This window comes from Candidatus Sulfurimonas baltica (assembly GCF_015265455.1).
Classification (GTDB): Bacteria; Campylobacterota; Campylobacteria; order Campylobacterales; family Sulfurimonadaceae; genus Sulfurimonas; species Sulfurimonas baltica.
The window spans coordinates 403,700-461,370 of the sequence record NZ_CP054492.1 but is presented as its reverse complement, the minus strand read 5'-3'; the positions used below and the strand labels follow the sequence as shown (position 1 = coordinate 461,370).

The window sequence follows — 57,671 nt, the reverse complement described above, 5'->3', positions numbered from 1 at the left end:
TTGCCCTCACCTTGGAAGCTAGACATAAGTACATTGTTCTGATCATCATTTACACCAACAGTTGCTATTGATGGTGTTGGAAAAACTGAAACACCATTTGTCTCGTTATAAAGAGAGACATTTCCACCAATAACAGGGGTAGTTAGCTCAGCACATGCCTCTTTTATACCAAGACAACCCTCTCCAAATTGCCACATAACTTCCGGATTCTCAGGGTTTCCGTAGTTAAGACAATCTGTAATAGCAAGTGGTCTAGCACCACTCATAGCTACATTTCTACCACTCTCAATAACTGCAGCAGCAGCTCCACCTTTAGGGTCAATGTAGCAATAACGCACATTACAGTCAGCAGACATAGCAAGAGCTTTTCCATTCTCTTTTATACGAATAACAGAGGCATCAAGCATCCCGCCATTTTTAACTGTGTTGGTTTGTACCATTGAGTCGTACTGAGTGTATATCCATGCTTTATCAACCACTTCCATACTTTTTGTCAGTGTTTCAAACGCCGTCTGATTTGACACTTTGTCAAAATCATTAATAGTTACATTGGCAATCGTATCTAAGTATTTTGGTCTTTTCATTGGACGGTTTAACTCTGGTGCTTCTTCACTTACCGGGTCTACTGGAACTTCCGCACACTTCTCTCCATGCCAGAACAATTCCATGTTACCGGTTGCAGTTACTTCACCAATAACAGCAGCGTCTAAATCCCACTTTTCAAAGATATCAATAATTGCCTGTTCTGAACCTTTCTTAGCACATAAAAGCATACGCTCTTGGCTCTCTGAAAGCATAAAATCGTAAGGAGTCATATTTTCTTCACGAGCAGGAACTTTATCAAGATGCATTATCATCCCTGAACCAGAACGTCCAGCCATTTCAAAAGAAGAAGATGTAAGTCCGGCTGCCCCCATGTCTTGAATACCAACAACATAGTCAGTTTTAAACAACTCTAAACACGCCTCAAGAAGAAGTTTTTCAGTAAACGGGTCACCAACTTGAACAGTAGGACGAAGAGATTTTGACTCCTCCGTAAAACTATCAGAAGACATAACCGCACCACCTAGACCGTCACGACCAGTTTTTGCACCAACGTACATTACCGGATTGCCTATACCCTCAGCTTTGCCGTAAAAAATCTCATCTGTTTTTGCAAGACCTAAAGTAAATGCATTTACTAAAATATTTCCGTTATAACACTCATCAAAACTTGTTTCACCACCAATAGTTGGCACACCCATGCAGTTTCCATAACCGCCGATTCCAGCAACAACACCTCTAACAAGGTAACGTTGATGAGCAGATATTTTGTCATCATTTAAAACATTACCAAATCTAAGAGCATTTAAGTTAGCGATAGGACGGGCACCCATTGTAAATACATCGCGCATAATCCCACCAACACCAGTTGCCGCACCTTGATAAGGCTCTATAAAACTTGGATGATTATGTGATTCCATCTTAAAAACAGCAGCATAGCCACCACCAATATCAATAACACCTGCATTTTCACCTGGACCTTGAATAACCCATGGCGCTTTAGTTGGAAACCCTTTTAAGTGTACTTTTGAAGATTTATAAGAGCAGTGTTCACTCCACATAGCCGAAAAAATACCTAGTTCTACTAAGTTTGGCTCACGATTTAAAATCTGTTTTATATGTGTGTAATCTTCTTGGGAAAGCTTATGGTTTGATAACTGTTCTTCGATGTTTTCTAGTTGTTGGCTCACTGGTGAATCCTAAAAATTTAGTTTTTAAAAATGGATTATATCTAATATGAGGTAAAAAGAATTTTAATGAAAGGAAAAGTCTGCTTTTGTTCTGATATTTTTCTTTAACGAGAAGATATTTTCATACTTTATTTCTAAAATTTCGTACTCTTTTTTACCGTTAGGAAGTCTTAAAACAAATTCATCACCTACGCTCTTGCCAAGTAAAGCTTTGGCGATTGGGGAGTGAATAGAGATTAATCCGTTTTCCGGTTCAGTTTCCAAAACTCCACAAAGTGTGTAACTCTCCTCTTCATCACTTTCAATATTCAAAAGCTTAACACTGCTTCCAAAGCAAACTTTTACATGTGAATAGATGGATGGATCTACTATCTGTGATTTTGCAATCATTGAGTTTAGATAAAAAAGCCTTTTATCAATAAAACGCAGTTTCTCTTTTGCAGCATGATAATCGGCATTTTCACTTCTATCACCTTGAGCGGCTGCAACTAATTTTTCTGATGCAACCTTTGGTTTTTCGACTTCAAGTAAGTACTTAAACTCTTGGGTTAAAAGATCATAACCCTCTATGCTCATGGGCTCTTTCAAAAAAATCTCACTAATGGTTAAACCCAACTATATAATAGGTCTCTTTGTTGTCCAATTTATTAACCGTAATTTTAAATTTTTCACTAAAGTGCCTTATCTTTTCGTGTGCTTCTTGTGCTATTTCTAAGCTTGGAGACTCTATTTTAATCTTAAAGCAGTCATTGGTATTTGACATTGCCACATAAGACTCATCTACTTTAAGGTGGTCATGTAAATCCATAATATGTTTTTGTATTTTTTCATACCCTGCAGTGTTCTCTTCAATTCTCTGTAATTGCTTAACTAAAGCATCATTTGGTGCATAACCTAGTTGTATCAGCATTGCCTCTCTTTGCATTCCATTCCTTTTTTTACTTTTAAGATAAAAATAATAACAGCAATTTGTAAATATTCAGTATGTTTTTATCTACATGTACTATAATTATGTAATTAACTCATAACTATACAAATTAACGAGGGCTTTATGACTGAAGACATACTAAAAAAGATCAAACAACTACCGCCACTTCCAGAATCTGCAATGCAGATAGAAGCTGTTTATCAAAACCCTGATAGTAGCTTTAACGATATGGTAAAAATTCTTGAAAAAGATCCTCTTCTAACTGCCGATATTCTAAAGGCTGCCAACTCCCCTCTTTATGGATTTTCTCGTGAAATAAATGCTATAAGTCAGGCGGTAGGGCTCTTTGGAATGGGGACGGTAAGAGGCTTCGCACTTGCAAGTATTGTTAAAAAAAGCTTTTCTCTTGATTTATCACCTTACGGCATAGATAGTGACATGTTTTCCGTCCTCTCCAAAAAGCAACATGGACTCACTACTGCATGGTGTCTAAAAACAGAAGGTAAACTGCTTGGTGTTTTATCCCCAGCTGCATTTCTTGTTGAGATTGGTAAAGTATTAATAGCTCAGCATATAAAGGCTGAGAAAAAAGAAGTTGAGTTTAGAGATGCTTTGAAAGAGCTTCAGGATGTGGAAGAAGCTGAGAGGAAAATTGCCGGTGTTGACACTCCTGAAGTAAGTGCCACTATATTTGAGCATTGGAGATTTGAATCAGGCCTAGTTAACACAATAGCTAACTGTCAAAACCCGGACAAAGCAGATGAAGCAGATAAAAAAGCTGCTCAAATCTTGCAGGTCGTCCGCACAGCTGTTCCAATAAATGGCGTTCTCACTGAAGAGAGTATTGATAAAGCAAAAGAACTAATTGCCAAATATGGCCTACATTTAGAAAGCTTTGAAAAAGCACTCGAAAACTTATAGAATTATAAATGAAATCACTTCTTATAAGACTCACTCATGGTTTGAGTGAGCAGGACATCTCTAAAGATGAACTTTCATATGTGAACGATTTTTTGGATAAACAATATATTACCGAAAAAGAGGGTGTATACAAATTTAATTCCAAGTACCGTGCAGGTACTTTAGGGCTAGTTCAAAGTTCAACCGCCTACCTAAATGTTATCGGTGAAAATGTTAAAGATCTTTTTATTGAAGATGGCGACTTTGCTAAAGCAAAAGAGGGTGACCTTGTTATAGCACAAAGATTGCTTGGTAAAAGAGGTGCTCCAAGTGCCAAAATAGTCGAAATAGTAGGTCGTGCACAAACTTACAGCGTTGCTTATATCACCTCCAAGGATGGTGCGAAATCTTTAGCAGACCTCAAGACAGGTTTTCCGACTGGTGTAGAGATGACTCCAAAAGAGCTAAACTCATACAGCGACGGTGATGTATTTAAAGTGAACAACCAAGACTACACAATAATGGAAAAACTTGGAAACATGAAAGACCCTCTTGTTGATGAAAAAATAGTTCTTGCACAATTTAATAAACATGATGAATTTGAGCCTGAAGTTTTAGAGGTTGCCACATCTTTTAAAGAGGTAGATGCTTCAAAATATCCAAAAAGAGTTGATTTAAGAAAGCTCCCTTTTTGCACAATAGATCCTGTTACAGCAAAAGATTTTGATGATGCAATATACTGGGATGATAACAACACAACTTTGTATGTTGCCATTGCCGATGTTAGTGAATATGTAACGCCATTTGGTCCGATAGACAATGAAGCAATTTACAGAAGTTTCTCCATCTATCTTCCTCACCGCTCGATACCAATGCTTCCCCGCCAACTTAGTGAAACTCTATGTTCTCTGCAGGCACATGTAGACAGACTGGCTTATGTTTTTGAGATGAAGCTAGATCTTAATAGTCTAGAAGTAGTGAAATCAAAGGTTTATGAGGCAATAATACACTCAGACAGAAGATTTAACTATGAAGAGATTGATGCATATTTTAATAATGAATTAAAAGCTAAAAATTCTGATGAAGTGAAAATTTTTGATTATATTACTAAACTTAGAGTTGTTACAGACAAGCTTAAAGAAAAAAGACTGAAAATCGGCTATGACTTCCGCTCAATGGAGTTGGAGATGCAAATTGATGAAAATTCAAATTTAATCTCAACTACTTATGCCGAGGAGACACCTTCTCATGCACTTATAGAAGATTGTATGCTTTTAGCAAACAAAGCAGCTGCTTCACAGTTTGCAAGAGGGATTTTTAGAATACATGAGCCTCCAAATCAGGTAAAGATTCAAAAACTATACCAAGAGTTAGCCGGAATAGGAATGTTTATAGATATAAAAGAGACTATAAAAGAGACAATTACAGATATTCAAAAGCAAGCCAGAGAGATGGATTTAGAGAGCGAGGTAGACACTCTTATTATCCGTTCTCAAATGCAAGCTAGATATGCTCCGATGAACTCTGGGCACTTTGGTCTAGGCTTTGAGGCATACACGCACTTTACTTCGCCAATTCGCAGATATAGCGACCTTATAGTTCACAGGCTTTTAAAGGCAATTAACAATAACGATACTGCCGAAGGGTCATATGTTCTTAGAAATATAGAGTCTCTAAGCATGACAATAAGTGAAAAAGAGAGAGAAGCAAGTACTATAGAAGTTGAATTTATGGCACGAAAGTTTGCAAGATGGGCTGAGCAAAATATAAATAAAGAGTTTAAAGCACGAATAAGTTCAACTGACCCTGAGGTAAAAGCTGAACTACATGATGAGATTAAAGGTGCAAAACTAAATATAACCTCTAGTGAAAATGCAACTCTCTTTGAAGATGTGACAGTCTGTATTGACAAGGTAGATATCGCCAAAGCTAAAATATTTGCAAGAGTTGTACAAAAAGATATTGACTAGTGTACAAGAGTGAATTAGATAAACATATTCAAAACAACTCTCTTTCGAATAGTTTTGTGCTATTTGGTGAGAGCAGTTTTCTTATTGACATATACACTAAAAAACTCACTGATATTCAAGATGCTTCAACTTTGTCTTACTACCATGATGAATATAATTTCAACTCTGCTAAAGCCCATCTTTCTCAAGCCTCTCTTTTTGGTGGTCAAAATATTTTAATCATTAAAAGTGAAAAAAAAGTCCCTAAAAAAGATTTGGATATTTTAATAGATTACTGTGAAAAAAATAGAGACAACATCTTTGTGTATGCTTATTATGGTAGTGATCATAAAACTTATAATAGCAAGAGTGCTTTTGGTAAAACAACTGCCATGTCTGTTAGATTTTTCAATCCGAGCCAAAGTGAAGCTATTTTTGCACTATCTCAAATAGCACGTGACAAAAAGGTAAATATAGACAACTACACCATAACACACCTTCTAAACATACATCATTGTGATATTGCCCTAGCTTCTAACGAGATTGATAAATTCAGAGTCTACGATAGAACAATAACGACAAAAGATGTAGATAACTTAGTATTTGGACTTGCGCTTGTAAATATAGATGAGTTAATAAAAAAGATTTTAAATAAAAAAGATTTTAGAAGTGAGCTGGAGAATATTCTTGAGCATGGTGAAGACGAGATAAGAATTGTGACCGCTATAACAAGCTACCTTACACAACTCTACATGTTTAACATATACATAAGAGTCAATGGAGCTCCAAACGCCTTGGAAATACTAGGCTACCCTGCTCCAAAATTTGTAGTTGATGAAAAAGCTGCTCTTTCAATAAAGTTTAAACCGAGCACCTACTATAAACTGCATGAACTTTTGTTAGAGAGTGAACTTAAAATGAAAAGTTCGCATGTAGATAAAAGTGCGATATTGCTATCTACACTTATTCGGGTTCAGCAACTTTTATAAATTAAATTATTTTGAAGTCTTAAAACCATTTAATTTATTTTGTAAACTCTCAGTAAGTCTGTGTAAATGTTCAGAAGCTTTATGAATTTCAGTAACACTAAGCCCATTTTCTTTTGAAATATTATTTATTGTTCCTATCTGAGACATTATCGTTTCAGAATCTTGGCCTATTTTTATTGTTGTCTGTAAAGCTGAATTTACTTCCAATGAAGAGTTCTCCATAACTTGTGCTGCAGCTATTATTTGCTCTTCCACGCTAGAAGCGATTAGTGCCATTGCATGATACTCTTCTACGTTTTGATTCATACCTTGACTACTATCATTGACAGATTGCACTACAACGCCGATTGTTGTACTTATCTCTGATAATGTTTTTTGCGTACGCTCTGCTAGCTTCCTAACTTCATCGGCGACAACAGCAAAGCCTCTTCCATGTTCTCCTGCTCGTGCAGCTTCTATAGCAGCATTTAGTGCCAATAGATTTGTCTGGTCTGCTATATCACTAATAATATTTAAAACTTCTTTTACTTGGTCTATATCCTGACTAAGTTGGTTTAACTGAGTTGCTAATCCTGCTTCAGATTCAGCATTTTTATTAATAATTTGCGTCAAGTTTAAAACTTTATATTTTGTTTCTTCAAGTGCAGTATTGGCATTTCTCATCTCATCACGCATATGCTCAGATGTCTCAACTGAAGCAGCAGTTATGTTTTTTATATCTTGAGAAGTTTTTACAGCAGTACCAACTACCTTTTCTTGCTCAATTGCACGCTTTTGAATAACTCTTACTGTGGCACTCAGCTCTTCAGAAATAGCAGCATTTTCACTACTTAACTCTTTGGTCTCTCTAATACTTATTTGTACTTTTTTTATAAAACCGTTAATATTTTGGGCAACCAATCTTATCTCGTCTTTAGATTCTACATAAACTCTTTGGGTCAAGTCCCCTTCTCCCTCTGCTAAATCCTTAGTAACACTAAGCATTTTGTTTAGCGAATTCATAATATCGCCGGAAATCAATACCCCTAATGTGATTACCATTGCAAATAATGCAATTACAGAATATAATGAGCTCATACTTAGTGCTTCTTGCTTAAGAACTGCATTTTTAGCTGCTTCTTGAAGCTCTTCATTTATTGACAATATAACGGTATTTATATTTTCACCTATCCCGCCAGATATAGAATCAATCTCATTATCAAGTGCATTCCATGCTTCTTCTGTGACATTTGATTCAACCATCTTTTTTAGTTTAACCTTAACAACTGGTTCTAGGGCCTCTAATGCTCTAACAATTTCATTTGCACTTCTTTTTTCTACTTCAGTGTCTGCAGATTTTATAAAGCTTGCCTTATAGCTATTAAATTTTAAAAATAGGTCATTTATCTCTTGAACTCTTTCATAAGAGACAGAACCGTCAGCCCTGTCAATAATAATATCCATTGCTGTGAGTGTTATAGATGTATTAATAAAATTAATATCCTTTGCTATCAATATCTGCTTGTAACGTAACGACTGCTCATCACTTGTCTTAATTAGACTGCCTACTTGAATATTACTATATACTACATATATTAAAAACATAATACTTGGTACGAGAACAAGCAAAAAAACTTTTGCTTTAATTGACATATTTTTCAATGCAGACATTGAGAAATCCTTGTTTCACTTAAATTTCAGGAATTGTAACTAAAGGAGACTTAAGCTTAATTATTTTTATACAAAATAACTAAGCTAACAATATAATTATATTTAATTGAAGAATTTGCACCCTCTCTAGGGATGGGTGCATAAGAATAAAATGATGTTTTACATCACTCCAGATTCGAATTGTTCACGCATTCTTTGTTTTTCGGCTTCTCTTTTTGCTTTATGTGCAAGCTTGATATGGTATTTTTTCACATCAAAACCAAATGCAAGCAAAATCGGTGAAGCAACAAAGATTGATGAGTATGTTCCAACTACAACACCAACTAATAGAGTAAATGCAAAAGCATGAATAATCTCACCGCCAAACATAAACAATGTAAATACAACGAAGAAGGTTGTAAGAGAGGTTAGAGTTGTTCTAGCCAATGTTCTCGTAACTGACTCGTCAATAATCCCTGAGAGGTCGCTATTTCTACCATTGGTTACACCCTCGCGGATACGGTCAAATACAATGATAGTATCGTTTAGTGAGTAACCAAGTATTGTTAAAAGTGCCGCTAAAACATCAAGGTTAACATCTAAACCAACAAGCGTAATAGCACCAAGAGCAATAGAGACATCATGCACAAGTGCAACTATTGAAGCAACGGCAAATCTCCACTCAAATCTAAATGCAACATAGACCAAAATACCAAAAACAGCTAAGACTAGGGACATTATTCCCTTCTCTTTTAGCTCACTGCCTACTTTTGGACCTACTATATCAACACGTCGAACTTCGAACTCTCCTGTGCCAGACAAAGCGGCTCTTGTTTCATCACCGATATCAACAGTAACACTTCCTGTTGTTGTTTTCATACGGATTACAACTTCCTCAGCAGACCCAAACTCTGTGATACTAGCACTGTTAAACAGCTTGTTGCTCTTTAATTTTTCTCTCATTTCATCAATTGGAGCTACTGAAGTGTATTTAACTTGAACTATTGTTCCGCCGGCAAAATCAACACCGTAGTTTAGTCCTTTAACTGCCAACAGAGCCAATGAACTCAACACAACTGCAATAGATATAATCATTGCAAGTTTTGACTTCCCCATAAAGTTAAAGGTTTTTGTATATCTGAAAAACTCCATAATTAGCCCTTTATCCCGAACCATAAACGGTTATTTTTACTTTTTTGTATTTTCTTCTCTAGCATCTCATAAATACCATGAGTACCAAGAATTGCCGTAAGCATAGAAGCTAAAATACCGATGCTAATAGTAATAGCGAAACCTTTGATTGCGCCTGTTCCATAAGCGTAAAGAACAATAGCAGCAATAAGTGTTGTTATATTTGCATCTAAAATTGCTCGCATTGCATTTGCATAGCCATCTTCTATCGCTTTATGGATAGAGACACCCTGATAAATAAGCTCACGGATACGCTCAGAGATTATAACATTGGCATCAACGGCCATACCTACAGTAAGAACAATACCTGCCATACCAGGAAGAGTAAGCGTCGCTCCGAAGAGACTCATAACAGCTAATATGATAAACAAGTTTGCTACAAGAGCAATATTTGCTATAAGTCCGGCTAAACGATAATAAACAACCATAAAAATAATTACTAAAACAAAACCGCCAATTAAAGCAACCATGCTAGCTTTAATGCTATCAGCACCCAAGCTTGGTCCAACCGAACGTTTTTCCATCAAATAAATTGGAGCTAAAAGTGAGCCTGAACGAAGAGCAATAGATAAATCTTTTGCTTCCATAACAGTATAATTTCCAGAAATCTGACCACTTCCCCCGCCAATACGCTCATTTATATTTGGCGCAGAGTAAACTTTTCCATCAAGAACTACTGCCAATCTTTTCCCAACACTTTTACCTGTGAAGTCTCCAAAAATCTCAGCACCCTCTGCATTAAGGGTGAAGTTAATAAGTGGTCGATTATTTTGATCAAATCCTACATGTGCATCTGTTAGCATTGTTCCGTCTAAGATTGGAATCTCACGAACAAGATATTTTAGATTAGAATTTTTTACATCTTCTAAAATAATATCACCATATTCTGCCGCATCTGCTACACTCATATTGTCTACTCTAGCCGATCTGTCTTCATCAACAGCCATAAGCTCAAGCTTTGCAGCGCGAGAGATAAGTTCACGCGCACGTTGTTCTTCCTCTTGAGTCTTAATACCGGCCAACTCTACAAGTATCTTCTCTTCACCTTGTCTTGCAACGATAGGTTCAGCCAAACCAAACTGGTCAAGTCTGTTTCTTATAGTCTCTATTGCTTGACTTATTGCTTGTTTTTCTGTTCTAATAACCTCTTCGGGAGTTAGACTCAAAGAGATGTTTTCGCCTTCAAATGCTACTACTGCACCTTCAATTTCTGATAAGTGCTTTTGAACAGCTTTTGTATCATCTGCATCTAGGACAGTAAATGAAATTGAGCTCTCATCAAATTTAAGTGAATCAATCAAGATATCATTGCGTTCACTAAAATGTTTAATACTTGCAGCGATTGATTTGATACGAGATTTTACAGCCTCATCAGTTTTGACACCAAGAAGCATATGTAAACCGCCTTGAAGATCAAGACCTAAATTGACTTTTTTTCCATCTTGCGTTTGCAAAAGCGAGGGAATAGAGAAAAATATTCCAAATATTATCGCAAGTGCAAAAACAACTATGCGATAATTAAGCTTCATCCTCGAACTTTCTAGAAACAGCGTCTTTTGTAATCTTCACTATTGTATCATCGTTGAATTTAACGCTTAAAAATTGTTCCTCTACCTTGTGTACTACAACAATAACGCCGCCGGCAGTAACAATTTTGTCACCTTTTTTAAGAGCCTCTATCATCTCTTTTCTGCTTTTTGCCTCTTTTTGTTGCGGACGAATAATTACGAAGTACATAATTGCGATTAAAAATACGAACGGTAATAGTTGACTTAATATTTCCATGGTTATGGGTTTCCTTTGAATAAATTGTGGCGATTATACAAAACATATCTTAATAAATGACTGAATACTGCTATAATTTTGTTCTAATTACGAGGTATCAGCTTGATTAATAAATTTAAAAATATAAAAAAATCTTTAAACCCTTTGCTATTTGACCTAATATTTGGAGTTCTAGCAGCTCTATTTTTCAGTGCTTTTATCTATTTTGAACATATAGGCATTACTTTAAAACTACTAAACACTCTTTTTGCAATTTTATCTTTAGCATTTTTTTTATATATGCCAAAAAGAGCCATATTGATTGCTGGATTATTTATTGGAATTTTGTGGTTTTACTGGATTGGATACAGTTTTGAATATAACGGAGTTGGATACCTCACCCCTTTTATAGCTATTATTTTTGCACTTATCTACATGTTGTTTTTCGGTGTTTTGGCACTTACTGACAAAGTCTACATAAGGGCTATTTTGATTTTTGCACTCAGTTTTTTTGAGCCTATGGATTGGAACTGGCTTCAAATCGAGCTTATATTTGTAGATAGCTATATAGGCGTTTTAAAATATCAACTTGCAGTCGTTTTATTAGCCTTATCACTTCCAAAATACCTGAGAGGAGCATACAAATACGCACCACTTTTTCTAATTATTTTAGCTTTTAACTTTGCCCCGCAAACGCAAAAGGATGCTCCGCTAAAAATAAAACTTGTTTCAACTGATATAACCCAAGATATTAAATGGAAAGAAGAGACTCTTACTCCAACTCTAAATATGGCGTTTAAAGAGATACAAAGTGCTCTTGAAAGTAACTATGATTTGATTGTATTTCCCGAATCTGTTTTTCCTCTTTACATGAATAAAGCGCCATCTCTTTTGGAAAAGCTATCAGAGCTATCAAAAGATATAACAATAGTTGCCGGCTCACTTATGATTGAAAACAATACAAATTATAATGTTACTTACATGTTTGAAAACGGCAATTATCAAGTTGCTAAGAAGTTGGTTCTTGTTCCATTTGGAGAGTATATTCCTCTTCCTAAGTTCGCTCAAAAAATCATTAATGATACTTTTTTTGCAGGAGCTTCTGACTTTAAAACAGCAACAAAACCAACAGACTTCATAATTAAGGGTGTTAAATTTAGAAATGCAATCTGTTACGAGGCTACATGTAAAGAGTTGTATGAGGGAGATGTTGATTTTCTTATTGCTACTAGCAATAATGCTTGGTTTGCTCCATCAATAGAGCCGACTCTTCAAAAACTTCTTATGAGATACTATGCTCGAAAAAATGGTGTAACTATTTACCACTCAGCTAACTACCTAGGTACAGGTATTATCAAGTAACTATATTCTAACAAGCTTTTGGATATAATCACCAAAATATATAACTACATAGGGTGAATAATGTTAAATCTAAAAAATCCATTTTTATATAACAATCGTGAAATTTCTTGGCTACAGTTTAATACTAGAGTTTTAAAGCAAGCCCAAGATGAATCGCTTCCACTTCTAGAGCGTCTTAAATTTTTAGCTATTTATGGGACAAATTTAGATGAATTCTACATGATTAGAATTGCGGGATTGAAAAAACTTTTTGCTGCTGGTATTATTGTCTCAAGCGCCGACAGACTAACTCCCCTTCAGCAACTTCGCGAAATAAGACAATATCTTCATCAAGAACAACAGGTAGTTGAGCACTGTTTAAATGAAATTTTAAAGAAGCTAGAGCCTGAGGGAATTAGAGTAAAATCATTCAAAGAACTTAATCAACAAGAAAAAAACTACCTCAAAAGATATTTCAAAGAAAATATATATCCAGTAATTATTCCCATTGCTGTTGATTCAACACACCCTTTTCCGCACCTTAACAACTTAAGTTTTGGCCTTATTGTTAAACTCAAAGATGACGACAACGAAGCAATTGAGAGATTTGGTATTATTCGTGTTCCTAGGGTTTTGACAAGGTTTTTAGAACTTGACAATGGCACATATGTTCCAATCGGTTCCCTTATAGCTCAACATGTAGAAGAACTTTTTCCTGGCTACACTCTTTTGAAGTATGTATCTTTTAGAGTGACTAGAAATGCCGATATTGAGATAGAAGAGGAAGAGGCTGATGACTTTATGGAGATTCTTGAAGAGGGGCTAAAGCTTCGCAGAAAAGGTGCTATGGTTAGACTTGAAGTTGGTTCAGATGCAGATGAAGAGATTATTAACTTTTTCAATCGTCATACAAATGTTTACAAAGATGATATTTATAAATTCCATACTTTTATAAATCTTTCAAGCCTATGGCAAATTGTTTCAAATAAAAATTTTGCTCACCTGCTAGCAGCACCGTTTAAGCCAATATCTCTGCCTCCTTTAGATAATGCTGAAAATATTTTTACCACCTTGGAAAAGCAAGATATTTTGCTCTATCACCCATATGAAAGTTTTGATCCGATTGTAAAATTTATTCAAAGTGCTGCTAAAGATACTGATGTTGTCTCTATAAAAATGACACTTTACCGATCAGGAACAAATTCTCCTATTGTTCAGGCACTTATGGCTGCTAGTGAGTCTGGAAAACAGGTAACGGTAATGGTTGAGTTAAAAGCAAGGTTTGATGAAGAGAATAACCTTATTTGGGCTAGAGCACTAGAGCAAGCTGGAGCACATGTTATTTATGGTATCCGTGGATTTAAAGTCCATGCCAAAGCAACCTTGGTGACTAGAAGAAAAAATGGCAAGCTAAAACAGTACGCTCATTTAGGAACAGGAAATTATAACCCTGCTACATCAAAAATATATACCGATATGAGCTATATGACATCTAAAGATGAAATCACAAATGATCTTACTAGATTTTTTCACTTCCTAACTGGATTTAGTAAAAAAGGCAAGCTCGATGAACTCTACATGTCACCATCTCAGATTAAACCAAAGTTGCTCTCACTTATTCAAAATGAGGCAAGAAAAGGTCCAAATGGAGAGATAATTGCAAAATTAAACTCACTAGTAGATGAAGATGTAATAAGAGCACTCTACAAAGCAAGTCAAGCTGGTGTTAAAATAAATCTTATAGTTCGTGGTATCTGCTGTTTAAAAGTAGGAATAGAGGGTGTTAGTGAGAATATTAGAGTTATCTCAATTTTAGGTAAATATCTTGAGCATACAAGAACTTTCTATTTTAAAAATGATGATTCTCAGGTTTATATTTCTTCTGCTGATTGGATGCCAAGAAATCTAGTAAGAAGAATAGAGCTGTTAACCGCTATAAAAGATGAAAAATCTAAAAATAAAATTTTGCAGATACTAAAGCTTCAGTGTTCAGACAATGCTTTAGCTTATGAACTTCAAAGTGACGGCTCTTATATAAAGATAAAAAATGATGGCATTAAAACAATAAACAATCATAAACTTTTAGAAGATTATGTAAACAGAGTTTCAAGAGCAACAAAAAAAGAGACAGCCAGCTTTATTGAGGAGCTGGCTTCGAATATTTTCATGGAGAATTAATATGTTACATAGCTTTAAAGGAATCAATCCTAAAATCGGAGAAGGAACTTGGATTGCCCCATCTGCTGATGTAATTGGAGAGGTAACATGTGGAACTGATTGCTCTATATGGTTTGGAACTGTAGTAAGGGGTGATGTTCACTTTATTACAATTGGTGACAGAGTGAGTGTTCAAGACCTTAGCATGATACATGTAACTCACTATAAAAAAGATGACAAAAGTGATGGACACCCTACGATAATAGGGGATGATGTAACAATAGGTCATCGCGTTATGCTTCATGGATGCACAATTGAAGATGCTTGTCTTATAGGGATGAGTGCCACAATACTTGATGGTGCTGTTATTGGTAAAGAATCTATTGTTGGAGCAGGAGCACTTGTTACTAAAAACAAGATCTTCCCTCCACGATCTCTGATTATGGGAAGCCCTGCTAAAGTTGTCAGGGAGTTAAATGATTCAGAAGTTAAAGAGCTATATGCTTCTGCATCAAGATATGTAGAGTTTAAATCTCACTACCAATAAACTAAGTGCGATAATCCGCATTTATTTTAACATACTCATGACCCAAATCACAGCCGTAAGCCTTGAAGCTTCCTTCGCCAATACCTAAGTCACAAGAGATGGTAAACTTACTTTGCTGCATAACTGCTGCACATTGTTTCTCCATCTCTTCGTTAAAATAGAGCTCTCCCTTATCGTAAACACATAAGTTGTCAAATGAAATTTTCAAACTCTCCTCATTAGCTTCAACACCACTAGCACCGACCGTTGAAGCAATTCGTCCCCAATTTGGATCTTCACCAAAAAGAGCAGTTTTAACTAAAAGTGAATCTGATAATGCTTTTGCTGCTATTTCAGCTTCTCTGTCATCTTTTGCACCTGTTACATTGTATGTAACAAGCTTTGTAGCACCTTCTCCATCTCTAACCATCTCTAGTGCTAAAAAGTGCATAACATTAAAAAGTGCCTCTTTAAAAGCCTCTTTCTCATAAGCTCCACTTTTTCCATTTGCTAATAGTAAAACTGTATCGTTTGTTGATGTATCCCCATCAACACTAATGGCATTAAATGTATTTTTAACGCTAGCATCTAAAGCCTCTTGCATTTGACTTTTACTCACAAGTGCATCGGTCGTTATAAAGCATAACATTGTTGCCATTGCCGGGTTTATCATCCCAGCACCTTTGGCTATTGCTCCTATGCTGAAACTACTACCATCATCAAGTTCAACTTTAAACGATATCTCTTTTGCAAATGTATCTGTTGTCATAATTGCTTTTGAAGCAGAACTTGAATCTTTTTTAGAGTAGTCAAAAAGCTTAATTCCATCTATTATTTTTTGTTTTGGCAGTCTAACACCAATAACTCCCGTTGAGCTCATAATTGGATTTTTTACATTTTTGCATGTAGACAACACTTCATTTATATCATCTATACCTGATTTGCCTGTCATTGCATTGGCATTTTTAGAGTTAATTAGTATAAAATTTGTTTTAAACTCACCCATAGAACGAAAATGTCTTATTGGAGCTGCACACATTTTATTTGTAGTAAATACTGAGGCGACTTCACACTCATCTTCACTGAAAATAAATGCCATATCTTTTGCAGAATTTTTTTTCAAACCTGCGCTCACGCCATCTGCGAAAAAACCATCACTAGCACAAACTCCACCCTGCGTATTAATTATCTTATACAAATTTCAATTCCTTTGGCTTGTCTCTTTTTCTCAACAGCCCTTTTGTTGTGTTAATATCTCTTTGAGTTCCAATAAGAAGCAGTTTACACTCACTTGTTATCAAAACATCACCCTTAGGCATAGCTAAGAACTTCCCATCTTTTTTTGTAATACCAATAATAGATGTATTAGTGATGGCTCTCATGTGTGTCTCTCTTAGCTTTTTCAAAACTGCCCAGCTGTACTTTGGAACTTCAACCTCTTCCATATCTAAAGGGTTATCACTTTTATATAAAAATTCTTCAAGTAGATTTTCCATATCAGGGCGTGCTGCCATTGCACTAACTCTCTGAGCAGTCAGTTTTGTTGGAGAGACAACAGTGTCGGCCCCTAGTTTTTTGAGTTTTTCTATGTCAGTAACAGTTTCTGCAGATGAGATAATATAGTATGGTCTTGGCAAAAAATGCTCTTTCTCAAACAGCCTTACTGAAGCGATTAAAGCAATATTATCGCTCATTGAATCCGAGAGCGTTATAAGACCCTTTGCAGAAGCTAGATGAGCCTTGAGCATTGTTAGCTCTGCATGTGGCTCTGCTTTTAAATATGTTGGATATTTATGCTCCTCAGCCCATGCATGAATCTCTTCTCTCGGGTCAATTACTACAAACGGTATATGATTCTTTCTCAACTGCTTTGTAACTTCAAGCGTATACTCATTATGGTAACAAACAACAAAGTGCTTTTTGAGCCTTGCTATATTATATAACATTCTTCGCTCCTTTAAAATTGCAACTATATGTCCTCTATTTAACTCAGCTATTAAAATACCGATAGCACTTGAAAAAACTGCGAAACCAGCTATAACGAGTGTTACTGTAAAAATTCTACCTGCATCTGAAATTGGAGCTATCTCCCCAAATCCAACTGTTGTAAAAGTTATTCCGGTTTGATAAATTGCGTCCATTAATGGGAAATCGTCTATTATAACATAGCCCATTGTACCAATCATCATTGTCATTACGGTTAAAATTAGAGGTAGGCGAAATGCCTTGAGGTGGGAGTAAATTTCTGGAAGAAGATTTACATCAGGTTTGGGAGAAGACTCCCAATGCAGAAATTTTCGAATTCTCGTTAAGAGATTCAATTAAATTTCCTTTTGACTTAAGAAAGTTTCTTAAGTGTGCGTAACTCTCTTGCAGAGATTTTAATCTTTTGAGTAGTACCATCATCTAAGGTGATTCTTACTGTTCTAAGGTTTAATAAAAAACGACGTTTTGTTCTGTTTTTAGCGTGAGAAACATTATTCCCGCTCATTGGGCCTTTGCCACTAATAGCACATCTTCTTGCCATATCAGCTTCCTTTTGTATAGGTTTTAAAGTTGCGAAGTATATCAAGTTAAATCAAAACTTATGCTTAATGTTAAATAAAAAGTAATTTCTTTTTAATTTTTATATATATTTTATTATTATGCAGATAAAATGTACAAAATTTAATAAATTGTAGTATATATGATAACAAAAGATAAGATTGACAGCTTTATAGAGAAGATACCGCCTAAACCAAAAGTTTTAAAAGAGACACTCTCTTTATTGAATAATGGTGAGTTAACAAAAGCGGCAAAGGTTGCTGAGAGTGACTTGGCATTAAAAGCTTATTTAAAAAACATAGTCAATAAGCCTATATATGGATTTAAGAATGAGGTCAGCGAAATCTCTCAAATATTTGGCATACTTGGCGTTTCTCTATCTCAGCAAACTGTTTATAATTATATTATCACTCTTCTCAGCCCCGCAGAGTGGCATCTGTTTAAACTAAACAGTAAAACATTTTATGAGCTTCAGGCTAATCTATCAAAAAAATGGGAACTTATACTAAAACATCTGGGTATTGACGACAAAGATATATATAGTGCCATAAGTTTGCTTCCTTCGAGCGTTATTGTAGCAGAAGCTCTATTTTGTGAAAAGATTGAGGATGTGACACTGCTTAGAACCACTAAATCACTTGACTTTAACACAATTCTTACTAGGTTGTGTGGCATAGGTCTTTTTGATATTTGTGAGCAAATTGCCAATAAATGGGAGATGGGCAGTCTTGTGCCCCAAATTCTGCAAGCTTCATCGGGACTCAAGCCATCAGAAGATGAAAAGATAAATTTACTAGGAAAATGGATGCACCTTTTACTTTTTTATGAACTATCCCAACCAGTTTTTATAAAAGCTGGTCTAAACGATTTTGTTGATTTTCAAATTGACTATGTTGAGGATATATATGAAGAATTTGCTTCAGTTATGGGTATTGAATGAAAGCTGTAGTTAAAAAAAACATTGGTGTTTTTTCACCACAGGGGTTTTTAGATGCTAATAATACAACGTCATTTTTAAGCATTGATGATGTTGAAGCGACTGTAAATTTAAAAGTAGAGATGATTTTAGTATCTTTAAAAAAAGTTGTTTTTTTCAACCGCAACGGATTAGATTCATTTGTTAAACTTTTTACAAAAGTACGTAAAAAAAATCATACAATAGTGGGCTTTTGCGATTATGATCATAAAAAGTTTGAGGCAATTAAAAAGTTTTATCAGGATGATTTAGATTTTTCACTTTTTAATACAATTGAGACAGCTTATCTATTTACCTCCACTTTTAATGCAAAAGATAAAAGTATTTTACTTTATAGTAATGATAAATCACAACGCTCTGCTATGGCGATAGAACTTCATGACAATGGGCATAACCCAATAATTGCCCAAACAAAAGAGGAATTTATACAAAAAAAAGAGGGGTCAAACCCTTATGACTATATAATAGAAGACACATATATAGGGCAAATGGGTCAAACATTTGCTGCGCGGGTAACTGGCAATGCTATCATATACACTATCTCATCCTTTTTAGATGTTGAGATAAATAATCAATTTAACATGGACTATCACAACAACTCTCTAAATGTGGGTTTCAGGCTATTTATATTTGATGCTTATAAAGTAATTAGTATGAACGTACATGCTCTTAACTTTTTTTCAAAATTAGCAAGCTCTGCCGCTGAGTACAACGCAACGGTATGTTTTGTAGGTATGTCATTTGAAAAAACCCAAGAATCGTTTAGAGAAAATCTTGAGGATGCAGGAATATTGTTTTACCCTCAAATGGATGATATTCTTCAAAATAAAGAGTTGCTAAAAGAGTTGGGTGCAAGCAGTGCTGCCAACATTAAGAATAAAAGAGCTATAAATAAAAAAACTGTGATAGAACTTCCAAGATTTATAGATGCAACAGTTTTAACAATTGAGATGATGACAAACTCTAAAGCGATTAAAAACTCTGCTGATATTCAGAAAATATCAATAGTTGATAAAGACGACAAGCTTGCGAGTTCAATAGGATACTATGGAGACATGGATGGAATGGTTGTTCTAGTCTTTCCAAAAGCAATTGCAAAAAAAGCCTGTGAGCTCCTTATTGGTGAAGATACTGATGATTTAGAGTTGATTTTAGACACATTAGCAGAACTAGTAAATATAGTAGGAGGCAAGATAAAAACTCTTTTATCTGATGAAGATATAAGAGTAAACATTACTCTTCCTAGAACATACCAAGACATTGATAGTCTTATGGAAGTACTGGATAACAAAAAAGGTATTCAAGTAGATTTGTCTTTTAATAATGATAAATTTTTATTTTTCTTAACAAGATAACAGTTAATTAATAGTAACATTTCAAAAAAGTAAGCGTGAATAATATAAAGGTGAAAAAATGAAAGTTGCTCCTAGCGTGCTCTCAGCAGATTTTGGAAATTTACAAAGAGATGTAGAAGATATATGTAATGCTGGCTGTGATTTCGTACATGTAGATGTTATGGATGGACATTTTGTTCCAAATTTAACTATAGGACCTGTCGTTGTTTCTGCTATTGCAAAATGTGCAACAAAGCCCTTAGATATCCATCTTATGGTTGAAAACAACACTTTCTTTGTTGAGCTTTTTGCACCTTTAAAGCCAGAGTATATCTCTTTTCATATAGAAGAGGAGAAGCATCCTCACAGGCTTATACAAAAGATTCGCTCTTTAGGCATCAAACCTGCGATTGTCTTAAACCCACATACTCCTCCGGAATCTATAGAATATCTACTTGAAGATTTAGACATGGTTCTACTTATGAGTGTTAATCCTGGTTTTGGTGGACAAAGCTTTATTGATTCTGTGATACCTAAAGCTGCAAGATTAAATGAGTTAAGAAACAAAATTAATCCAAACTGTCTTATTGAAGTTGATGGTGGAGTAAGTGATAAAAACATTCAAGCTTTAAAAGATGTTGGTGTAGACATCGTTGTTGCTGGCAACTATGTCTTTAAACATGAAAGCAAAGAAGAAGCAATTAAAAGTTTACAAATTTAATGCGTTGTAAAATCTGTGGGATTACATCGTACGAAGACGCTATGTATGCAATAGAAGCTGGTGCCGATGCATTGGGCTTTGTTTTTTATGAAAAATCCCCCAGATATCTCTCCCCTTCAGATGCTAAAAAAATAATAAATAAACTCCCTCCCTTTGTAGAAAAAGTTGGATTATTTGTTAATGTTGATGCCAATACAATCAATGCTTACATGTATGAGTCTGGATGCACTCTTGCTCAACTCCATTTTGAAGCTTCGGACGAAATATATAAACAACTTGTTGTCCCACATATTAAAGTAATACGTGCTAAAGATGCTGATGACATTTTGCAGCACAGTAATGAATATAGACTAGTAGATGCTTATTGTGAGACATACGGCGGAGCTGGGAAAAGATTGAACATAGAGTGGTTTAAAGAAGTCGATTGCTCTAAAATCATTTTAGCTGGTGGACTAGATCCTAAAAATGTAGCTTCCGTAAAAGAGTATGGATTTTATGGTGTTGATGTTAGTAGCGGTGTTGAACAATCTCATGGCAAAAAAAATGCAAAAAAAGTGAAAGAGTTTATACTTAATGCTAAGTAATGATTTTCCTCTGGACACTAAAAGTATCCATAAGCTTTCATCTAAAGGGTTATGTTTACAGAGTTTTAAAGAGCAAGTTGATGATGATTTAGACTTCTCTTTAGAGCTTTGGCACTCGCAAGGGTTGAATATTTTAAAGGATCGCGGTTACTTTTACTTTGCTACAAAATTTATGTCAATAGAAGATGCAGAGTTTTGTATTGTTGACATTGAAACAAATGGCTCAAAAATAGATAAGCACCAAATTATAGAAATTGGCGCAGTTAAAGTTAAAAATGGTGAAATAACTGATAGATATGAATCCCTAGTCCACTGTAAAGAGATCAATTCACACATTACAGAAATAACTGGTATAAAAGCAGAAGATACAAAAGATGCACCAAACTTAAAAAAGGTCATGTATGATTTTAAACTCTTTTTAGGTGATGCGATTTTTGTAGCTCATGATGTAAAGTTTGACTATAAATTCATATCATTAAGCATGCAAAAGATTGGGTTAGCTCCTCTGCTAAACAGAAGCTTGTGCTCATTATCTTTAGCAGAGAGAACAGTTGAATCTTACAGATATGCACTCTCATATCTAAACAACTCTCTAAGCCTACATCCAAACGCTACACATCATAGAGCAATGAGTGATGTTTTAACTACATATGAACTGTTCAAATTGTCACTCAAAAATTTAAATAAAGACATTAAAACTGTAGAAGATATTATAAAATTTTCTAAAGAGGCAAAAAGGCTGAAAAGACCAAAATTTGATCCTCTAAAAGAGAATCAAGAAGAAGAATAATTATAGTTTTACTCTGAAAATGCTCCGACACCTGTCAGTTTTTTATATCTAACATCCATTCTCTCTTCGCTTGTCATTTCACGAAGCTTGGAGAGTTCACTTAAAAAGTATTCTGCTATTGCAGTGGCAGCAGTGTCTCTATCTCTGTGTGCTCCAATAAGCGGTTCAGATACAATATCATCAATAAGACCTAATTCCATCAAATCACCACTAGTGATTTTCATAGCATTTGTAGCCGCTTCAACTTTTGTAGGATCATTCCATAAAATAGCTGAGCATCCTTCTGGTGATATAACACTAAATACAGAATATCTCATCATGGCAAATTTATCAGCAACTCCGATTGCCAGAGCGCCTCCACTTCCACCTTCTCCAATAACAATAGAAATTGTTTGAGTTTGAAGCTGAGACAATTCTAGTAAATTTCTTGCGATTGCTTCACTCTGATTTCGTTCTTCTGCTCCAATACCAGGATATGCACCCGGTGTATCAATAAGCATTAATACTGGTATATTGAATTTTTCAGCTAACTTAGCAGCACGAAGTGCTTTTCTATAACCTTCAGGATGTGGCATACCAAAGTTTCTTTTTATTTTATTTTTGGTCCCACGACCCTTTTGCTCACCGATAACCATAACTTTTTCATCGCCAATGTAGCCTAAATAACAAAGAATAGCAGCATCATCACGGAAGTGTCTGTCTCCATGTAATTCATATTTATCTCTCATGATTAAATTAATATAATCTAGTGCATATGGTCTATCAATGTGACGAGCGAGTTGCAGTTGCTGAAAAGGAGATAAGTTATTAAATATTTTTGAAACTTCTTTATCTAGATTTTTCTGAAGTGCTTCTACTGCACCGTCATCATGACGAACTTGTGCAGATATAATATCTTCTTGAATAAATTTTATTTTGTGTTCAAAGTCTAAATATGTTGCCAAATTAAATCCCTATATTTAGATTTTTTTAAAAATCAAAACACCATTAGTTCCACCAAAACCAAAAGAGTTGCTCATAACAGTGTTTAGTGCAACTTTTCTTGATTTATTAGGAACAACATCTAAATCACAGTTCTCATCAGGTGTTTCATAATTAATTGTTGGAGGAATAATTCCATCTCTCATAGCCATAAGACATACTACCGCCTCAATGCCGCCAGCAGCGCCCAGACAGTGTCCAATCTGACCTTTAATTGAACTCATTGGAGGACAATTCTCTTTACCACCAAGCAACTCTTTAACTGCTGCTGTTTCATTCTTATCATTAATTGGAGTACTTGTTCCATGTGCATTTATATAATCAAGTTTAGGTGAACCTGCCATCTTATATGCAGCTTTCATGGCACGAGCAGGACCATCAAGGCTTGGTGTTGTAATATGGTTAGCATCTCCGCTCTCACCAAAACCTATGATTTCTCCATATATGTTTGCACCACGAGCAACAGCATCTTCATAAACTTCTAAAACAAGAGCTGCAGCACCCTCACCCATAACAAAACCATCACGATTTGTGTCAAATGGACGAGAAGCACCCTTCGGATTATCATTGTTAGTAGAGAGTGCTTTCATCGCAGCAAAACCACCAACACCGGCGCCAGTAACAGCACACTCTGCCGAAACAACCAACATTTTGTCAGCACCGCCACACATAATAGTTTTGACTGCTTCACTAATAGCGTGTGTTCCCGCCGCACACGCTGTAACACTTGAAAGGTTTGGACCTTTTGTCCCATGCTCAATAGAAACAAATCCACCTAGCATATTTACCAATGCCCCAGGAATAAAGAATGGAGAAATTTTACGAGGCCCTTTAGTTTCTATTATTATAGAATTTTTCTCTATTAAAGGAAGTCCGCCTATTCCTGAACCTGCACTAATCCCAAATCTTTCCATATCTGTATTGTCATCAAGGTTAGCATCTGCCATTGCTTCTTGTGCAGCTTTAAGACCAAGATGAATAAATCTATCAGCTTTTTTCACCTCTTTTGGTGCCATAACTGTTTCTGGATCAAAATCTTTAACTTCACCTGCAATTTTAACAGCATAATTTTCAGGGTCAAAAAGAGTTATAGTGTCTATTCCACATGCACCTTCACAAATAGCTTTAAAAGAACTCTCTTTATCATTTCCTACTGCATTTATCATGCCTAAACCTGTGACAACAACTCTTTTCATTTAATCTCTCCATGATAAATTATAAAATATTTTACAAAAATCAGTAATCAAACTGACCACTAAAAATATTTTACTACCGAGAAATACTCGATAGTATGGTATATTATTATTTACTTTCTATGTAAGTTACAACATCTCTAACTGTTTGAATTTTTTCTGCTTCATCATCAGGTATTTCAATATCAAACTTTTCTTCAAGAGCCATAACTAATTCAACTACGTCAAGGCTGTCAGCACCTAAATCTTCAACAAATTTTGCGTCTTCTTTTACTTCATCTGCGTTAACGCCTAATTGCTCAACTACTACTTCTTTAATATCGTCTAAAAGTGCCATTCTAGCTCCTATGTTTTGTGTATAAATTCACGAAATTATATCATAGTTAGCTTAATTATTTTAAAATCTTTGGCAAATAAAGGCAATCTAGGCCTATGCCATATTCAAACCACCATTAACTTTTAGTGTTTCACCTGTTATATAACTAGAGTGATCTGAGAGTAAAAAAGCTGTTGCTTCTGCTACTTCTACAGCATTTCCAAATCGTTTCATTGGAATATTTGCAGTAAATCCATTTTTGATTTCATCACTAAGAGCATCGGTCATTTCCGTTGCTATAAAGCCAGGTGTTACAGTGTTGTAGCGTATACCGCTAGTAGCTGCTTCAATAGCAAAACTTTTTGTCATAGCTATTACTCCGCCTTTTGAAGCAGCATAATTTGTTTGACCAGCATTACCAGTTTCTCCAACTATTGAAGCAATATTTACAACTGAGCCAAATTTCTTTTTACGCATAACTTTCATAGACTCACGACAACCAATAAAACAAGATGTTAGATTTGCATTTATTACAGACATAAAATCTTCTGTTTTCATCCTAAGAGCTAGTTTATCATTTGTAATTCCAGCATTATTCACAAGATAAGAGAGTTCTCCATCACTATCAATAATAGTTTTAATCGCATCAACAAATGCCGCTTCGTCACTTACATCAAAACCAATTACTGCTGCTTTTCCGCCAGCAGTTTCTATTGCATCTTTTACTGCGTCAGCTTCTGTTGCACCACTTCTATAGTTAATCCACACCTTAAGGCCAAAACCTGCTAAAGTTTTTGCAATTTCTGCACCAATACCTCGACTTGAACCTGTCACTAAAACATTTTTTCCACTAAATTTCATCTATTTCCTTTTTTTTAATTGGCACTATATTAGTGCATGATCCATCTCTTTTGGAATCTCTATCTCCATAAGTTTCAAAACTGTGGGCGCGATATTGTTTAAGCCGCCAGTCTCAACCTTGGTAACTCCATCTGCTTGAACAAAACACCAAACTTTTCCAACTGTATGATTTGTCAAAACATCTCCCGCTTCATCCCTCATCTCTTCACAATTGCCATGGTCAGACGTAATTATTAAAGCATAATTATCCTCTTTGGCTTTTTTCATAATTTTACCAAGTTCTGTGTCAACAGCAGTAACTGCAATTTTTGCTGCTTCAAAATCACCAGTATGCCCAACCATATCTCCGTTTGCAAAGTTTACAACTACAAAGTCATAACCGTCGTCCATGGCTTTTAAAACTGCACAACCAACTTCCTTTGCACTCATTTCAGGTTTTTCATTGTAAGTTTTTACATCTGGTGATGGAATCAGCACTCTTGTCTCATTAACATAAGGCTCATCTATACCACCATTTAAGAAAAAGGTCACATGTGCATACTTTTCTGTTTCTGCTGTATGAAGCTGTCTTAATCCTTTGGATGAGATAACCTCGGCTAGTGTATTTTTTGGAGCGTCTTTTCTAAATAGAACCGGATATGTAAAACTTTTGTCATATTCTGTAATTGTTGCTAGATTAACTTTCTTGTGTGTTCTTGCAAATCCATCAAAGTTTTTATCAGCAATGGCTGAAACAAGTTCTCTCATTCTGTCACTTCTAAAGTTTATAGTTAAAACGCTGTCCCCATCTTCAAACCCGTCGTAACCTTCAAATGCCACTGGAGCTACAAACTCATCTGTATCGCCTAAGGCATATGATGAGCCAATATATCCAGCTGGCGTATTGTCTGTTTTAGGAGTTGCATTTACAATTGCCTCATAACCTCTTTGAACTCTTGCCCAACGGTTATCTCTGTCCATACTGTAAAAACGGCCGGAAATTGTAGCTATCTTAATGTTTTCATTGAGATGAGATTCGACTAGCTTTATATATTTTCCCGCTGAAGTTGGAGAGACATCCCTTCCATCAGTGATAAGATGTAAAAAAACCTCTTTTCCCTCTTTTGAAGCTAAATCAGCTATTCCCATAAAATGTTCTATATGAGAGTGAACTCCGCCGTCACTCATAAGTCCAATAAGATGCAATCTGCTAGAAGCGTTAAAAAGATTTTTTAACTCCACATTGTCTTTTAAAGTATTTTCACTTAAAGCCAAAGAGATTTTAACCAAATCTTGATACAAAATTCTTCCACTCCCAATACTCATATGCCCAACTTCTGAATTTCCCATCTGTCCTTCAGGAAGCCCAACGCTGAGCCCAAAAGTATCAATAAGTGAATGAGGAGTTTCACTAAAGAGTTTATCATATGTTGGTTTTTTGGCATTGTAAAACGCATTATGATCGGTCTTATAACTAAACCCTATGCCATCTGTTATGACTAAAACAACTTTTTTACTCAAAATTTTTCCTTCAAAACAAAACTTTTATGCAATTATACTATAATGTCGTTTTTATATAATTAAGGATAAACAACTTGCTTTATTGGCTATCAGAAATACTAAATATTAACATACTTGGATATATTACTATAAGAGCTGGAATCTCTTTCTTTTTAGCTCTTTTTTTTACAATGTTTTTAATGCCCCGTTTTATAAAGTGGGCACAAAGAACTTCAAGTGTTCAGCCTATCAACGAGTGGGCGCCAGATAGACACAAAGAAAAAGCAAAAACTCCGACTATGGGTGGAGTTGTTTTTATTTTTGCAACTATTTTGGCATCTCTTATTACCATTAAGTTTTCAAACATCTATGCTGTCGGTTCAATTTTAACTCTTGGATTATTCGCTATTATAGGCTTTAAAGATGATTATGCAAAAATTAAGAAAAACGAAAATTTAGCAGGTTTAAAAGCAAGAACAAAACTTACGCTTCAAATAGTTTCTTCTCTTTTTATTGCATCATTTTTATGCATATTTGCGGACTTCAATACTGAACTCTATGTTCCATTTATAAAAAATCCTGTTTTTGACATGGGGATATACGCCATCTTTTTTTGGGCAATAGTTATGATTTCAACTTCAAATGCTGTAAATCTTACTGATGGACTTGATGGACTTGCAACCGTTCCTTCGCTTGCAGCGCTTACTTCTTTTGCTATTATCATCTATATAACAGGCAATGCGAAGATAAGCTCTTACCTTCTTATGCCCAATTTCAATGTTGGTGAAGTTGCTATAGTAGCAAGTGCTTTAATGGGCGCACTTACAGGTTTTCTATGGTATAACTGCCACCCTGCTGAAGTTTTTATGGGAGATAGTGGTTCTCTAACAATAGGAGCTTTTTTAGGATACCTTGCAGTAATTTCTAAAAGTGAAATTCTTCTACTTCTAATCGGCTTAATATTTGTAATAGAGACTCTTTCCGTTATTCTTCAAGTTGGAAGTTACAAACTTAGAAAAAAAAGAGTTTTTTTGATGGCACCAATTCATCACCATTTTGAGATGAAACAGTGGTCGGAAAATAAAATTATTGTTAGATTTTGGATAATCGCAATTTTATCTAATATGATTGCATTAATTTCACTAAAGATACGCTAATGCAAAGAGTCTCTCTTTTTGGCTATGCGAATACAACAAAATCGTTAACAAAACTTTTTCCAAATGCGGTTTTTTATGATGATAAAGTTTCAAAACCATTCAAAGATGAAAATGGTTTCAGAGTTAAACCGTCATCAGAATTCAATCCAAATTACTCTGATTTAGAGATTCCTTCCCCTGGAATTCCGCCATCTCATCCACTTATTGCTAAAGCTAAAAACCTTATAAGTGAGTATGACTGCTTTGCAAAAAACTCTCCGCTCACCATTTGGATAAGCGGAACAAATGGAAAAACAACCACAACTCAAATGATGCAACATTTACTTCAAGACAGAGGCTCTCAAGCAGGCGGAAACATAGGCATTCCTTTGGCAAACTTGCGTACCGATGCTGATATATGGATTTTGGAGACAAGTTCTTTTACAATGCACTATACAAATCAAGCTGTTCCAAACATTTATGTTTTACTTCCGATAAATCCAGACCATTTAAGCTGGCACGGCTCTATGGATGAATATGTTAACGCAAAATTAAAACCTATAATGAAAATGAAAGAGGGAGAAATAGCAATAATCCCACATGTATATAAAGATATAGCAACTTCTGCACATGTCATTACATACAAAAACGAACAAGACTTAGCTTCATATTTTTGCATAGAGAGTGAAAGAGTAAACTTCAAAGGTGCATTTCTAGCAGATGCTCTTTTGGCAATGGCTGTTGATAAAATACTTTTTGACAGAGTTGATTATGAAAAAATAAACTCTTTTAAGCTTGACCCTCACAGGCAAGAGGAGTTAAGAGACAGCAAAAACCGCCTATGGGTTAATGATACCAAAGCAACCAATATAGATGCTACTATCGCTGCCCTGCAGAGATACAAAACCCTACATGTACATCTTATTTTGGGTGGAGATGACAAAGGCGTTGATTTAGCTGAACTGTTTGAATACTTAAAAAATTGCAGTGTTGAAATATATAATATTGGAACAAACAAAGAGAAGCTTTCACTATTGGCAAAAAAGTACAATATTAAATTTGAATTGTGTAAAAATTTAGCAGATGCAATAGATAAAATAAATAAAAATTTAAAAGAAAACGAAGTTGGAATGCTATCGCCTGCCGCCTCTAGCCTAGATGAATTTAGCTCTTATGCCCAAAGAGGCGATCAATTTAAAAAAGCAATTAACACTATAAGCTAGTATTCAGTACACAGTCGCTATAATTTCGCTCTTTAAAAGATGGCCAATTAGCTCAGTCGGTAGAGCAAGTGACTGAAAATCACTGTGTCCTTGGTTCGATTCCGAGATTGGCCACCACCACTTTTAAAGACTTCCAAATTTTATTATGGCCAATTAGCTCAGTCGGTAGAGCAAGTGACTGAAAATCACTGTGTCCTTGGTTCGATTCCGAGATTGGCCACCACCTTCATACAAAATCATTTTAATATTAATATATTGTAAACTTAATCTTCGATATAATTCTCAACGCCTTTTGTATTGGGCTTATTTGGGGCTGACCTGGTTTCGACGGGATCAAGTAGCTTTTAACTGCATGTCGGACTGAGCATTTCCGTTACACGGCTCAAAATTGCTTAAACGCAAACAATACAAATTACCGCCCAGCTTACGCAGTAGCATAAGTTTTACCCCCTCTTAGAGGACGGGCTGCTTCACCTATGGACTCTAGATAAATAGGATTCGAAGTATAACCCTTATGTAGATATACTTTACGTCCGCCTCGTACGTAGAATGAACCCAAGAGGATCGTCTTGTGTAGCTTTGCAAGTTGTGTGAAGCAAGATTAAACTTTAACGGCTTTTCTAAGCATGTAGACGTTAGGAGTAGCGTGGTTTCGGACTGGAGTTCGATTCTCCACAGCTCCACCAACTCATTATATATGATCATCCACAAACCTTCCCTAAACTACTATACTTAACCTGATTAGCTTGTCTATCACTACATATTTTCAAACACTTTTTTAAAAAACATTATTCATATTTTCAAGTGCTAGAAGTTTATCTATCTTTCTTTTTAGCAATTATAAAAAGATGCAAATAGCCATAATATTTTATTAGTTTAATGTTTTTATCAACATCCATATCATCTTGTATCTCTAGAAAAAATCCTCTTAGTTCATCGTCATTAAAATTACCAGCGTAACTATGATTACTGTGTTCTTCACTGCTGAGTCTTACTATACGATGGCTTGTAGTCTGTGTATCGGAAATCCATATTTTCATGATATTATTATATACCTTTTTTTTATTTAAGATAATGATTTCAACTCTTTAAAAGCAGTTATCTAGGCGAGGAACTCTTTAATTGCTAGTTGACTTTCTGCACTCATAGCAAGCAATTTTCAAGTCATTCATAATAAACAGATACAATTGTACATGCCAACTGCTATCAAAGAACTTTATCTATTTCAAAAAGCACATCGGTAAAGTACATATTTTAGGCCTATGACATCAGATATTAGATGCTTTTTGTCAGTCTAAATAACTTTAGTATAAAATCAAAAAAATCAAGGAAAATAATGAAAAGACTAGTTATAAAAGTTGGGACAGCTGTTTTGACAAACAATAACAAGATTGCCAAAGAAAGAATGCTAAATCTTGTTACACTAATCGCAACTCTTAAAGATAAGTATGCTGTAGTATTAGTTACATCAGGAGCAGTCGCTGCAGGGTACTCGACATTGAAACTTGACAAAAGAAAACAGATTGGTAAAAAAGCTCTTGCAGCAGCCGGTCAGCCAATTTTGATGACAGCATATAAGAAGAAATTTGATATTTATGATATTGACACTGCTCAGATACTCTTGACTGAAGATGATTTTGATTCAAGAAAACGTACTAAAATGTTTCAGGAAATCATTGATGCGCATTTAGAAAATGATATTTTACCTATTGTTAATGAAAACGATATTACATCTACACCGGAACAACTTTTTGGTGACAATGATCAACTCTCAGCAAATGTTGCATATGCGATTGATGCAGATATGTTAGTTATTTTAAGTGACATTGATGGTTACTATGACAAAAATCCACGAGAATATGAAGATGCCAAAATTTATAAAACTATGAATGAAATACCGCAAAACTCATTAGTTGATACTTCAACACCAAACAATGAGTTTGCAACAGGCGGCATCGTGACAAAACTAAAAGCCGCTGATTACTTGTTGAAGCGTGGAAGGAAAATGTTTTTATGCAACGGCTTTGATCTTAGCGCAGCAGAATCATTTCTTTTGAGAGATAAACATGTCCTAGGAACACTATTTGAGCCTAAGAGTGTTGAGAGTGACTGATTAAAAAAGCACTCTTTTGTGGATCTAGATTTAAGTAAACATTAAAAATATTATAGATGTCTATGCACTCTTGTTTTGAAGAACAAGAGTTTTGCACCCATAGTAGAAGTCTTCTAAAAACCTCCTCACCTTCAACATTTTTTCCTAAAAGAATAAAAGCTATGTATCTTTCAGCTAAAAGCATTGCATAACGCTTTTTTGCACCATTTTTTTCTAAAATAGCGCAAGCCTCTTTAGTCTCATGAAGAACCTCTTGCAAAAGTAACTCAGATGGAGAAAGCATATATTCTGTAAGCCTATTCAGAGCCTGATTATGTAAAGCTATCGGGAGTTCATCTTCATCACCAAGCATACGCTTAAGCTTCACCCCCTTTTCTCCATAAATCTTACTAAGGTGTGCTATTTCTTTTGCTTCTTCAAAATTTTTATTTCCAGATAAAAGACGGTAAGATATACCCATATTCACAAAGGTTCCTCCATATTCATAATAACCTACGCCTGGAATAAGAAGACATTTTCCATAAGCTTCTATTGCTTTTTCGTAGTCGCCTTCCCATTCTGCATAATTAGCCTTAGTGTTATAAAGATGCCAAAGCATTTTGGTATCTCGTCTGCCAATATTTGAAGAGTTTAATACTGATTCAAACTCCTCAAGCGCTTTTTGTCCCCATTTTTTCTTTTCCTCTTCACGAGCACTAACAATAAACCAAGCACGATACTGAAGATACAGTAGATATACAGGACTCTCTTTATTAAAAAAATCTAAATTTTCTGCACTTTCAAGTTCTTTTATTGCTTTTGTAAACTCCCCTTTTCTCTCATACAATCTGGCGATACCTATATGGTATTTAAATGGTTCATAATTATATAAAAAGTGTGACAAAAGAAGTGCCTCGTCAAACATACCTGCACGTTCAAACAGTGTCTCTAGCGCATCAAGGCTCTCTATACTAAGTTCTCTATATAAAGATGTCGAATTTACTGAAAAGCTTTGAGCAGGCTTTTTTATATCAGGTATATCTCCTGCAATGTTATGCCAATACCTTGAGACAAGAAAATAATGTTCATTCTTATAAAGCTTTTCAATTAGCAAAGAGATCAATGGTTTTTTATAAGATGAGACCTGATGCATGGATGGCAAAATAGCATATGCTATTATAAGTCCTATAGCATCACTTTGCTTATGTAAAATCTCCTGAGAATGACTATGAAGATAATTATATAAAGTAGTATAATCATTCTCGTATGAATTTGGTTTGTTCTCCAGTTTATTTAAATACCACTCTCCATCTTCAAACTGACAAAAACCGTAGTCTTGCATACATCGCTGTAAAAAATGTTCAAAAGATACTTTATTTTTCCATTTATCTTGTTTTTCAAGTATATCAAAAATAAAATCAGCAAAAACAGTAGATAACCGCTCCATGGAAGATGGCTCTATCTCTTCTTCTTTTTTCCACTCTTTAGGAAGATTAAACAATGAACAAAAGTAAAGTATTCCCAAAAATCTTTGCTCGTCATTGGAAAGCATCTCTATACTAAGTGGCTCTTTTGAAATTTTTTCATCTTTGAATATTATATTTATTGATAATGAGCTATCTTTAGCAATTTGCTCTAATTTTTTACTCAGTTCATTTTTCATATCATGACGTACATGTAGGATAAGTGAATTGGGTTGTTTTATAACAGAAGGAATTAACACAGTCCATATCCAGCTTTTTTCGCAAAATATATCTGCGTTATATACATGTAAGGAACTATTGCTGCTAAGGAGTGTTTTAAGCAAGAACTCAAGCCTTTTAACAAGACGATATTCATGATTAAACCAAGAACGAACTTTTTCTTCAAAATGTCCATTTTCACCGGCAATAAGAGCAGGAAGAAATGCTATCATACCTACAGTGAACAAAGATATCACTACAGCAATTATCTCTTTTGAGCCAAAGGCTTGTGGAAATGAAAAAAGCATCTGCTTAAAAGTGTCTTCATAGATAGAAACGGAGGCAAAGCCAATAGCAATAACCAAGGCAGGCACCATAACTACAATTAGATGTCTCCAATATTCTAAAAGTTTATAGTACAGCTTTCCCTTTTTACGTAGTGCTAGAAGTGTTTTTTCTAAAGTCTCAAAATTATCATCTTCTAAAAGAGAAATCTCAAGTTCTGTCTCTGATTTATATACAAAGTTTTTTTTGCCTGAACGCTTAGAATTATGAAGTGAAAAACTTTGTATCACTATGTTTTTTATATTACTAGTATTCATTATTATACTCAAACATGTTCTTGCTGTTGAGCATCAACAAACCTGTAAGGCCCTTGCATTAATGTAAAATTCATATCCTCTGTCGTACTCTTATAACTATTTTCAAAATCTTCACCCCATGTGTCAAAGGCATCTTGTAAAATATCAATATACTTCGCAGGAATATAGGCATTGGGCATTCCTGTTTTTGCCTGACGCTCCAACGGTGTGATAAAAGTAAAAACCGAAATATTTTCTAATGATGTTTCTATTTTATTTGTTACATCTACGCAGTCGTAATTTTTTTCTCTCTTTTTCATATGCTCTAGTTCTTTTTCAGAGATAGGTATCAGTACTCCGTTGGCTTTCTTGCCAATCTTCTCACTAAGGTTTAAAAACACCCCTATTGATTCTTTTTGAGTTTGTTCAAAAAATAGTGATTCTGCCGCCGTCCATGTTCTAACATATCCGTTTAAAACTACATGAGTAAAATCATCTTTTTGCAAAACTTTTTTCATCCCACGTGAAGCACTTTTTGGGCTCATGATAGATCCGTATCCGAAAAGATAATAACTCATTGTATTCCTTAGGTCTATTATTATTTTTTGTTATTATATCAAAAATACAAACTGTTGACCCACTATCATAAGGGCAATAAGTGATTCAACACTTCAGAATTACTTGTTTTATTTAATTAATATTTAATCTGATCCATTAGTTGTCTTTATTCAAGTATACTTAATAATTCTAGACGATGATTTTAATCATTCTAAGAGAAACTAGGTTTATGACATTGTAATACTGTCAAACAACTCTAGCAGTAAGCCTGACATACTTGCAGAATTTGTACTCACCCACTCGCAAGGCTACATACATTCATAGTATTTACGTTTCAAAAGGACAAATCAAATGAAAATATTCAAACACTATTCAAATTTAGCGATTTTCTCTATGCTTTTCGTACTGACAATTTTTTCAGCAGGATGCGGTGGCAGCAATGATGCTGCAGTAGCAGAAACCACTTATACACCCGCTGTTATACCTACATCTCCTGTTAATGGTGCCACAGGCGTAGCACTTAATACAAGCATCTCTGCCATCCCTGACAGACTACTTGATGCTTCCACAGTGGATACGACAACTTTTACACTAAAAAATGGCACTACAGCAGTTGCAGGAGTAGTAACCTATGAAAACAACAGCTCAATGCTCTTCAATCCTAGTGCCAATCTTACAGCTAGTACTCAATATACTGCAACAATAACTACTGGTGTTCTTGACTCAAATAGTAGTGCTCTTTTGGCAACTGATATGGTTTGGAGCTTTACAACAGGAACAACAATAGACTCTATTGCACCTACTGTGACGTCTACAAATCCTGATACTAATGCTACAAATGTGCCGACAGACAGAAGTGTAAGTGCTCTCTTTAGTGAAGCACTAGATCCTTCAACAGTAAGTGCAGCTACTTTTACATTAGCTGCAGCCGGTCCTACATATATTACAGGCACAGTAAGTTACTCTAGCAACACCATGGTATTTAATCCTGATGCAAATCTTTCTGCTATAACTGAATATACTGCTACAATCAATACTAGCGTCACAGACCTAGCTGGCAATGCTTTAGCAGTTGCTAAAGTTTGGGTTTTTACAACAGGAGCTGGGGTAGCGGCAGCTCAAACAGCAGTGAATCTAGGCACAGCTGGAGATTACGTAATCCTTGCTAAGACGGCAATATCTACAACAGGTACTACAGCTATCACTGGTGACATAGGCGTTAGTCCGGCTGCTAGAACTTACATAACCGGATTTTCTGATACTCTTTTCAGTGATGGCACATATTCAACATCATCTTTAGTGACAGGGAAGATATATGCGGCCAATATGACAGCTCCAATTCCATCTAACCTAACCACGTCAGTAAGTGACATGGAAACAGCATATACAGATGCAGCCGGACTTGCAGTGCCTGATTATATTGAACTTTATGCAGGTGACGTGAGTGGTAAGATTCTTAATCCAGGTCTCTATAAATGGGGAACAGATGTTTTAATAACAGATGTTGGGGTAACTATTACTGGTAGTGCAACTGACATCTGGATTTTTCAAATAGCAGGAGACCTCACTGTAAACAATGGTGCTATTGTAACTCTTGCAGGCGGCGCATTAGCTAAAAACATCTTCTGGCAAGTTGCAGGAGGCACTGGTGTATCTCTTGGAACAACATCTGATTTCAAAGGTATAGTATTGGCACAAAAAGGTATTGTGGTAAATACTGGTGCAAGAGTTAACGGTAGACTCTTAGCTCAAACAGCAGTTACACTAGATGCCAACGCTGTTACGCAACCTGCTAATTAAAACCAGCAGTCTACAAAACATCAAATCCGCTCTGGAGGTTCTCCTTCAGAGCGACTCACAATTAACTTCCAGAAACTATTTAACAATTTACAACTCTATTTTTACATGACTTTTTTACTTTATATTAATAGTGATGTAATAAAAAACGTAAAGCCGCAACATTTCTCAAACCTGTGCTTGAAGATTTTAATCTTTGAGTACTCTTTTTTTGATTCTTAAGGCCACAGCTTCAAAATGTTCAGAATCAAGTCCCATCTCTTGAACTTTAACACAAGCTTTTTTTATAGACTCATCTGTTAAAACCTCTTTTAGGTTTACAGCTGTTCTAATAACTTCAATAGCAGCTGCATACTTTTTAGTAATTTTATCATTCTCTTTTGAAGCTTTCTCTTGCTCATTTAAATCCAATTCTCTTAATACCTCTGCATAAACTGGCTCTAAATTCCAGTGCGAAAATAGTATCGCGCTTAGATAGTATGAAGTTGTACCTAGAAACTCTCTTTCAAAATCTTGAATATTTGTACAAGCTAAAAAACCTTCTCTATAGACTTCAATATAATCACTTCCGTGCAACTCTTTAGATACGATTAACTTTCCTGATTCCATGATTAAAGCTAATGATGTGAGTATATGAGTATCTCTTAAATTAACTTTTGCATACCACTGCATCATAAGTGAACTCTGGATAATACACATCTCATTAAACTGTGCATTGTTAAACCCATAAATTGCCGTATCTGCTTTTAACTGATTACTCATAGCAAAATGAATTACTAGTCCATAAATTTTTTGAGTACCAAAGAGTGTGACGGCTTGAGGCACTGAAGATATCTTATTTTTAAATCCATAATATGGAGAGTTAATCATCTTTAAAATATTTGCAGTTAACATTACATCGGACTCGATCATTCTTACTAACTTTTTCATATCTACATGATCAATACCTAAAGAGTAAAAACTCTGCATTACTCTCGCGATATCTGACAACTGCGGCATATCATCTATATTTTCTATTAAACGCTCAAATGTCATCTACAACTACTCCGGTTATTTACTATTAATAATCATATAAAAATATTTATAATAGAGTATAGCACAATCATAAATATTTTCTCGACAGCTTTATGCTTGCGATATCTCTCGTTTTCTCCAGAAAAACATCAATTTTAAAGCAAATACTCCTTATGAACCAGCTGGTAAGCAGACTACTACTATTAAATACACATGTAGAATATTTTACAAGTTGTTCTTCATGGTTTTTAAATTGTAGCCATTCTTTGGATTTTCATTAAGGTCTTGTGCGAGCCTAAAGCTTCAACACAGAATCACAAATGCTTTTATCGGCTTTTATATCACCACGGTTAGATTTTATACTTTTTTAGTTTTTCATCAAATTCATTTGCGCTTCTATTAAGTAAATCCGCAACATTTTGAATATCTAAACTCGAAGTTTTATTTTTTTGTGCAAACTCAGTTATATTTTCAATACTATCTATAAGTAAATCGAGGTTGTTTTTGACTTCATTGTTTTTTGATATAAGCTCTGTGGTGTTCTCAATTGTTTTTGTTAATTCACTTTTTGTTTTATCTGATTTTTCTACAAGATTTTTTGCATGATTAGAAACATCTAGTATCTCTTGTGAATTTTGCTCAAGTTCTTCACTTACAGTATTTATGCTTTGTGTAATGACATTTGTTGTTGCTCTGATTTCACCAAGGCTTTTTTGTGTTCTCTCTGCTAGTTTTCTTACCTCATCAGCAACTACCGCGAAACCTCTACCGTGTTCACCTGCCCTTGCTGCTTCTATCGCTGCATTAAGAGCGAGTAGATTTGTTTGATCAGCAATATCACCTATAATATTTAATATCTGTTTTATCTCATCGGCTTGTTTGTTTAGTTCTCCCATTGATCCTGCCATCTCATTTTGTTTATGGCTATTTGCTTCGACTTGACTCATTACATTTTTTAGGCTTTGTGCTAGTTCATCTAAAACGGAATATGTCTCTTGAAGGCTATGGCTATTTTGCTTCGTCATCAAAAAACTCTCTTCGATACTTTTATCCGTAATAGATAAAATCTCTTTGCTTTTTGTTGTCTCTTCAACCTGCAAAGAGATATTTTTTGCTAAATTATTTACATCATTTGTTAAATCTTGGCTTGAAGATTTTAATCTTTGAGTACTCTCTTTGGAGAATTTTATGATGTTGCTGATTTCAGATATAAAATCATTGAAATGTCCAGCAATTTGACCGATTATCCCACCTGATGTTTTTATTCTATTTTTTAGATTTCCTTCGCCTTCAACTATATCTTTTACAATATATTCGAACTCTTGCATTCCTTTATTTGTATAACTTGATATTTTTCTTGTTCTGTATATCAAAAATATTATTAATACAAAACCGATAAATACAACCACACCAATTTTTAATCTATAAATATCATTTTCATTTTGTAGATTTTTATCATAGAGGCTTTTTGGAATCTCCATAAAAAGTTTCCATTCACTATCACCCGTAGTGTTGAGTATAGTTTCGTAAAAATTATCAGGATTTTTATCTTTGCTTTGTGCAAAGTTTAGAATACTCTTATTTCTTCTATCATTAATGTTAATATTATATTTTGTATTATATATAAGAAATTTTACAGGCTCTTTTGGCATTTCAAAGTTTTGTGCTTTTGCTTCTTTTTTATCTTTATCAGTAATTATTATAAAAGGAACATTTACTAATAGTGATTCTAAAAGATTTTTTCTAAAAATTATAGATATAATTCCTTTTATCTCATTTTTTTTATTATAAAAAGGTATAGAGTAGAGTATTCCGTAGCTCTCTTGAACATTTCCAGTTGATTTAGATTGGTATTGAGTATTATCACAAGTCCTTAGAAGCGGTGAAAATACCGCCGGAATATCATTTAAAGTTTTATAGTTAAATAGTGGAAATTTTTCTTTAAAATAGTTTATTTGAATAGGATAGTATATATACTCAGCCTCTTCCGCTTCTTCTGGGAAATCTGGGTTTACTTCAGCGCTTTCTCCCTCTTCTTCTTCATTGCCCATAACTAAAGAATCAAACATAAAAAAAGGAAACTCACCTTTTTCAAAGTTTAGTCCATCAGCAATAGCATAAATTTCAGATACGTTTACATTGGATACCAAGTCATTATATATTTGCTGAACAGTTGCAAAAGCATCTTCAGAGAATGTGCCATCTTTTACTATGTCTTCATCTTCACTTTTTCTATTTCCTCCATCAATATCTCTAACAGAAGGTAGTAGTGATATAGTTCTAGCGCTCTCATACATCTTTTTAAAAGCTTGTTCTAATTGCATCTTTTTATTTGCAAAAACTATATCTATTTGTTCTTTCTTGATTATCTCTTTTGTATGGACTATTGCTTGTTCATGTTCTTTGTGTATAAAGTATATTGTTGCAAACACAACAATTAATATTGAAAAGGTTGTTAACAGTAAATTTCTTATTGTAGGGCTCATATTCTCTCCAATGTATAATTAATAATTATAGCAATTAGTATTCCTAAGTTTGACTGCTATAATATTTACTTATTATTAAAAAACTTGAAGGTGTTGCAGGTAGCGGAAAACAAATCCTATGGCTAAGGCTACATAGAATGTTAAGTTGTCTTGGATATTTTCTCATTCGAAAATGTTTATGGAAAACCTCTATAAGCTTTATATCTCTTCTAAATTTATGATTTGAATGTCATCACCTTTATCCAAAAAATGTTTAATCTTCTTATCCTCATGCAATATATGTTGTACTATCCATTTTTCTATAAATATAGCAAGTTCTAATTCAAATGCTTGAATGTCCATAGTAGTAATTTCTTTTATAAATTGATTCATCTGATCTATTATTTTTCCATGTATCTCACAATGATGCTTTAACTGAGGATAACCTATCTCTAGCATATAACTCTCTTCATGATCAAAATGTTTTTGAACATATAGTGCAAGCTTTATAATTGTTTCTTTAACTTTTTCTTTATGTATAGTTAGTTCGCTATCCGCGAAAGCTTCATTCGCAATTTTAAACAACATTTGGTGCTCATTATCTATATCTTCCTGTCCCACTAGGTATGATGAATGCCAATGTATAACATGGCGTTGACTTTTTTTCTTTTCATAATACTTTTGAATCTTTGTATCTTCTTGAAGTATATGCCCCACAAGTGCTACTTCTATAAAGTGAGCTAAATCTTTTTCAAACTCTTTAATACCAATAGATGCTAAATTAGCAATCAAATCTTGCATTTTTTTTATAATACCTTGGTGAATTAGTAAATGATGATTAAAATCTGGATACTCAATAACTCTCATGAAACTTTCTTCATGCATAAAGTGTAGTTTCATATACTCATTGAGCTCAAGAATAGTTTTTCTAATCTTCTTTTTTCGTAATTCAGGTGCAACGGGGACAAAAGCTTCTAGTGCGATTTCAAAAAGATGTTTATGCTCACGGTCTATGAGAGGGTGACCAATTTTATACTCTGACTTCCAAGATAATTCGTGCATACTAAATCCACCTTTTTGTATATTATATCCTAATGTCTCATTGAAATGTCTCCGATAAGCCAAGCTAAAACCTAAGTATTAACTAATATATTGGCAGCTATTTGACAGCCACACCTCTCAAAAACATGATTGCTATCTACTTTTATCTATAATTTCACCAAGCTCTTGAAGGGTATAGAGAATGTTAAGATGCCTACTATCATTATGAGTCACAACAAACTTTAGCGACCCAGCTGTATAGTTAGTTTCGTTCTTTCCGAATACTTTGGTTTACTTCTTCTTGTGTATTAAAAAATAATATCAACACAATATAACCATCCAATTACAGTAACGGGTCCGATAAGAGCTGTAATAGCTCCAAGAATTAAGAAATCTTTAGAATCTACTTTTTTGCTTGCATATATGATGGCATTTGGTGGGGTTGATACTACCAAGCTCATAGCAAAAGAGGCACTCAGTGTAACTCCTACTACGACCATTTGAGTTGATTGTTCGCTTATTGTTATCGCTATTGCTATCACTATTGGAAGCATAATATTTGCAGCAGCAGTATTACTCATAAAATTTGATATAACAACAATTAAATATGAAAAAATAAACATAATTAAAAGTATCGATAACCCGTCTGTTGAAATAAGTGTAGCAAACCATAAGTCAAGCCCTGTTTTTGATACGGCAAGGCCTAAACTTAAACCGCCAATAATTAATATAATAACATCCCATCTAATACTAGATATATCATCAGCATCTATAATCCCAAACAGAGTAAATCCTATAATTGGTATTAGAGACACAACTGTAGTTGGTACATGATGCAGAGGACCACTTAGCCACATCAATATTGTAAGTGTAAATATAGTTATTGTTACATTTTTTTTCCAACTAGGAACTGTTGGTATCTTTGAAAACTTCTTTGTAGAATCATCAAAATGTTCTACCTCTTTTATAATTTTAAAGTCTATAAAAGGTTGATTTGATGGATATAGTTTAAGTATTACAAAACGTAAAATCAAAGTAACTACCAAAGCTGGAGGCAAAGCCATACCCATCCAACCTATAAATGATGGTGCATTTTGCCCCAATATTCCAACGGCTATTGCATTTGGCGGAGTTCCAATAATAGTAGCCATACCACCTAGATTTGCTCCAACCACAACAGCTAAAAAAATTGACTTTTTAAATGGATTTGATTCTTTAATATGTGTTAACATAGGAATAAGAATAGTCATCATCATAGCAGCTGTAGCTGTGTTTGAAATGAACATTGACAGTACAAATGTAATACCTATAAGTCCAGTGATTATATTATGAGGCTTACCACCTACATAAAAAAGTATTTTTTTAGCTAACCAGATATCAAGCTTTGTTTTAGAAGCGGCCGCTGCCATAATAAAACCAGCTAAAAATAGAAATATTAAAGGTGAGGACCAAGGTTGTAGATAAACTTTCCAATTATCCGAAGGGGTAGCAAAATCAAAGTTTGGAAAACCCAAAAGAACAATTTCCAATGCGATAATCAACAATGATACTGCAAAAGCTGGAATTGCTTCACTTACCCAAAGTCCAGCTGCAAAGAGTAATATAAACAATGTATAAACAGCATCTTGCTTTAATGAATATGTAGGTATAAACGCAAGAGCAAAAGCTAATAAAAATGATACTCCAAATGCTATAAAAACAAATTTTTGCGATAAATGATAAGCATGATCAATCAACTTACTTATATGTCGTCTCGTATCTAACAATCTATAAACTTTTTCATTATTATCTTTCTAATTTACTACTGCTATCTCTCAAACTCTAAAAAAGAAGAACCAAAATTCGAAGATACAGTACAACGTAATTTATCTCATTAAAATCAAGATTAATTTATTGTCTTTGATTATAGAACAACTTATCTTAAAATAAAAAAATTTACAATTAAATTATTGTTTTGGCAGCGTATCGGCAGCTATAAATATTTTTTATTATGTGTTATTATGATATAAAGTATCTTAATAGTAATATAAAATCACTTTAAGGTCAAATCATGAAAATAGCAATATCGGCTTGTTTATTGGGCGAAAAAGTTCGTTTTGATAAAGGGCACAAACGTGATGAATTTATAATGGATGAGTTAAGTAAATATGCTGAATTTATCTCTTTTTGTCCTGAGAACTTTGCTTTTGGAAGTCCTAGACCATCTATTAGAATGGTAAAAGATAATGAAAATTTAAAAATCATTTCAAATAAAACTGGCGAAAATTTAACTGACACTCTGCTACAAAGCTCAAAAAATGATTTAGAAAAAGTGAAAACAAACAATGTTGTAGGAATTGTTTTTAAGTCAAAATCCCCAACCTGTGGTTTAATGAGTTCAAAGGTCTATTTGGAGAATGGTTTTGCAGAAGGAAAAGATGACGGAATGTTTGCTTCCTTATGCAAAAAAGAATTTCCTCTTCTACCAATGGAAGAGGAAGGAAGACTCCAAGATTCATGGCTGAGAGAAAATTTTATAATGCAGGTATTTGCATATGACAGCTTTGAGAGATTTAAACAAAGTGCAAAAATGAAAGATTTAGTACTTTATCATCAACACTCAAAATTTATGCTTCAATCCAAAGATGAAACGCTTTATAGAGAACTAGGACGAATTGTCGGTAATCATGAGCCTAAAGAATTTTCAGATATTTTAAGTGAGTATGAATATGTTTTTAAAACAGCTATATCTAAAAAAAGCAGTATAGGAAAAACTAGAAATGTCCTTGAGCATATGGCCGGTTTTTTAAAAACCTTTTTAGATTCTAATGAAAAAAAAATATTGCATGAACATATAGATGATTACGCAAATAAAATTATTCCTGTTATTGTCCCTCTAAGCACTCTAAAACTTTATGTAACAAAGTACAATGTAACCTATCTACTAGAGCAGACTTTTTTAAATCCATACCCTAAAGAGTTGGCACTTCGTTCAGATATAAAAAGTGTAAAATGAAACGAATCCTTTGGTTTAGACGTGACTTACGGGTAGAAGACAATCCTCTTTTATCATTAGATGGTGATGTTTTACCTATCTTTATTTTTGATACCAACATCCTAGAGAGTCTAAATAAAGATGATAAAAGACTCTCTTTCATATTTTATTATGTTAAAAAACTAAAACAAGAGTTATTGTCTTACGGACTTAATTTAAAAATATTTTATGGTAAACCAGAGATTATTTTTGAGTATCTATTAAAAGAGAATAGTTTCTATGAAGTTGTCGCATCTCCAGACTATGATAGTTATGCAAAAGAGAGAGATTTACACATCTCACATAAACTCCCTTTTCACTATATTGAAGATACTTACATTTTTAAAACTGATGAAATCTCAAAAGATGATGGTACACCTTACCTTGTATTTACTCCTTTTTATAAAAAAGCAAGAGCTCTTTTAGAGTCTAAAGACATTCAAGAGTATGAAGTATCTACAAATAGTTTAATCGAGACAGATTATGATGTAATTACAAAAATAAATGAGACTATGAATGTTTCAAAAGTCGCTATCAAAATTCAAAACAAAGGATTTGAAGAAGTAATCCTAAATATAGTTGAGCCTCATCTTAAATTAAAAGCACTAAAAAATAAAATAGATAATTATAAAGAACAAAGAGATTATTTTAGTATTGATGCTAGTTCAAATTTAAGTGTAGACATAAGGTTCGGAACTATCGGGATAAGAGAGGTTTTACGTTTTGTATTTTCATTAAAAAGTAGTGGTACTGAACCTTTTATTCGTCAACTTATTTTTAGAGATTTTTATGCTTATCTTTTATTTCATTTTCCAAACATCGAATATGAAAACTATAAGTACAGTTTTAACGGAATAAAAAACAATGAAATGTATGAGCTCTTTTGTAGTGCTAAAACAGGTGTCCCAATCATTGATGCAGGAGTTCGCGAATTGTTGCAAACTGGAAATATACATAACCGAGTGCGTATGATAATAGCCTCATTTTTCACTAAAGACCTGCTTTTGCCTTGGCAGTGGGGTGAGAAGTTTTTTGCAAAATATCTCCTAGACTATGACAAGGCGAGTAATGTTCTTTCATGGCAATGGAGTGCTGGAACTGGAGTTGATCCACAGCCTTACTTTAGAGTTTTTAATCCATATTTGCAGAGTAAAAAGTATGATAAAGATGCACTTTATATCAAAAAGTATATACCAGAACTTTTTGACATAGAGTCAAAATACTTACATGATGAAGAGTATCTTTTTAGTACAAATATACAAGATTACCCTAAACCTATAGTGGTTCACAAAGAGGTTGCCAAAAAGGCTGTTGAAATATTTAAGGAATACAAATGAAAAGATATGAAAAAAATTCATTATTAAAGTGTGATATACAAGATTTATTTGATTTTCATCTTGATGTAAAAAATTTAAAAAACATAACTCCTCCAGGTGTGGAGGTTACACTTTTAAATAAAGATTTTATTCCTAAAGAGGGTGAGACACTTAAGCTAAAAACTGTTAAAAATTTCATTCCTATTATCTGGGAAGTCAAAATCAATAAACTTCAATCTCCAAATTTACTAGAGGATTTAGCGATAAGATCACCTTTTAAATATTGGAAGCATTCTCATATTTTCATACAAAAAGAAAATGGTTTATGCGAACTAAAAGATGTAGTTGAATATGAAGTGCCCTTTGGTTTAATTGGCTCTATGCTTAACTTTTTTATATCATATGAACTTAGAAAAATGTTTGACTATAGACATAAAATCACTAAACATATAATAGAAGATACAAAAATAGTATGATTATGCTTTTTATAATACTAAATATGAAATAATCTTAGAAAGGGAGCTATTATGCGTCAAATTATATTATCAATTTTAAATTTTTTACTTTTTGCAGGATGTTCTAACCATACTAAGTCGTTGACTACTGTTGATGAAGTAAATCTAAATAGATACCTAGGAACATGGTATGAAATAGCAAGGTTCGAGCACTGGTTTGAGAAGGGATGTTCCAACGTTACTGCAAATTATTCACTAAAAGACAATGGTGATATAAAAGTAATTAACAAATGTATGAAAGAAGATAATCAATATAAGGAATCAATTGGAACCGCATATACGACTGATAAAACAAACTCAAAACTAAAGGTGAGTTTTTTTAAACCTTTTTATGGTGATTATTGGATTTTAGATTTAGATGAGAACTACCAATATGCGTTAATTGGTGATCCTTCAAGGAAATACATGTGGATATTAGCACGTGATTCTAAAATAGACAACACTACCAAAAATAAAGTACTAAATAAAGCATCTAGTCTTGATTTTGATATAAGCAAGTTGCATTGGACAGTGCAAGAATATTAGGACTCATAACAAAACTTTAGCGGCTAAACTGTATAGTGAGTTTAGAGGTTCTTAGAAGCGTTTTTTTAAGGTGTTTTAGGTTTTTGAGTGGGCTGGTTTCGGCAGCTAATCGGCAGCTGTGTTTGAGGGAATTTATTAAAATCCGATATAATATTAGTAACAAAAATTAAAGAGGTAATCCAATGACTTTGCATCTAAATGCTTCAGAGAGTGTGTCTCAAAAAATATTATCTTTTTTAGAGTCTTTAACTAAACAAGGTGAATCTATAGAGATTATAGATGATTCAATTTATAAATATGAAAAAGCTGGTATTTTAAAAGGTTTAGAGCAGATTGAAAATGGCAGTGTTTATTCATCTGAAGAATTACTTGAAGAGCTAAATAAATAATCTAAATGAAAATTAACTTTTCTCATGACTCTAAAGAATTTATATTCAAACTAAAAAGTCACATTTCAAAAGACAATCCCTCTCGAGCTAAATCATATACCATAAAGTTAGTATCTAGAATTAGAGACATGCTTCAGCATCCATACATAGGTAAAATAAATGCTACATTTGATGATGAAAATATCAGAGAAGTTATTTTAGATGGCATGAAAATTATTTATATAATTCATCCAAATAGTGTTAGTACTATTATGATTTACAAATATATTGATTTAGATGAATCAAATCTTGAAATAGATTAATATTATTGGAGTAATAATGATAAAATTTGACAAAAAGGCATTGTTCAAAATGTACTGATATGATTAAAATAGTAGATTTTGAAGCCACTATGGATAATGATGATTTAGTTCTAAAAGGTAATCGTTATCAAACCCTAGAAGGTGTTACAGGTAGCGGTAAAACGTACACTATGGCTAAGGTTATAGAATCGGAGCTAATTTCGACATTATCTTGATACCAAAATTTCTTAAAATATGGATACAACTTGCGTTATACTGATAATTTTTGGTCCTTCGTCTACAATTAGAGATTATGACAGTTTACAAAGACAATTAAACTTCATGATTATAACTAAGTGTAATGTTAATGACACTCTCAGTTTTTTCTTGTGCTAAACCATAGGATTCACAAAACTGCTTTTTTACTGCCTGATCAAGAGAGGCAAGTTCAATCTTATAGTCTACTATTGTGTCTTCTTCAATAACTTTCATGTTAAACGCTGCTATTTCTTCTTTTGAAGGTTTTTTACTAATGCTAATATACAAGCTTTTCCTCACTCATTAAAATTTGAAACAGAATTATAGCCACAAAAATCTATTTTTATTCAAGTTTTAAAAAAAATGATTAAAAGTTAATCATTTTTTTTAAGTATATATTAAAAATTTATGATAAGGGACATAAATATGATATCTTTTGGTAACTAAGTAGCATAAATCCTTAAATTTCTCGGCAGCCTGATAGCTGTCATCGGCGGAGTTAAAATAGGCAGTACGGAAAGCTGCTAAAAAGTAGTTTTTACAACCAAAAGCTTAAAGAAACAAATTAATTTTGTTAAAGTCTTTTTTCAAAAATTTGGAAGGAGATGAATGCTTAAAAAAGGTGAAGTAAAAATGATTCATAAAATGCTCAAAGATGGACTTAGTAAAAGTGCCATAGCTCGTAAACTAGGCATTAACAGAGATACAGTTGCTAAATATGCAAAGATGCCTGAAGGCTATGTTCCAGTCATTAAACGAGATGCAGTTGAAACAACAGTTGATCCATACCTTCCAAATATTGCCAGAATGCTAGAAGAGGCACATAAACTAGGTGTTTCTATTCCTTCATCGTCAATTTATCAAGAGATTCAGAAATTAGGCTATAGAGGTTCACTTCGCTGGATGAATGATGTTGTGCTTCGTCATGAGCTCCGCCAAAAAGTAAAAGATGAAGAACCGCTAGTTAGGTTTGAGACAGACCCTGGTAAACAGATGCAAGTTGACTGGGTAGAATTTCCAAAAGAAGGCTTGTCTGCATTTGTGGCAACAATGGGCTATTCTCGAGCGTCATATGTTGAGTATGTATCTGATGAAAAAGTAGAAACCCTAATAAAATGTCATATGAACGCATTTAGTTACTTCGGTGGAGTTCCACAAGAAGGTCTATATGACAACATGAAGACAGTAATTATTAAAAGAAATGCTTATGGATTTGGTAAGCATAAATTTAATGAGCAGTTTCGAGACTTTGCAGAGAAACATTGCGGAATGCAACTTAAAGTTTGTAAGCCATATCGTGCTCAAACTAAGGGCAAGGTTGAGAGATTTAATCACTATTTGAGATACAGTTTTCACAACATGTTTAAAACTAGACTCTCTATGATGGGTTATAAAATGACCTTGGAGAATGCAAATGCGGAAGTTATGGATTGGCTGGATTTCACAGCTAACTCTAGAATACATCAAACAACTATGCATAAGCCATTTGATATGTTGGCAGAAGAGCAATTGCATTTGCTACCTCTACCGAAGCCTTATCACGGTATCCACCCAATAAAAGCTACAGCACAAAGTGTATCAAAAAATAGCCAAACATCCAATAGAATTACCATTCATATTCCAAATCGTGATTTACAAAGCTATGATGAGTTTATCCCTGTTATGGCTTATATGCTTATTCCTGCTTATGCAGTTGGAGGTGCTTTATGGAACTAAATGAGAAGATAGAATATTTGTGTAAAGAGTTGCAACTGCCAATGTTTAACGAGTTTCATCATGAGCTTGGAAACCGTGCAGCAAAAGAAGGTTGGAAATATAGTGAATATCTTTATGAAGTGCTAAAACTCGAAGCAGACAGCAGAGCTACTCGTTCGCGTGCAACGCTCACAAAAATGGCAGGATTTCCAACTATAAAAACACTTGAGCAGTTTGACTTTGATTTCACTGTCGGAGTTAATCGTAGACAGATAGAAGAACTCTCCACTCTTGAGTTCATCAAACGCAAAGAGAACATTATATTACTTGGCCAGTCTGGAGTTGGTAAAACTCACTTAGCAATAGCACTTGCTTATCAAGCTGTTCAAAAACGCATCAAAGCCAGATTTATAACAATCTCTGACCTTATTATGCAGATGAGCAATGCCAAAAAAGAGAAACGCTATGACTCTTTTATCCGTCAGTCTATCATGACACCATCTCTGCTTGTAATAGATGAAATAGGCTACTTTCCAATGAGCAAAGAAGATGCCCATCACTTTTTTCAAGTAATATCCAAACGCTATGAAAGAGGAGCAACAATTGTCACTTCAAATCTTGTGTTTAGCCAATGGAGTGGAATATTTGCAAATGATAAAGTTGTTACTACAGCTATTTTAGACAGACTTTTACACCACTCTCATATTATAAATATACTTGGAGATTCATATCGATTGAAAGAAAAAAAAGAGGAGGGAATGGTAGATTCAGACTTGTATAAGTTTAAAGCCAAAAAATCAATCAAAGGGATAAATTAAACCATCGTCGCTTAAGGTTACAATTCGTAATATTTCTTACGAAAAACTGCCGAATTTAACTCCGCTCTTGACAATAGCAGCCATATGCAATAAAATCACCTCAAATCCAAACCATTCACAACTAAATGCTATAATTTCACCAATGAAAAACTCAATAAATTTTAAAGCAAATACTCCTTATGAACCAGCAGGTGATCAACCTACTGCTATAAAAGAGTTAAGTGGTTCTATTCTAAAAGGTAATCGTTACCAAACACTTGAAGGTGTAACAGGTAGCGGTAAAACGTACACTATGGCTAAGGTTATAGAGAATGTTAAGATGCCTACTATTATTATGACTCATAACAAAACTTTAGCTGCTCAGCTGTATAGTGAGTTTAGAGGTTTCTTTCCTGATGCACATGTTGAGTATTTTGTGTCTTACTATGATTATTATCAGCCTGAGGCTTACATGCACAGAGGGCTAGTAGCTTAATATCCCTTAGAACTGTTTGTTTTTACGGTGTTTAAAGTGTATTAGATTTTTAAGTGAGATGGTTTTGGCAGCTTTTTGGCAGCCAAGTTTCAAGCTAATAAAATTATTTCAAAAATATACAAATGTATTTTGCTATAATAATCTAGTAAAATTTATTTATAAAAGGTAATGTTATGCATACTATGAAACTACAAGTCAATGAAACTATATACTCTCAAGTTTTATCTTTTATTAATCAATTTCAGACTAATGAACTTAGCTTAGTTGAAGACACAAAACAAGAAGATTATATTGTATCATCTATCGAAGAAGTTCAAAAAAGAGTTTTTGATGCAGAGTCTAATGGTAACTATATTTCAGCTGATACATTTTTCTCAGATATGGATAAGAAAATAGAAGCTTTATAATTTGAAAATTATAATCGAGATAAGTTTCTCTGACCCGTTATTTAAAATATTAACAACTATTGCAAAAGACAAAAAATCAGCTTCTAAAAAATTTAACAAAGATTTAAAAGACAAGATAAAACTACTCTCAAAATCTCCCTTTATGTGCAGACCATCTATCTATTTTGAAGATAAAAAATATAGAGATTTGATTTTTAAAGGTTACACCATCATTTATAAAGTTGAAGATGAAGAAATTAAAGTATTAGACATTTTTAAATGGCAAGATAGATAATCATATAGTATATTTGTGATAAAAACCAGCCAGAAGCTTACATGCACAGAGGGCTAGTAGCTTAATATCCCTTAGAACTGTTTGTTTTTACGGTGTTTAAAGTGTATTAGATTTTTAAGTGAGATGGTTTTGGCAGCTTTTTGGCAGCCAAGTTTCAAGCTAATAAAATTATTTCAAAAATATACAAATGTATTTTGCTATAATAATCTAGTAAAATTTATTTATAAAAGGTAATGTTATGCATACTATGAAACTACAAGTCAATGAAACTATATACTCTCAAGTTTTATCTTTTATTAATCAATTTCAGACTAATGAACTTAGCTTAGTTGAAGACACAAAACAAGAAGATTATATTGTATCATCTATCGAAGAAGTTCAAAAAAGAGTTTTTGATGCAGAGTCTAATGGTAACTATATTTCAGCTGATACATTTTTCTCAGATATGGATAAGAAAATAGAAGCTTTATAATTTGAAAATTATAATCGAGATAAGTTTCTCTGACCCGTTATTTAAAATATTAACAACTATTGCAAAAGACAAAAAATCAGCTTCTAAAAAATTTAACAAAGATTTAAAAGACAAGATAAAACTACTCTCAAAATCTCCCTTTATGTGCAGACCATCTATCTATTTTGAAGATAAAAAATATAGAGATTTGATTTTTAAAGGTTACACCATCATTTATAAAGTTGAAGATGAAGAAATTAAAGTATTAGACATTTTTAAATGGCAAGATAGATAATCATATAGTATATTTGTGATAAAAACCAGCCAGAAGCTTACATGCACTCTAACTTAGTAGCATAATTACTCTTAAAACTGTTTGTTTCTAAGGTGTCTAGAGTGTTTTAGGTTTTTGAGTGGGATGGTTTCGGCAGCTTATTGACAGCTGTTTAGTTAAAATTATTTTAATTGATGTTACTTATCATCACCTGTTAAGAATTTTATTTTCAAACCCCCACATCCTTTTTATATCTAAAAAGGGACACATTTTTTTTTCGTTAACTTTCTTATTCCATGGAAAGGCATCACATAAAGTATCATAATTCATAATATCAGTATTATTAGCACAATACGCACAGAGTTTACATGCTGCTTTATTCTCTTCATTGAGAAGAGTATTTAAAAAAGTTGACATTACAGGATATAGAAATAATGATTGTTTAATACTATTAAACTCAGAACTTCGTGCATCTCCATTTTCTATCACTAATGGTATACCAATAGATTGGAGTACATTAAACAGTGAACCTTCACCCAAATAGCATAAAGAAGTAATATTGGTAGTTTTATTACTTCTTAAAACTTTTGCATTACTTATCCAACCTGAAGCTAATTTTTCATCCATATATGGGCTTACCGTTATTAAATCATCCGCTTGTTTCATTGATATATAATGGCCTGAATATTTAAGACACCAATTCAACAAGGTTTATTTTCAAAAAAGTTAAAATAATACGAAATATGGAGATAAATCATGAGTCGAAAAAAGGGTCAAACATACAGTGCCGAACAAAAAACAGAAAATAAGTTTCAAGCAAATAGAGAGTTTTTAGAGATAATAAATAAAAATCAAGCAAATTGGTTTTCGCAAGATAGTATCAATGTTATTTTAGAAATAGATGTAGATGTGTCTGAATATTTTTTAAGAAGATAACTTCTTCCAAATCAAACTGTTCTGAAAAATACAAAAGAAAAACTTGTACTGCAAACAAAAGTATCCTATGATGATGAGATTTTAAAAATAGTAAGGTATTGGATGCCACACATAAAAATTATAGAACCAGAATATTTACAAGAAAAACTATTAGATGAACTAAAAGTGTATGTTTCAATGTAATCTTTTAAAGTTTTTAGGTAAAATATAAAACAATTAAAGAACTTGATAGTCCAAGTTCTTTAATTGCTACAAACTTCTCTTACTTCAAATTTTAAATCAACTTTATTTTATAAATAATATCTAGACGCATAAAACGAACTAATCTTTCGCTTACTAATCATATACTTTCTCTACAACAAAAAGAGGAGAAAGACATGATACCATTAATAATAGGTGAAGTTACATTAGCAGTCGTTAGTTATGCCATAAAAGAGATATGCGATGAAGAAGGTTGTCCTTGGGATAATGAGTCATCTACATTTGAAAAAGCTGATAGTGGAACAGTGAAAAATTCAATAAAATCAAAAGAGTTTCATAAGTTCAAAAAAAATATCTATAAAACATCAATGCGAGAATATCAAGAGTTTTTACAAAAACATAACATTGAAAACAATGACATAACAACTGATTTGAAACTTGAGAAGCAGAAGTTTTAGTGATGAGCAGATAACTGATGAATTAGAATCGCCAATTCTAATATCAAGTGCAATTTCCACCTAAATTAACTAGCTAGCTTTCTACTCATTTCACTAAAAAATACTTCATATGGAGTTTTATATCCAAGTACTTTTCTAGGTCTATGGTTAAGTCTGTTCTGAATCATAATAATTTCATCCTTAGAGACATTTAAAACTATTTGACCAATGGCAAAGTATTAATCAAGTTGAAATACTATCACTTCTAGTAAAAGCGATGGGACAAGCGACACAAAAAGATACTATACATGTAGATTTAGTTGCAGCTTAGTTATGTGCAATATTTTTGTAGGCTCTATAAAGAAATATAAACATTATAAAAAAGTTTTGGACATTGAAAAAAGAGCAGGATTGATGTAAATATTTACCAAATCTTCAAAATAAGGCTTCAAATATATAGACAATACAGAAGAGGCTTTGTGATTGGTAAAAGAGCCGCCCAAGGCTACAATATTTATCTAACATTTGGCTCAGAAAAAACTATAAGCAAAAATGCAGAAGATAGCTATAAAAGGTTTTCTATGGCTATGAAACATTATAATCAAATATTATGTGATGAAGATAGTTTTACATTAGGTTACAATAAAATAAGAAATTCTTAGAAAATTATATGAAGTAGGTCACAAAAAGAAAAATGTTACTATAATGAATATTATATTTATACAGGAGAATGATATGGGTTTTGGTAAAATTTTAGGTTTAGCAGCGTTAGGAATAGGTGCTGTTGCTGCGGCACCATTTACAGGTGGTGGTTCAATTTTAGGTGCAGTGACATTAGGTGCTTCTTTAGCTGGAGCCGGGGTAGCTGCAGCTGGTGCAGCAGCTGTTGGTGCTACTGCAGGTGCTATTTTATCACGTAAAGAAGAAAAAGAAAAAGAAGAGAAAGAAACTGCCTCAAATAGGAAAGCAGAAAAATATGAAAAAGCTATTAAAGAAGCTATTATTGAATTTCAGGGAGATAAGGAATACTTTAATTATATAATTGCTTCAACAGCAATAGGAATGGCTGTAGCGAATGCTGATGGACATGTATCCGAAGCAGAGTTAGCAGAAATTGATGAGTTTGTAGGTGGTATTGCAAGCTCATCATATCCAGAACATGTCAAAAATGCTATTCGTACTTTGAGGGATAACCCACCTAGTTTTGCTGAATCATATGAATATCTAAAAAAAGTCAATCCTAAAAATTATAATAGTATTAGAGATTTAATTTTAATTACTATGGAAGTTGATGGTATCCATCCAAAAGAAGAGAAGTTTTTACTAGGTTTTGATGCCATTGTTGAGTTAGATGCTGATAACTATGTAGAAGAAAAAGATGATATAAGCAAAAAGTTTTTACAAGAAATACAAAATAATTTAGCTGCTTAATTTATTTAAATAATAAAAAAGGTGTTCCTATGTCAAGAGTGGATAGACACAATAGAAGAAAAAATTTAAAACAAAAAGTTTTAATTAAAGGTAATCTAAATAATACTTCGATTGCAGAAGTATATGCAAGTTTTGATGAGCATTATGATTTTAAATATGATTTTAATGTTTCAAAAGATGAAGCAGAAGATTTTTTAGTTAAATTTAAAAAAGACTTTAATGATGAAAGGTTTAATCAGCTTATAAACGATTGTAAAAAAGAAGTTATAAATTCTATTGTAACTCCATTTGGGCTAGGTAAAGTTGTCGCAGCATATGATAAGGCTGGTGGAAATGTTGATACAATTCATAATGTACGTAATAAGGACTTTATAGATTCTGATGGAATAGAATATAAAAATGGTGTATATGCAACAGATGAGGCAAAACTAAATTATGATGATAAAGGAGATTATATTTCTAAAGATTATCATGACAATAATTCAAATTATGCTGATGAAAGACAAAAAAATACACAACTTAAGGAAGAAGGAAAACTTGTTGATGGTTATACCGGAAATTTATTTGATAAAGATACAAATGATCAAGTAGAACATGTAATTGCTGCAAAAGAAGTCCATGATGATGATGGTAGAGTATTAGCTGGTTTAGATGGTAGTGAATTAGCTAATAAAGATAGTAATTTTACAGCAACATCACAAAGTGTTAATGGTTCAAAACAAGAAGACTCTGCTACAGATTTTTTAAATAGAGTACAAATAAATAAAGAAAAAATAAATAACCTAGAAGCAAAACAAGACTTAACTCCTGAAGAAGAAAAGGGGCTAGCTAGATTAAAAAGAGTAACAGAAGTTGATGAGGAAAAAGTAAAAGAATTAGATGATAAAGCTAGAAAAGAATATGATAAAGAAATAAATGAGAAATATTATACTAGTGGTAAATTTGCTAAAGATACTGTATTAGCAGGAGGAAAAGAAGGTGCTAAAATGGGAATACAGCAGGCGTTAGGTCTCATCATAACTGAGTTCTTTACTGCTGTATTTGATGAGATTTTAGATATATACAAAAATGGTTTTACTCATGGCTTTGATGATGATAGATTTTTTGTTGTATTAAAAGATAGGTTAAAAAAAATAGCGACTAGAGTAAGTGCTAAATGGAAAGAGGCAGCTATAGCTTTTAAAGATGGTTTTATCTCAGGATTTATATCAAATTTAGCAACTACTGTTATTAATATGTTTGTAACAACTGGAAAAAGAGTTATTAGAATTATAAGGGAAGGAATGTTCTCATTATTTAGGGCTGTTAAGTTACTTACATTTCCACCTGAAAACATGAGCTATGAAGATGCTATGCATGAGGCGAAAAAATTAATTGCCAGTGGATTAATTGTTAGTTTAGGTGTAATGGCTGAAGAATATATAGATAAGTTGATAAGAGGAACTGCTTTTTTAGAACCTTTTGCTGATGTTATCACTGCTGTGTTTGTTGGTGCTATTACTGGTTTATCAATTACTATGGTTGTTTATTATATTGACAAAAAGAAAAATGATAAAGAAATGCTCAGAGCACTAATGAGTGATACAAATCAAAAATTTGATAATTTAGATATATTACTAGTACAACTAAAGTATTAAATTTTACAGTCTAAGTCAAATATTTGGAGTACAATATTGAGCTTAATTTAAGAACTATGGAGAAAATCCATGGTTAGAAGAAAACTTCAAATTTCATACTTGTCAAGATTAACTAGTAATATTTAATTTATTCGAACTTAACGAACATTAAAATGAACTATTTTATTACCTTTTAATAACTCACAATACAGGTAATTTTATTCTGTTTTAGTAATATAATCATATTAAAACAGAATGAAGTTAAATATGAAGCATAACGAAAATCAACCTGAGGCTTACATGCACTCTAACTTAGCAGCATAGGCACGCTTAGAAATCTTTGTTTCTAAGGTGTTTAGAGTGTTTTATGATTTCTTCTTGGATTGTTTCGGCAGCTAATCGGCAGCTGTGTTTGCTAAATATATGTCTAGTTTATAGGGGACATTCCAGAGTAACACTATTATCTTTATTCTATGACTAACTAATAACACAAAATTTAGAAGATTATACACGTGTTACCATAAGTAATATAGCTAATGTTAAAAACTAAAGGCACAATTATATTTTTAAAATACAAAATTTACTTTCTACTCGTTACTTTAAAGAATATCATATATAAAAGTAAAATCCCAATAAATTCTAAAACATAGATGAAATTACTTTCTCCATATTTTAATATAAGAGTCTCAAAAATATTGTAAGGAGAATTTGTCATTTTTGTTTCCAGAACTGTAAGAAAAGCTACTGTGATTGAAATTAGAGATAGATTACGAAGAGTAAGCAACTCCTTGTAATCTACTTTATATATGAGTACTCGATAAACAAAATATATTGCCATTATAAAATTATACATCCATATATTTTTATCTATCGAGTCTTTAGTAAGAGTGGGGAGTTTAACAATACCAAAACTTGACAATCCTTGTGCAATTGAGTAGTATAAAAATAAGATCATAGTTATTTCTAATATAAAAATTGGTGCTAGTATAAAAGTTGTATGAATAGGGGTTAGTTTAATTACATCATTTTCTGTCCAAAGTAACGTGAAGTACATAAATAATATTGAGGAAAAGTAGGCTACCATATTTATTCCTACACTGCTCAATGAAACCTTATAATAGGTTGAATTTATAAAATGTTCAACAGGAATAGTTAATAAAATTAATCCTACCATCATGAGGCCAAAGCCTAGGTAAGTATGTTGCTGTCCATCAACTGTTGCATTTATTTTTTTTGATAACGATAATATAAATAATCCTATAAGTATAAGTTATAAAATGATATCATATAATAGTTTAAAATGGTTTAAATGATTCCATCAGTTTTCTCCTTTTTTTAATTAAGTCTACTTTTGATTAGAGTATTTGAAATCATAATTTACCTGTTTGTATTATTTTTTTTGACCATAAGCTCTGTTTAGCAAATCAATAAATTGCTCACTAGACTGCATTTTTAAATTTTTAGCTAAAAGATTAGAAATTTTCTCATACATATCATATATAGCATTCTTATCATTTGTAAGTAATTCATAAAAGCTTTTACCATCTATTTTTCTAATATCTTCTCTATAGGGTCTATTACTTCCAGTTGTATTGTCTGGTGGGGTAAATAGTACATTAAACTGTTTTGGCTTCTTAGGTATTATTTCTACATAATATCCTGTGTAAGCTGCAAAAAACGCACCAAACTGGCCACCCATCGCGTTTTTATCCGGCCACCCATGTCGCTTGACATCCGGCCAGTGATGACGGAGCTTATCTGGCCACTTTGTGCCTGAGTCCGCGATTTTATATTCAGTTAAGAATTAGCTGAATACTCTAAGAGATATTTTCTAAATTTACCTACACTCTTTGTAAAATTTACAAAGGTGTTGCAATGAGGAAA

The 57,671-nt window shown here is 33.5% G+C and carries 59 protein-coding genes, 2 tRNA genes, 1 other RNA gene and 3 pseudogenes (2 of these 65 running past the window's edge); 38 read left to right on the top strand and 27 right to left on the bottom strand.

Annotation, left to right across the window (positions count from 1 at the left end; genetic code table 11):
* The 3 genes from purL to HUE88_RS02305 form a co-directional block, all read right to left on the bottom strand.
* A protein-coding gene (gene purL, locus HUE88_RS02315; RefSeq protein WP_194370677.1) for a phosphoribosylformylglycinamidine synthase subunit PurL crosses the window boundary here: on the bottom strand, positions 1-1,733 show its 5' portion. It extends 484 nt beyond the left edge of the window; the window shows 1,733 of its 2,217 coding nt (coding positions 1-1,733); its start codon is at positions 1,731-1,733; its stop codon lies off the left edge, out of view.
* Between the two features lie 63 nt (positions 1,734-1,796).
* Complete coding sequence (locus HUE88_RS02310) at positions 1,797-2,309, bottom strand: GreA/GreB family elongation factor (RefSeq protein WP_194370676.1); 513 nt, start codon at positions 2,307-2,309, stop codon at positions 1,797-1,799.
* A 22-nt stretch (positions 2,310-2,331) separates the two neighbouring features.
* Positions 2,332-2,658, bottom strand: coding sequence for a hypothetical protein (locus tag HUE88_RS02305; protein WP_194370675.1), 327 nt, complete (start codon positions 2,656-2,658; stop codon positions 2,332-2,334).
* A gap of 126 nt (positions 2,659-2,784) precedes the next feature.
* On the opposite strand from HUE88_RS02305, the gene HUE88_RS02300 reads away from it, so the two are divergent.
* The 3 genes from HUE88_RS02300 to holA are packed head-to-tail and all read left to right on the top strand — an operon-like array spanning position 2,785 to position 6,499.
* Complete coding sequence (locus HUE88_RS02300) at positions 2,785-3,582, top strand: HDOD domain-containing protein (RefSeq protein ID WP_194370674.1); 798 nt, start codon at positions 2,785-2,787, stop codon at positions 3,580-3,582.
* Positions 3,583-3,590: 8 nt separating this feature from the next.
* Positions 3,591-5,531 carry an RNB domain-containing ribonuclease gene (locus HUE88_RS02295; protein ID WP_194370673.1) on the top strand — a complete coding sequence of 647 codons (1,941 nt, stop codon included), beginning with the start codon at positions 3,591-3,593 and terminating at the stop codon, positions 5,529-5,531.
* Positions 5,531-6,499 carry a DNA polymerase III subunit delta gene (gene holA / locus HUE88_RS02290; protein ID WP_194370671.1) on the top strand — a complete coding sequence of 323 codons (969 nt, stop codon included), beginning with the start codon at positions 5,531-5,533 and terminating at the stop codon, positions 6,497-6,499. Before HUE88_RS02295 ends, holA begins: the two co-directional genes overlap by 1 nt.
* A gap of 6 nt (positions 6,500-6,505) precedes the next feature.
* Here holA and HUE88_RS14075 read toward each other — a convergent pair whose 3' ends face one another.
* The 4 genes from HUE88_RS14075 to yajC form a co-directional block, all read right to left on the bottom strand.
* Complete coding sequence (locus tag HUE88_RS14075; RefSeq protein WP_194370669.1) at positions 6,506-8,149, bottom strand: methyl-accepting chemotaxis protein; 1,644 nt, start codon at positions 8,147-8,149, stop codon at positions 6,506-6,508.
* 159 nt (positions 8,150-8,308) lie between these two features.
* Positions 8,309-9,280: a protein translocase subunit SecF gene (gene secF / locus HUE88_RS02280; protein ID WP_194370667.1), complete on the bottom strand. Its 972-nt coding sequence runs from the start codon at positions 9,278-9,280 to the stop codon at positions 8,309-8,311.
* A gap of 2 nt (positions 9,281-9,282) precedes the next feature.
* A complete protein-coding gene (gene secD / locus HUE88_RS02275; RefSeq protein ID WP_194370665.1) occupies positions 9,283-10,848 on the bottom strand; it encodes a protein translocase subunit SecD in 1,566 nt (521 codons plus the stop codon).
* Entirely contained in the window at positions 10,838-11,104 is a 267-nt protein-coding gene (gene yajC, locus HUE88_RS02270) for a preprotein translocase subunit YajC (RefSeq protein ID WP_194370662.1), read from the bottom strand. The genes secD and yajC overlap by 11 nt, the downstream gene beginning before the upstream one ends.
* Before the next feature lie 102 nt (positions 11,105-11,206).
* On the opposite strand from yajC, the gene HUE88_RS02265 reads away from it, so the two are divergent.
* The 3 genes from HUE88_RS02265 to HUE88_RS02255 are packed head-to-tail and all read left to right on the top strand — an operon-like array spanning position 11,207 to position 15,128.
* Positions 11,207-12,445, top strand: a complete 1,239-nt coding sequence (locus tag HUE88_RS02265; protein ID WP_229860125.1) for an apolipoprotein N-acyltransferase — start codon at positions 11,207-11,209, stop codon at positions 12,443-12,445.
* A 60-nt stretch (positions 12,446-12,505) separates the two neighbouring features.
* On the top strand, positions 12,506-14,602 hold the full coding sequence (locus tag HUE88_RS02260) for an RNA degradosome polyphosphate kinase (RefSeq protein WP_194370660.1): 2,097 nt from the start codon (positions 12,506-12,508) through the stop codon (positions 14,600-14,602).
* A 1-nt stretch (position 14,603) separates the two neighbouring features.
* Positions 14,604-15,128: a gamma carbonic anhydrase family protein gene (locus HUE88_RS02255; protein ID WP_194370658.1), complete on the top strand. Its 525-nt coding sequence runs from the start codon at positions 14,604-14,606 to the stop codon at positions 15,126-15,128.
* A 1-nt stretch (position 15,129) separates the two neighbouring features.
* Here the strand turns inward: HUE88_RS02255 and argJ are convergent, their stop codons facing one another.
* Genes argJ through rpmB form a run of 3 tightly spaced genes read right to left on the bottom strand, consistent with a single transcriptional unit; the run spans position 15,130 to position 17,634 of the window.
* Positions 15,130-16,305 (bottom strand): bifunctional glutamate N-acetyltransferase/amino-acid acetyltransferase ArgJ, encoded by a 1,176-nt coding sequence (gene argJ / locus HUE88_RS02250; protein WP_194370656.1) that lies wholly within the window; start codon positions 16,303-16,305, stop codon positions 15,130-15,132.
* Positions 16,298-17,428, bottom strand: a complete 1,131-nt coding sequence (locus HUE88_RS02245) for a potassium channel family protein (protein WP_194370648.1) — start codon at positions 17,426-17,428, stop codon at positions 16,298-16,300. The genes argJ and HUE88_RS02245 overlap by 8 nt, the downstream gene beginning before the upstream one ends.
* Positions 17,429-17,445: 17 nt before the next feature.
* Complete coding sequence (rpmB, locus tag HUE88_RS02240) at positions 17,446-17,634, bottom strand: 50S ribosomal protein L28 (RefSeq protein WP_194366243.1); 189 nt, start codon at positions 17,632-17,634, stop codon at positions 17,446-17,448.
* 159 nt (positions 17,635-17,793) lie between these two features.
* Here rpmB and HUE88_RS02235 point away from each other — a divergent pair, with 159 nt between their 5' ends.
* From HUE88_RS02235 to HUE88_RS02215, 5 genes are read left to right on the top strand one after another with little or no spacing between them, the layout of a single operon-like run.
* Positions 17,794-18,591 (top strand): HDOD domain-containing protein, encoded by a 798-nt coding sequence (locus HUE88_RS02235; RefSeq protein ID WP_194370646.1) that lies wholly within the window; start codon positions 17,794-17,796, stop codon positions 18,589-18,591.
* Positions 18,588-19,982: a chemotaxis protein CheX gene (locus HUE88_RS02230; protein WP_194370644.1), complete on the top strand. Its 1,395-nt coding sequence runs from the start codon at positions 18,588-18,590 to the stop codon at positions 19,980-19,982. The genes HUE88_RS02235 and HUE88_RS02230 overlap by 4 nt, the downstream gene beginning before the upstream one ends.
* Before the next feature lie 58 nt (positions 19,983-20,040).
* Positions 20,041-20,682: a ribulose-phosphate 3-epimerase gene (gene rpe, locus HUE88_RS02225; protein WP_194370642.1), complete on the top strand. Its 642-nt coding sequence runs from the start codon at positions 20,041-20,043 to the stop codon at positions 20,680-20,682.
* Positions 20,682-21,266 (top strand): phosphoribosylanthranilate isomerase, encoded by a 585-nt coding sequence (locus tag HUE88_RS02220; RefSeq protein WP_194370640.1) that lies wholly within the window; start codon positions 20,682-20,684, stop codon positions 21,264-21,266. The genes rpe and HUE88_RS02220 overlap by 1 nt, the downstream gene beginning before the upstream one ends.
* On the top strand, positions 21,256-22,056 hold the full coding sequence (locus HUE88_RS02215; protein ID WP_194370638.1) for a 3'-5' exonuclease: 801 nt from the start codon (positions 21,256-21,258) through the stop codon (positions 22,054-22,056). The genes HUE88_RS02220 and HUE88_RS02215 overlap by 11 nt, the downstream gene beginning before the upstream one ends.
* Before the next feature lie 8 nt (positions 22,057-22,064).
* On the opposite strand, the gene accA is transcribed toward HUE88_RS02215, so the two are convergent.
* From accA to gpmI, 5 genes are all read right to left on the bottom strand, one after another.
* Positions 22,065-23,000 (bottom strand): acetyl-CoA carboxylase carboxyl transferase subunit alpha, encoded by a 936-nt coding sequence (accA, locus tag HUE88_RS02210; protein ID WP_194370636.1) that lies wholly within the window; start codon positions 22,998-23,000, stop codon positions 22,065-22,067.
* A 15-nt stretch (positions 23,001-23,015) separates the two neighbouring features.
* Positions 23,016-24,233: a beta-ketoacyl-ACP synthase II gene (locus tag HUE88_RS02205; protein WP_194370632.1), complete on the bottom strand. Its 1,218-nt coding sequence runs from the start codon at positions 24,231-24,233 to the stop codon at positions 23,016-23,018.
* A 106-nt stretch (positions 24,234-24,339) separates the two neighbouring features.
* Entirely contained in the window at positions 24,340-24,567 is a 228-nt protein-coding gene (gene acpP / locus HUE88_RS02200; RefSeq protein ID WP_194366251.1) for an acyl carrier protein, read from the bottom strand.
* A 93-nt stretch (positions 24,568-24,660) separates the two neighbouring features.
* Complete coding sequence (fabG, locus tag HUE88_RS02195; RefSeq protein ID WP_194370630.1) at positions 24,661-25,407, bottom strand: 3-oxoacyl-ACP reductase FabG; 747 nt, start codon at positions 25,405-25,407, stop codon at positions 24,661-24,663.
* A gap of 24 nt (positions 25,408-25,431) precedes the next feature.
* On the bottom strand, positions 25,432-26,907 hold the full coding sequence (gpmI, locus tag HUE88_RS02190; protein WP_194370628.1) for a 2,3-bisphosphoglycerate-independent phosphoglycerate mutase: 1,476 nt from the start codon (positions 26,905-26,907) through the stop codon (positions 25,432-25,434).
* Positions 26,908-26,981: 74 nt separating this feature from the next.
* Here gpmI and mraY point away from each other — a divergent pair, with 74 nt between their 5' ends.
* From mraY to ssrA, 5 genes are all read left to right on the top strand, one after another.
* Positions 26,982-28,043 carry a phospho-N-acetylmuramoyl-pentapeptide-transferase gene (mraY, locus tag HUE88_RS02185; RefSeq protein ID WP_194370627.1) on the top strand — a complete coding sequence of 354 codons (1,062 nt, stop codon included), beginning with the start codon at positions 26,982-26,984 and terminating at the stop codon, positions 28,041-28,043.
* Positions 28,043-29,245, top strand: a complete 1,203-nt coding sequence (murD, locus tag HUE88_RS02180) for a UDP-N-acetylmuramoyl-L-alanine--D-glutamate ligase (protein ID WP_194370626.1) — start codon at positions 28,043-28,045, stop codon at positions 29,243-29,245. Before mraY ends, murD begins: the two co-directional genes overlap by 1 nt.
* A gap of 41 nt (positions 29,246-29,286) precedes the next feature.
* Positions 29,287-29,362, top strand: a tRNA-Phe gene (locus tag HUE88_RS02175).
* A gap of 30 nt (positions 29,363-29,392) precedes the next feature.
* Positions 29,393-29,468: transfer RNA gene (locus HUE88_RS02170), tRNA-Phe, on the top strand.
* 86 nt (positions 29,469-29,554) lie between these two features.
* Positions 29,555-29,931: a transfer-messenger RNA gene (gene ssrA, locus HUE88_RS02165) on the top strand.
* Positions 29,932-30,060: 129 nt separating this feature from the next.
* On the opposite strand, the gene HUE88_RS02160 is transcribed toward ssrA, so the two are convergent.
* Positions 30,061-30,285 (bottom strand): hypothetical protein, encoded by a 225-nt coding sequence (locus HUE88_RS02160; protein ID WP_194370625.1) that lies wholly within the window; start codon positions 30,283-30,285, stop codon positions 30,061-30,063.
* A gap of 296 nt (positions 30,286-30,581) precedes the next feature.
* On the opposite strand from HUE88_RS02160, the gene proB reads away from it, so the two are divergent.
* Positions 30,582-31,358 carry a glutamate 5-kinase gene (gene proB, locus HUE88_RS02155; protein WP_194370624.1) on the top strand — a complete coding sequence of 259 codons (777 nt, stop codon included), beginning with the start codon at positions 30,582-30,584 and terminating at the stop codon, positions 31,356-31,358.
* Here the strand turns inward: proB and HUE88_RS02150 are convergent.
* Positions 31,336-33,621: a tetratricopeptide repeat protein gene (locus HUE88_RS02150; protein ID WP_194370623.1), complete on the bottom strand. Its 2,286-nt coding sequence runs from the start codon at positions 33,619-33,621 to the stop codon at positions 31,336-31,338. The two genes, proB and HUE88_RS02150, sit on opposite strands and share 23 nt — an antisense overlap.
* 8 nt (positions 33,622-33,629) lie before the next feature.
* Positions 33,630-34,178 (bottom strand): hypothetical protein, encoded by a 549-nt coding sequence (locus HUE88_RS02145; protein WP_194370622.1) that lies wholly within the window; start codon positions 34,176-34,178, stop codon positions 33,630-33,632.
* Between the two features lie 331 nt (positions 34,179-34,509).
* Between HUE88_RS02145 and HUE88_RS02140 the strand changes: the two genes are divergently transcribed.
* Positions 34,510-35,958, top strand: a complete 1,449-nt coding sequence (locus tag HUE88_RS02140) for an ice-binding family protein (RefSeq protein ID WP_229860124.1) — start codon at positions 34,510-34,512, stop codon at positions 35,956-35,958.
* A gap of 186 nt (positions 35,959-36,144) precedes the next feature.
* Here HUE88_RS02140 and HUE88_RS02135 read toward each other — a convergent pair whose 3' ends face one another.
* The 4 genes from HUE88_RS02135 to HUE88_RS02120 all read right to left on the bottom strand — a co-directional run bounded on the left by HUE88_RS02135 (position 36,145) and on the right by HUE88_RS02120 (position 42,211).
* A complete protein-coding gene (locus tag HUE88_RS02135; RefSeq protein WP_194370620.1) occupies positions 36,145-36,990 on the bottom strand; it encodes an HDOD domain-containing protein in 846 nt (281 codons plus the stop codon).
* Between the two features lie 329 nt (positions 36,991-37,319).
* Positions 37,320-39,455, bottom strand: coding sequence for a methyl-accepting chemotaxis protein (locus tag HUE88_RS14070; protein WP_194370618.1), 2,136 nt, complete (start codon positions 39,453-39,455; stop codon positions 37,320-37,322).
* Positions 39,456-39,653: 198 nt separating this feature from the next.
* A complete protein-coding gene (locus HUE88_RS02125; RefSeq protein ID WP_194370616.1) occupies positions 39,654-40,496 on the bottom strand; it encodes a bacteriohemerythrin in 843 nt (280 codons plus the stop codon).
* 287 nt (positions 40,497-40,783) lie between these two features.
* Entirely contained in the window at positions 40,784-42,211 is a 1,428-nt protein-coding gene (locus HUE88_RS02120) for an SLC13 family permease (RefSeq protein WP_229860123.1), read from the bottom strand.
* A 314-nt stretch (positions 42,212-42,525) separates the two neighbouring features.
* On the opposite strand from HUE88_RS02120, the gene HUE88_RS02115 reads away from it, so the two are divergent.
* From HUE88_RS02115 to HUE88_RS13760, 7 genes and pseudogenes are all read left to right on the top strand, one after another.
* A complete protein-coding gene (locus HUE88_RS02115; protein WP_194370611.1) occupies positions 42,526-43,470 on the top strand; it encodes a YbgA family protein in 945 nt (314 codons plus the stop codon).
* Entirely contained in the window at positions 43,467-44,825 is a 1,359-nt protein-coding gene (locus HUE88_RS02110; RefSeq protein ID WP_194370609.1) for a cryptochrome/photolyase family protein, read from the top strand. Before HUE88_RS02115 ends, HUE88_RS02110 begins: the two co-directional genes overlap by 4 nt.
* On the top strand, positions 44,822-45,280 hold the full coding sequence (locus HUE88_RS02105) for an SRPBCC family protein (RefSeq protein WP_194370607.1): 459 nt from the start codon (positions 44,822-44,824) through the stop codon (positions 45,278-45,280). Before HUE88_RS02110 ends, HUE88_RS02105 begins: the two co-directional genes overlap by 4 nt.
* 51 nt (positions 45,281-45,331) lie before the next feature.
* The gene (locus tag HUE88_RS02100) at positions 45,332-45,844 is read left to right on the top strand and encodes a lipocalin family protein (protein WP_194370605.1); all 513 of its coding nucleotides are present in this window, start codon (positions 45,332-45,334) and stop codon (positions 45,842-45,844) included.
* 182 nt (positions 45,845-46,026) lie between these two features.
* Positions 46,027-46,233: a hypothetical protein gene (locus HUE88_RS02095; RefSeq protein WP_194370603.1), complete on the top strand. Its 207-nt coding sequence runs from the start codon at positions 46,027-46,029 to the stop codon at positions 46,231-46,233.
* A 5-nt stretch (positions 46,234-46,238) separates the two neighbouring features.
* Positions 46,239-46,535 (top strand): type II toxin-antitoxin system RelE/ParE family toxin, encoded by a 297-nt coding sequence (locus HUE88_RS02090; protein WP_194370601.1) that lies wholly within the window; start codon positions 46,239-46,241, stop codon positions 46,533-46,535.
* A 107-nt stretch (positions 46,536-46,642) separates the two neighbouring features.
* Positions 46,643-46,744: pseudogene (locus tag HUE88_RS13760) on the top strand (hypothetical protein); the annotation flags it as partial.
* 103 nt (positions 46,745-46,847) lie between these two features.
* Here the strand turns inward: HUE88_RS13760 and HUE88_RS02080 are convergent.
* On the bottom strand, positions 46,848-47,060 hold the full coding sequence (locus HUE88_RS02080; protein ID WP_194370599.1) for a hypothetical protein: 213 nt from the start codon (positions 47,058-47,060) through the stop codon (positions 46,848-46,850).
* A 321-nt stretch (positions 47,061-47,381) separates the two neighbouring features.
* Here HUE88_RS02080 and istA (HUE88_RS02075) point away from each other — a divergent pair, with 321 nt between their 5' ends.
* The 7 genes and pseudogenes from istA (HUE88_RS02075) (at position 47,382) to HUE88_RS02045 (ending at position 51,187) form a co-directional block, all read left to right on the top strand.
* Complete coding sequence (gene istA / locus HUE88_RS02075) at positions 47,382-48,488, top strand: IS21 family transposase (RefSeq protein ID WP_194368257.1); 1,107 nt, start codon at positions 47,382-47,384, stop codon at positions 48,486-48,488.
* Positions 48,479-49,285 carry an IS21-like element helper ATPase IstB gene (gene istB, locus HUE88_RS02070; RefSeq protein ID WP_194368256.1) on the top strand — a complete coding sequence of 269 codons (807 nt, stop codon included), beginning with the start codon at positions 48,479-48,481 and terminating at the stop codon, positions 49,283-49,285. Before istA (HUE88_RS02075) ends, istB begins: the two co-directional genes overlap by 10 nt.
* A gap of 142 nt (positions 49,286-49,427) precedes the next feature.
* Positions 49,428-49,745 (top strand): annotated as a pseudogene (locus HUE88_RS02065) (DEAD/DEAH box helicase family protein); the annotation flags it as partial.
* Positions 49,746-49,933: 188 nt separating this feature from the next.
* Positions 49,934-50,167 (top strand): hypothetical protein, encoded by a 234-nt coding sequence (locus tag HUE88_RS02060; RefSeq protein WP_194370597.1) that lies wholly within the window; start codon positions 49,934-49,936, stop codon positions 50,165-50,167.
* Position 50,168: 1 nt separating this feature from the next.
* On the top strand, positions 50,169-50,441 hold the full coding sequence (locus tag HUE88_RS02055; protein WP_229860122.1) for a type II toxin-antitoxin system RelE/ParE family toxin: 273 nt from the start codon (positions 50,169-50,171) through the stop codon (positions 50,439-50,441).
* Between the two features lie 238 nt (positions 50,442-50,679).
* Positions 50,680-50,913, top strand: a complete 234-nt coding sequence (locus HUE88_RS02050) for a hypothetical protein (RefSeq protein ID WP_194370597.1) — start codon at positions 50,680-50,682, stop codon at positions 50,911-50,913.
* Position 50,914: 1 nt separating this feature from the next.
* Positions 50,915-51,187: a type II toxin-antitoxin system RelE/ParE family toxin gene (locus HUE88_RS02045; RefSeq protein ID WP_229860122.1), complete on the top strand. Its 273-nt coding sequence runs from the start codon at positions 50,915-50,917 to the stop codon at positions 51,185-51,187.
* A 186-nt stretch (positions 51,188-51,373) separates the two neighbouring features.
* Here the strand turns inward: HUE88_RS02045 and HUE88_RS02040 are convergent, their stop codons facing one another.
* The gene (locus HUE88_RS02040) at positions 51,374-51,832 is read right to left on the bottom strand and encodes a hypothetical protein (protein WP_194370595.1); all 459 of its coding nucleotides are present in this window, start codon (positions 51,830-51,832) and stop codon (positions 51,374-51,376) included.
* 90 nt (positions 51,833-51,922) lie between these two features.
* On the opposite strand from HUE88_RS02040, the gene HUE88_RS02035 reads away from it, so the two are divergent.
* Positions 51,923-52,102: a hypothetical protein gene (locus HUE88_RS02035; RefSeq protein ID WP_194370593.1), complete on the top strand. Its 180-nt coding sequence runs from the start codon at positions 51,923-51,925 to the stop codon at positions 52,100-52,102.
* 377 nt (positions 52,103-52,479) lie between these two features.
* Positions 52,480-52,761: a hypothetical protein gene (locus HUE88_RS02030; protein WP_194370591.1), complete on the top strand. Its 282-nt coding sequence runs from the start codon at positions 52,480-52,482 to the stop codon at positions 52,759-52,761.
* Positions 52,762-52,826: 65 nt separating this feature from the next.
* Here HUE88_RS02030 and HUE88_RS14130 read toward each other — a convergent pair.
* A pseudogene (locus HUE88_RS14130) lies at positions 52,827-52,949 on the bottom strand (IS30 family transposase); the annotation flags it as partial.
* A 270-nt stretch (positions 52,950-53,219) separates the two neighbouring features.
* Here HUE88_RS14130 and HUE88_RS02025 point away from each other — a divergent pair.
* The 3 genes from HUE88_RS02025 to HUE88_RS02015 all read left to right on the top strand — a co-directional run bounded on the left by HUE88_RS02025 (position 53,220) and on the right by HUE88_RS02015 (position 55,808).
* On the top strand, positions 53,220-53,402 hold the full coding sequence (locus HUE88_RS02025; protein WP_194370589.1) for a hypothetical protein: 183 nt from the start codon (positions 53,220-53,222) through the stop codon (positions 53,400-53,402).
* Between the two features lie 73 nt (positions 53,403-53,475).
* Positions 53,476-54,171: a tellurite resistance TerB family protein gene (locus tag HUE88_RS02020; RefSeq protein WP_194370587.1), complete on the top strand. Its 696-nt coding sequence runs from the start codon at positions 53,476-53,478 to the stop codon at positions 54,169-54,171.
* A gap of 29 nt (positions 54,172-54,200) precedes the next feature.
* Positions 54,201-55,808, top strand: a complete 1,608-nt coding sequence (locus HUE88_RS02015; RefSeq protein WP_194370585.1) for a lactate permease — start codon at positions 54,201-54,203, stop codon at positions 55,806-55,808.
* 559 nt (positions 55,809-56,367) lie between these two features.
* Here HUE88_RS02015 and HUE88_RS02010 read toward each other — a convergent pair.
* Both HUE88_RS02010 and HUE88_RS02005 read right to left on the bottom strand, forming a co-directional pair.
* The gene (locus HUE88_RS02010; protein WP_194370583.1) at positions 56,368-56,964 is read right to left on the bottom strand and encodes a hypothetical protein; all 597 of its coding nucleotides are present in this window, start codon (positions 56,962-56,964) and stop codon (positions 56,368-56,370) included.
* Between the two features lie 213 nt (positions 56,965-57,177).
* Positions 57,178-57,486 carry an Eco47II family restriction endonuclease gene (locus HUE88_RS02005; RefSeq protein ID WP_194370582.1) on the bottom strand — a complete coding sequence of 103 codons (309 nt, stop codon included), beginning with the start codon at positions 57,484-57,486 and terminating at the stop codon, positions 57,178-57,180.
* A gap of 176 nt (positions 57,487-57,662) precedes the next feature.
* On the opposite strand from HUE88_RS02005, the gene istA (HUE88_RS02000) reads away from it, so the two are divergent.
* Positions 57,663-57,671: the 5' end (the start) of an IS21 family transposase gene (gene istA, locus HUE88_RS02000; protein ID WP_194370579.1), read on the top strand. Its footprint extends 1,560 nt past the window's final position; the window shows 9 of its 1,569 coding nt (coding positions 1-9); its start codon is at positions 57,663-57,665; its stop codon lies off the right edge, out of view.

Excerpts from the sequence above, each read along its gene's own strand:
- HUE88_RS02260 (WP_194370660.1), top strand. The coding sequence starts at position 12,506 with ATGTTAAATCTAAAAAATCCATTTTTATATAACAATCGTGAAATTTCT.
- HUE88_RS02125 (WP_194370616.1), bottom strand. The coding sequence starts at position 40,496 with ATGCACGAATTATCTTGGAAGTCAGAGTATAAAATTGGTCACCCTCTC.
- murD (WP_194370626.1), top strand. The coding sequence starts at position 28,043 with ATGCAAAGAGTCTCTCTTTTTGGCTATGCGAATACAACAAAATCGTTA.
- HUE88_RS02235 (WP_194370646.1), top strand. The coding sequence starts at position 17,794 with ATGATAACAAAAGATAAGATTGACAGCTTTATAGAGAAGATACCGCCT.
- yajC (WP_194370662.1), bottom strand. The coding sequence starts at position 11,104 with ATGGAAATATTAAGTCAACTATTACCGTTCGTATTTTTAATCGCAATT.
- HUE88_RS02160 (WP_194370625.1), bottom strand. The coding sequence starts at position 30,285 with ATGAAAATATGGATTTCCGATACACAGACTACAAGCCATCGTATAGTA.
- HUE88_RS02095 (WP_194370603.1), top strand. The coding sequence starts at position 46,027 with ATGACTTTGCATCTAAATGCTTCAGAGAGTGTGTCTCAAAAAATATTA.
- HUE88_RS02140 (WP_229860124.1), top strand. The coding sequence starts at position 34,510 with ATGAAAATATTCAAACACTATTCAAATTTAGCGATTTTCTCTATGCTT.
- HUE88_RS02300 (WP_194370674.1), top strand. The coding sequence starts at position 2,785 with ATGACTGAAGACATACTAAAAAAGATCAAACAACTACCGCCACTTCCA.
- HUE88_RS02215 (WP_194370638.1), top strand. The coding sequence starts at position 21,256 with ATGCTAAGTAATGATTTTCCTCTGGACACTAAAAGTATCCATAAGCTT.
- HUE88_RS02205 (WP_194370632.1), bottom strand. The coding sequence starts at position 24,233 with ATGAAAAGAGTTGTTGTCACAGGTTTAGGCATGATAAATGCAGTAGGA.
- rpmB (WP_194366243.1), bottom strand. The coding sequence starts at position 17,634 with ATGGCAAGAAGATGTGCTATTAGTGGCAAAGGCCCAATGAGCGGGAAT.
- HUE88_RS02220 (WP_194370640.1), top strand. The coding sequence starts at position 20,682 with ATGCGTTGTAAAATCTGTGGGATTACATCGTACGAAGACGCTATGTAT.
- HUE88_RS02090 (WP_194370601.1), top strand. The coding sequence starts at position 46,239 with ATGAAAATTAACTTTTCTCATGACTCTAAAGAATTTATATTCAAACTA.
- HUE88_RS02010 (WP_194370583.1), bottom strand. The coding sequence starts at position 56,964 with ATGATGGTAGGATTAATTTTATTAACTATTCCTGTTGAACATTTTATA.
- HUE88_RS02255 (WP_194370658.1), top strand. The coding sequence starts at position 14,604 with ATGTTACATAGCTTTAAAGGAATCAATCCTAAAATCGGAGAAGGAACT.
- HUE88_RS02230 (WP_194370644.1), top strand. The coding sequence starts at position 18,588 with ATGAAAGCTGTAGTTAAAAAAAACATTGGTGTTTTTTCACCACAGGGG.
- HUE88_RS02015 (WP_194370585.1), top strand. The coding sequence starts at position 54,201 with ATGTCAAGAGTGGATAGACACAATAGAAGAAAAAATTTAAAACAAAAA.
- HUE88_RS14070 (WP_194370618.1), bottom strand. The coding sequence starts at position 39,455 with ATGAGCCCTACAATAAGAAATTTACTGTTAACAACCTTTTCAATATTA.
- proB (WP_194370624.1), top strand. The coding sequence starts at position 30,582 with ATGAAAAGACTAGTTATAAAAGTTGGGACAGCTGTTTTGACAAACAAT.
- HUE88_RS02310 (WP_194370676.1), bottom strand. The coding sequence starts at position 2,309 with ATGAGCATAGAGGGTTATGATCTTTTAACCCAAGAGTTTAAGTACTTA.
- secD (WP_194370665.1), bottom strand. The coding sequence starts at position 10,848 with ATGAAGCTTAATTATCGCATAGTTGTTTTTGCACTTGCGATAATATTT.
- istB (WP_194368256.1), top strand. The coding sequence starts at position 48,479 with ATGGAACTAAATGAGAAGATAGAATATTTGTGTAAAGAGTTGCAACTG.
- HUE88_RS02005 (WP_194370582.1), bottom strand. The coding sequence starts at position 57,486 with ATGGGTGGCCAGTTTGGTGCGTTTTTTGCAGCTTACACAGGATATTAT.
- HUE88_RS02060 (WP_194370597.1), top strand. The coding sequence starts at position 49,934 with ATGCATACTATGAAACTACAAGTCAATGAAACTATATACTCTCAAGTT.
- acpP (WP_194366251.1), bottom strand. The coding sequence starts at position 24,567 with ATGGCACTTTTAGACGATATTAAAGAAGTAGTAGTTGAGCAATTAGGC.
- HUE88_RS02020 (WP_194370587.1), top strand. The coding sequence starts at position 53,476 with ATGGGTTTTGGTAAAATTTTAGGTTTAGCAGCGTTAGGAATAGGTGCT.
- HUE88_RS02110 (WP_194370609.1), top strand. The coding sequence starts at position 43,467 with ATGAAACGAATCCTTTGGTTTAGACGTGACTTACGGGTAGAAGACAAT.
- secF (WP_194370667.1), bottom strand. The coding sequence starts at position 9,280 with ATGGAGTTTTTCAGATATACAAAAACCTTTAACTTTATGGGGAAGTCA.
- HUE88_RS02135 (WP_194370620.1), bottom strand. The coding sequence starts at position 36,990 with ATGACATTTGAGCGTTTAATAGAAAATATAGATGATATGCCGCAGTTG.
- HUE88_RS02105 (WP_194370607.1), top strand. The coding sequence starts at position 44,822 with ATGAAAAGATATGAAAAAAATTCATTATTAAAGTGTGATATACAAGAT.
- HUE88_RS02030 (WP_194370591.1), top strand. The coding sequence starts at position 52,480 with ATGATACCATTAATAATAGGTGAAGTTACATTAGCAGTCGTTAGTTAT.
- HUE88_RS02050 (WP_194370597.1), top strand. The coding sequence starts at position 50,680 with ATGCATACTATGAAACTACAAGTCAATGAAACTATATACTCTCAAGTT.
- fabG (WP_194370630.1), bottom strand. The coding sequence starts at position 25,407 with ATGAAATTTAGTGGAAAAAATGTTTTAGTGACAGGTTCAAGTCGAGGT.
- HUE88_RS02100 (WP_194370605.1), top strand. The coding sequence starts at position 45,332 with ATGCGTCAAATTATATTATCAATTTTAAATTTTTTACTTTTTGCAGGA.
- HUE88_RS02040 (WP_194370595.1), bottom strand. The coding sequence starts at position 51,832 with ATGAAACAAGCGGATGATTTAATAACGGTAAGCCCATATATGGATGAA.
- HUE88_RS02295 (WP_194370673.1), top strand. The coding sequence starts at position 3,591 with ATGAAATCACTTCTTATAAGACTCACTCATGGTTTGAGTGAGCAGGAC.
- HUE88_RS02115 (WP_194370611.1), top strand. The coding sequence starts at position 42,526 with ATGAAAATAGCAATATCGGCTTGTTTATTGGGCGAAAAAGTTCGTTTT.
- HUE88_RS02305 (WP_194370675.1), bottom strand. The coding sequence starts at position 2,658 with ATGCAAAGAGAGGCAATGCTGATACAACTAGGTTATGCACCAAATGAT.
- rpe (WP_194370642.1), top strand. The coding sequence starts at position 20,041 with ATGAAAGTTGCTCCTAGCGTGCTCTCAGCAGATTTTGGAAATTTACAA.
- HUE88_RS02035 (WP_194370593.1), top strand. The coding sequence starts at position 51,923 with ATGAGTCGAAAAAAGGGTCAAACATACAGTGCCGAACAAAAAACAGAA.
- HUE88_RS02150 (WP_194370623.1), bottom strand. The coding sequence starts at position 33,621 with ATGAATACTAGTAATATAAAAAACATAGTGATACAAAGTTTTTCACTT.
- HUE88_RS14075 (WP_194370669.1), bottom strand. The coding sequence starts at position 8,149 with ATGTCTGCATTGAAAAATATGTCAATTAAAGCAAAAGTTTTTTTGCTT.
- HUE88_RS02145 (WP_194370622.1), bottom strand. The coding sequence starts at position 34,178 with ATGAGTTATTATCTTTTCGGATACGGATCTATCATGAGCCCAAAAAGT.
- istA (WP_194368257.1), top strand. The coding sequence starts at position 47,382 with ATGCTTAAAAAAGGTGAAGTAAAAATGATTCATAAAATGCTCAAAGAT.